Origin of the sequence: uncultured Limimaricola sp., assembly GCF_964022235.1 — a bacterium.
In the GTDB taxonomy this organism is placed as follows: Bacteria; Pseudomonadota; Alphaproteobacteria; order Rhodobacterales; family Rhodobacteraceae; genus Limimaricola.
Window position 1 is genome coordinate 55278 of sequence record NZ_CAXHZL010000013.1, and the last position, 55030, is coordinate 110307.

Consider the following 55030-nt stretch of genomic DNA (forward strand, 5'->3'; position numbering starts at 1 on the left):
CAGACCCGCATCGCATTGCGCTGCACGAGGCGGTAGGCGTCCTCGCGGCTCACACCTGCCTGCGTCAGCGCCAGAAGCACCCGCTGGCTCATCACCAGACCGCGGAACTTGTTCATGTTGTCGAGCATGTTCTGCGGGTAGATCACCAGCTTTTCGATCATCCCCGCCAAGCGGTTCAACGCGAAGTCGAGCGTCACCGTGGTGTCGGGGCCAATCGCCCGCTCGACCGAGCTGTGCGAGATGTCGCGCTCGTGCCAGAGCGTCACGTTCTCGAGCGCGGGCGTCACCGACATGCGCACGAGCCGCGCCAGACCGGTCAGGTTCTCGGTCAGCACCGGGTTGCGCTTGTGCGGCATCGCGGACGAGCCCTTCTGGCCCTTGGAGAAAAACTCCTCGGCTTCCAGAACCTCGGTGCGCTGCATGTGGCGCACCTCGGTGGCGATGTTCTCCATCGACGAGGCGATGACGCCGAGGGTCGCAAAGAACATCGCGTGACGGTCGCGCGGGATCACTTGGGTGGAGATGGTCTCGGGGCGCAGACCCATCTTCGCGCAGACATGCTCCTCGACGCGCGGATCGACGTTGGCATAGGTGCCGACGGCGCCAGAGATCGCGCCCGTGGCGATCTCCTCGCGAGCGTTGCGCAGACGGGCCAGACCGCGGTCCATCTCGGCGTAAAAGCGCGCGAAGGTCAGGCCCATGGTCGTCGGCTCGGCGTGGATGCCGTGGGAGCGGCCGATGCGGACCGTGTCCTTGTGCTCGATGGCACGCGCCTTGAGGGCGGCCAGCACCCGCTCCATGTCGGCGATCAGAAGATCGGCGGCACGGGTCAGCTGCACGTTGAAGGTGGTGTCGAGCACGTCGGACGAGGTCATGCCCTGATGCACGAAACGCGCCTGATCCGCGCCCACATGCTCGGCGAGATGCGTGAGGAAGGCGATGACGTCGTGCTTGGTGACGGCCTCGATCTCATCGATGCGGGCGACATCGAATTCCACGTCCTTGGCCTTCCAGACCGCGTCAGCGTTCTCGCGCGGGATCACGCCGAGATCGGCCATCGCGTCGCCGGCATGGGCTTCGATCTCGTACCAGATGCGGAACTTGGTGGCGGGCTCCCAGATGGCGGTCATCTCGGGGCGGGAATAGCGGGGGATCATCGGCGCTCTCTCGGTCAAGGAGGGTTCGCCGGGGTCATAGGTCGATGGGCCGCGTCGCACAAGGTCGCGAGATGACGCCGCGGCAGTGACGGGCCGATCCCGAGCGGGATCGGCGCGTGATTTACAGGCCCGCGAAGGCGAAGGTCGGTAGGAGTGCCTGCACTCCGACCACGGCCGCGATACCGGTGGCGAGAAGCGCGATCTGCCCGGTGCCGGAGCGGTCGCGCCATAGGCGCAGGCCCAGAACCTGCAAGGGGCCTTTTTTAGGCTGCGACACGGCCTTGGCTTCTGCCAAGGCGGCGCGGATATCGCGCATCTCCGAGACCATCGGGTGCGCCGTCGCGGGGCTGTCGTTGGCCACGCTCGCGACGTCGTTCGATGCGCGCCGCTTGGGCCGCTCAGTGCGGTAGCTCGGCACTTGGGGCCGTGTGGGCCGGGGGCGTCGCTGGGGCACCTCGGGGGCCAGTTCGGACACCTGCTCCGCGGTTTCTGCGTCGTAGCGCGCCAACATCCGATCGAACTCGCGCGCGTTGGTGTGCGGGCCGAGGCGGGTCGGATCAAGGCCCGGCAGCGCCTCGATCATCGCGTCGATCATCTCGGCGGTGGGGGTTTCGGTGCTCGTCTGCCACAGCATCCGATCGGACATGTAGCGATCGTTGATTCGATCCGCGAGCAGGCGGGTGATTGTGCCCTGATGGCTGGCGATACCGATCTGGCAATCGCCGCTCTCGCCCGCGCCGACGCCGATCGTCAGGCAGGCGGCATAGCGACCGGGCAGGGGCTGCGACCAGCCAAGGATGATGCGGGCGTTGTCGAGATCGAAAATCGCGACGTCGTCATGATCCCAATGGAGACCGCAGTCGCCGGCAGGACCTTCCCGGAGCGATGTACACAAATCATCGACGAGATTGGGAAAGTCGAGCGCAGGGATGCCGCGAAACAGCAGTTGTGCGATGGTGCTGGTGATCGGGTCTGACATTGACCGGTCTCCGAATGGGGTCGGCTCGTTGGCCGGTGAGTGGTCCTTTCAATTAGGTTAACGATTGTGTTCCCGTTAAGCGCGAAGCAGGGAATAAGCGTGGTCGCTCGACGGGATCGGCCCCGCGAGCGCCGCAATTTGGCCACTTCGTCGATCCCGCGCTCGTGCCCCGATCCATGAGAAATGCCGGGTGACGCAATGAAAACGGGGCGCCCTTGGGCGCCCCGCATGACCAGATCGTGGCCGCTTCTGCGATCAGCAGGAGTAGTAGAGCTTGTACTCGACCGGGTGCGGCGTGTGCTCGTAGGCGTAGACCTCTTCCCAACGAAGCGCCATGTAGCCCTCGAGCTGATCACGGGTGAACACGTCACCGGCGAGCAGGAACTCGTGGTCCTTCTCCAGCTCTTCGAGCGCTTCGCGCAGGCTGCCGCAGACGGTCGGGATCTCGGCCAGCTCCTCGGGGGGCAGGTCGTAGAGATCCTTGTCCGAGGCCGGGCCCGGATCGATCTTGTTCTTGATGCCGTCGAGGCCGGCCATCAGCAGCGCCGAGAAGGCGAGGTAGGGGTTCGCAGCCGGATCGGGGAAACGGGCTTCGACGCGCTTGGCCTTCGGGCTCTCGGACCACGGGATCCGGACGCAGCCCGAGCGGTTGCGGGCCGAATAGGCGCGCAGCACCGGGGCTTCGAAGCCCGGGATCAGGCGCTTGTAGCTGTTGGTGGTCGGGTTGGTGATCGCGTTGAGCGCCTTGGCGTGCTTCAGGATGCCGCCGATGAAGTAGAGCGCTTCCTGGCTGAGATCGGCATACTTGTCGCCGGCGAAGAGCGGCTTGCCGTCCTTCCAGATCGACATGTTGACGTGCATGCCCGAGCCGTTGTCGCCCGAGATCGGCTTCGGCATGAAGGTCGCCGACTTGCCGTAGGCTTGGGCCACGTTGTGGATCACGTACTTGTACTTCTGGATCTCGTCGGCCTGCTTGGTCAGCGTGCCGAAGATCAGGCCCAGCTCGTGCTGGCACGACGCCACCTCGTGGTGGTGCTTGTCGACCTTCATGCCCATGCGCTTCATGGTCGAGAGCATCTCGCCACGCATGTCCTGCGCGTCGTCGATCGGGTTGACCGGGAAGTAGCCGCCTTTGACGCCCGGACGGTGGCCGGTGTTGCCGACCTCGTACTCGGTGTCGGTGTTCCAGGCGCCGTCGATCGCGTCGACCGAGAAGGAGACCTTGTTCGAGGTGACGGCGAAACGCACGTCGTCGAAGATGAAGAACTCGGCCTCGGGGCCCATGTAGGCGGTGTCGCCGATGCCCGAAGACTTGAGGTAGGCCTCGGCTTTCAGCGCGGTGCCGCGCGGGTCGCGGTCATAGGGCTCGCCGGTGTCGGGCTCGACCACGGTGCAATGGATGCACAGCGTCTTCTCGGCGTAGAACGGGTCGAGATAGGCGCTGTCGAAGGCCGGCATCAGCTTCATGTCGGACTGGTCGATCGACTTCCAGCCAGCGATCGACGAGCCGTCGAACATGAAGCCTTCCTCGAGGAAGTCCTCGTCCACGAGGTCGGAGACCACGGTGACGTGCTGGAGCTTGCCCTTGGGGTCGGTGAAGCGGATGTCGACGTACTCGACTTCCTCGTCCTTGATCATCTTCAGAAGCGTAGAGCTGTCCATCTGAATGCTTTCCTTGTTTGTCTCATGTTCGTGAAAAGGGGCTTTGGGCCCCTTGCGCGCCGCGATCAGATCGCGTCGTCGCCGAATTCTCCGGTGCGGATGCGGATCGCCTGTTCGACGGGCGACACGAAGATCTTCCCATCGCCGATCTTGTCGGTCTTGGCCGCGTCGACGATCGCCGCGATCGCGCGCTCGACCTGATCGTCGGGCAGCACCACCTCGATCTTCACCTTGGGCAGGAAGTCGACCACGTATTCGGCCCCGCGGTAGAGTTCGGTGTGGCCCTTCTGGCGGCCGAAGCCCTTGACCTCGACGACCGAAAGACCCTGCACGCCAGCTTCCTGGAGCGCTTCCTTCACCTCGTCGAGCTTGAACGGCTTGATGATCGCCTCGATCTTCTTCATGTCGCGCGACTCCCTTGCATCCGCGTTCTGAGGCGTGAAACCATGCCCGCTCGGCCACCTCAATCACCGGCCCCGGAGCGGCGACGGCCAGACGCTGAAATTCCGACGCTATGATTAAAAATTGTGCAGAATGTGTGGATTCGATGCAGTTTGAAAACTCAGGCACCGCTGAACCCCAATCGAGCGCCCTTTACATGGGCAGTCTCGATGGGGCGGCGCTTCTGAGTGCCGAGGAAATGCGCGACGCAGAGGCCCGGGCGATCGCGGCGGGCACACCGGGGGTGGTGCTGATGGAGCGCGCCGGTGCTGCAGTGGTCGACGCGCTGACGGCGTTTTGGCCGGAGTTGTCCTCTGACACGCAGGCCTGTGTGCTGTGTGGCCCGGGGGGCAATGGCGGCGACGGCTATGTCGTGGCGCGGCTCTTGCGCGCGCGGGGCTGGACGGTGCGCCTGCACGCGCTGGCCCCCGCAACGCACCCGGATGCTGGCGCGCAGGCTGACAAGTGGTCTGCGGTCGGAACGATCGAAGGATGGGACGAGGCGGCGGCGTCGGCGCGCCGAGCCGATCTGGTGATCGACGCGCTGTTCGGTCTGGGGTTGTCACGCCCGCTCGGGCCTGAGGTGGCGGCAGTGCGGGACGTACGACCAAAGCGCGTGTTGGCGATCGATCTGCCCTCCGGGCTTTGTTCCGACAGCGGGCGAGTGATCGGCGAGACCTGTATCAAAGCCGATCTGACGGTGAGTTTTCACGCGCCCAAGCGCGGCCATGTGCTGGCCGAAGGCCCGGGGCGATGCGGCGCGCTCGACATTCGTGATATTGGCTTGGCCAGCGGGCAGGGCGGTGTGACGCTCGCGGGGCAACCCGCCGGTCTTGCCAAGACGGCGGGTCATAAATACGGCCATGGCCACGGCTTGGTTATGGCGGGCGGGGTCGGGCGCGGCGGTGCGGCCCGCATGGCGGCGCGCGCGGCGCTACGGGTCGGCGCGGGGCTGGTGACCATGGCCTGCCCGCCCGCCGCATTGCAGGAGAACGCGGCGCGGCTCGACGCGATCATGCTGCGCCCGCTGCGCGACGCCGGGGTGTTGGATGCGATTTTGGATGATGCGCGGCTGAACGCGCTGCTGCTCGGGCCCGGTTTGGGAACCCGCGAGCGAGAGTGCGACCTCGTTGGCCGAGCGCTTGCGGCGCGGCGTGCGACGGTGCTCGACGCCGATGCGCTGACGCTCGTCGCGGGGGATGAGGCACTGCGCATGGCGCTCCATGACACGTGTCTACTCACCCCGCATGGGGGCGAATTCGCCCGGCTGTTCCCCGACCTCGTCGATCGCATGAACGGCCCCGTCACGCGCGGTCCGGCCTATTCGCGTATCGAGGCCGCACGGGAGGCTGCCGCGCGCGCAGGCTGCGCGGTGTTGCTCAAGGGGCCAGACACGGTCATCGCCGCCACCGATGGGCGCGTTTGCGTCAATGCGGGCGTCTATGGGCGCGCGGCACCATGGCTCGCCACCGCGGGGGCGGGCGACGTGCTGGCGGGACTGGCCTTGGGCCTCATGGCGCGGGGCTGGGGGGCGTATGAGGCGGGGCGGGACGCGGCTTGGTTGCATGTAGAGGCGGCGCGCCGGTTCGGCCCGGGGTTGATCGCCGAGGACCTGCCCGACCTGCTGCCGGGACTGATGCGCGACATGGGGCTTTGACGCCGCTGCGGCAGGCCGATTTTTTCCCGTGGCGCAGGCTCTCGGGCTTTGCTAGACAGCGCCGAGAATTCCGGGGGGTGTTTCGCGCCCCCCAAAGAGACATGCGGGTGTGGCGAAACTGGTAGACGCACCAGATTTAGGTTCTGGCGCCGCAAGGCGTGGGGGTTCGAGTCCCTTCACCCGCACCAAGAAACACGATTGAGAAAAGGACGACAGATGCAGGTCACCGAGACCCTCAACGACGGCCTCAAGCGCGGCTACACCATCACGCTGCCCGCCGCCGAACTGGACGCCAAGGTGCAGGAAAAGCTGGTCGAAGCCCAGCCCGAGGTCGCCATGAAGGGCTTCCGCAAGGGCAAGGTGCCGCTGTCGCTGCTGAAAAAGCAGTTCGGCCCGCGCGTGCTTGGCGAAGCCATGCAGGAAAGCATCGACGGCGCGCTGTCGAGCCACCTCGAAGAGAGCGGCGATCGCCCGGCGATGCAGCCCGAGGTGAAGATGGCGAACGACGAGTGGAAAGAAGGCGACGACGTCGAGGTCACCGTGGCCTACGAAAAGCTGCCCGAGATCCCCGAGACCGATTTCTCGGACATCTCGATCGAGCGCCTGAAGGTCGTGGCCGATGACGCCGCGATCGACGAAGCTCTGGGCAACCTCGCCGAGACCGCGCAGAACTTCGAAGACAAGGACGGCGCTGCCGACGAGGGCGATCAGGTCACCATCGACTTCCTCGGCAAGATCGACGGCGAGGCCTTCGAGGGCGGCGCTGCCGAGGACTACCCGCTGGTGCTCGGCTCCAACTCCTTCATCCCGGGCTTCGAAGATGGCCTCAAGGGCGTGAAGGCCGGCGACGAGAAGAACGTCGAGGTCAACTTCCCCGAGGACTATCAGGCCCCGAACCTCGCCGGCAAAGCCGCCGTGTTCGAGTGCAAGGTCAAGGCGGTGAAGGCCCCGCAGAAAGCCGAGATCGACGACGAGCTGGCCAAAAAGTTCGGCGCCGAGGATCTCGCTTCGCTGAAGTCGCAGATCGCCGAGCGTCTCGAGGCCGAGTATTCGGGTGCGTCGCGCGCGGTTGCCAAGCGCAAGCTGCTCGACATCCTCGATGAGAAGGTGTCGTTCGACCTGCCGCCGAGCCTCGTCGAGGCCGAAGCGAGCCAGATCGCGCACCAGCTCTACCACGAGGATCACCCCGAGGATCACGGCCACGATCACGGTGAGATCAAGCCGACCGACGAGCACAACAAGCTCGCCGAGCGCCGCGTGAAGCTGGGCCTGCTGCTTGCCGAGATCGGTCAGAAGGCCGAGATCAAGGTCACCGATCAAGAGCTGACCCAGGCGATCCTCAACCAGGCACGTCAGTATCGCGGTCAGGAGCGTCAATTCTTCGAGTTCGTCCAGCAGAACCCGCAGATGCGCCAGCAGATCCAAGCCCCGATCTTCGAAGACAAGGTCATCGACCACATCTTCGAGCAGGCCAAGGTCGATGAGAAAGAGGTCTCCAAAGAGGACCTCCAGAAGGCTGTCGAGGCGCTCGACGACGAGGCGTAAGCCTCTCGCCGCAAGGCATATTCGCAAAGGCCGCCCTTCGGGGCGGCCTTTCTCGTTTGGGGGTGGCGCGAGGGGCGTCCTGCAGCTCCGAGCTGGCTTCACCCATCACCGGGTGTCAGGTCAGGAGGATCATTGCCATTTAGGCGTTTGCCTTGCCTCCAACGAAAAAGGCACCCCAACATGGGGCGCCCGTTTCAACCTGTGCAGCAGGTTTCAGCAGTTCTTGGTCGGCTCAGCTTCCCCAGCTACGGACCGGGCCGCAGTCCATGTGGACGAAGTTGGAGCCGGAATACTTGCCGACGCCGCCGGCTTTGCAGGCTGCAGCGGCGCGCGCCATCTGGCCCACCGAGCGGTGCGAGAGACGCAGGTCGGCCGCTTGGCCCTTGAGGTGCAGAGAATTCTTGGCGACGCCCGAAGAGTTGCGGCGCAGCATCGCGTTGGTGGCCGGCGAACGGTAGCCCGACAGCAGCATGTAGGGCTCGTTCACTTCGAGAAGCTGGTGCGAGGCCGCCATGATGTCGACGGTGCGGGTGTCGATATCCATCAGCTGGTTGTTGCGCCAGTCGCGCATGAAAACGTTGATCTCGCGGATCGCCTCGGCAATGTATTCGCCCTCGATCCAGTAGATCGTGTCGAGTTTCTCACCGGTCCGTTCCGAGTACATGCTTAGGCGGCGCACGTCGCCGGCGCGCCTGAGAAAGCCTGCCGCATTCGAGTAGGTCGGTGCTGCGGTAACTGCCGTGGCGGCGAACGCGCCAAGGAGACCGCGGCGAGTCATGCCCGCCGAGCGAAGATTATTCATCATGTGAGCGCCTGTCCCGTCGCTTACCTGTGGCCCGCATTTTCACGGGCGTTTTTGCCATCCGTCCCCAGATGCAGACCCTCTATCGCACGGGCGGACGACTCGACCAAGTCCGGTTATCGGATAACAGGGTGAAGAAACTGCAAATCGGCGGGAACTTGCGCAACGGTCGGCGCATTATCCCTCATGCGCGGGGTTTTGTGACCCATATGCCGCGTTACAAGCTCAATCCCCGTCCCGGGTGACATCGTTCGATGGCCGCGCAGAACGCCGGCGTTTATGACCGCCACGCGATCCCGCCGGATCCCTCTGACCAACGGTGTCCCATGCTGCACATGTCCCGTCCCAGCCACGCCCTCCGCCAGAGCCCCCTGTTGCGATCCGCAGTCACGGCGTTGTCGCTGCTGCTCCCGGCCATGTCCCAGGCCGAGACCCTGGCCGAGGTGTCGCCCTTCCGCCAAGCTGTGGCCGAAACCGTTGCGGGACAGTCTGGCCTGTCCGAGGGTTACCGGGCTCGTGGCTTTGCCGGGATCTGGACCGGCAGCGATGCGGCTGCCGTCGCCCGCCGCAACGCTCTGCTCTCGGCGCTGACGGGGGCGCAGGCGCATGGGCTTCCGGTATCGCGCTACGATCCCGAGACCCTCGTCGCGAAGCTTCGCGCGGCGCAGAGCGCCGAGGATCGCGCTCGTATGGATGTCGAGATGACCAAGGTCTTCCTGCGCTATGCGCGGGACGTGCAGACCGGGATGCTCGAGCCCGGCAAGGTCGTGCCGCTGATCCACCGCGAGGTGCCGCTTCGCGATCCGGCCGAAACCCTCGCGGGCTTTCTCGAGGCCGAGCCGGTGGCCTTCCTGCGCAGCCTTGCTCCCACCGCCCCCGAATACGGGCGGCTGCTCAGGGCGCGCGCCGAGTTGCAGCGCAGCCTTGATGCTGGAGGCTGGGGCGCGCGCGTGCCGTCCGGCAAGATCTCCGCTGGGGCCAGCGGCGAGGCGGTGATCGCACTGCGAGACCGGCTTATCGCGATGGGCTTGCTCGCGCCAACCTCGGTGGCGGTGATGGACGAGACCATGGTAGCCGCCGTGCGCGAGTTCCAGACCCGCAACGGTCTCGCGGTCGACGGGGTGGTCGGGCCCGGCACGCTGGCCGAGCTGAACCGTTCCGCCGAAGAGCGCCTGCAATCCGTGCTCGTGGCGATGGAGCGCGAACGCTGGACCAACATGGATCGCGGCGCGCGCCACGTTTTCGTCAATCTCACCGACTTCAGCGCCACCATCATCGACGACGGGCACGAGACGTTCCGCACCCGCTCGGTGATCGGGGCCGAGGCGCTCGACCGGCAGACACCCGAGTTTTCGGACATCATGGAGCGTATGGTCATCAACCCGAGCTGGTACGTGCCGCGCTCGATCGTGGTGAACGAGTACCTTCCGCAGCTCAAGCGCAACCGCAATGCCGCGAGCCAGATCCTGATCACCGATCGTTCGGGCCGGGAAGTGAACAGAGGCTCGATCGACTTCTCGCGCTATGACGAGCGCAGCTTCCCCTATTCGATGCGCCAGCCCCCGTCGAATTCGAACGCGCTCGGTCTGGTGAAATTCTTGTTTCCTAACCGCTACAACATCTACCTGCACGACACCCCGGCCAAGTCGCTGTTCGATCGCGAGGCGCGCGCCTTCAGTCACGGCTGTGTGCGCCTCAACGATCCGTTCGACTTCGCCTATGCCCTGCTCTCGGCGCAGGAGGACGACCCGGTCAGCTTCTTCCAGTCGCGCTTGGCCACGGGTCGCGAGCAGCGGGTCGACCTCGTGACGCCGGTACCCGTGCATCTCGACTACCGCACCGCTTTTACCGATGCCGAAGGTAGGCTGCAGTTTCGCCGGGACGTCTATGGGCGCGATGCGGCGATCTGGGCGGCGCTGGCCCGTGAGGGGGTGGCGATCTCGCGTCCCGCAAGCTAGATCGGCCCCGATACAAGGGCCCGACACAAGGGGAAGCGTGATGGACTATACTCTGAGCGAGATCGCCAAGGCGCTCGGTGCCGAGGTTCTGGGTGACGGCACGCTGCGCGTGACAGGTGCCGCGGAGCCGGGGCAGGCGTGCGAGACCGATCTCGCGCTTGCCATGTCGCCGCGCTATGCCGAGGCGCTGGGGCAGGGTCGCGCGAAGGCCGCTCTGGTCTGGCCCGAGGCCGATTGGCAGGCGATGGGGCTTGAGGGCGCCGTCGTGGCCCCCCGTGGTCGTCTCGCAATGTCGAAACTCACGCAGCTTCTCGATCCCCCCGAAACGGAGACGGGCATTCATGCCTCGGCCGTGGTCGATGCCTCCGCCGAAATCGGCGAGGGCGTGTTTGTTGGCCCATTGGCCGTGATTGGCGCAGGTGCCGTCATCGGGGCGGGCAGCCGCATCATGGCGCAGGCCTCGATCGGGCCGGGCGTGCGGTTGGGCCAAGACGCGCTCATCCACTCCGGCGCGCGGCTGGGGCGGAATGTGGTCGCGGGCGACCGACTGATCGTGCAGCCCAACGCGGTCATCGGCGGCGACGGGTTCTCTTTTGTCACCGAAGACGCGAGCCATGTGGAAACCGCCCGCGCAGAGCTGGGTCAGGGCACCGTCACGGCCGAGGCCGACCCGACATGGCACCGCATCCACAGCCTCGGCTCCGTGGTGCTGGGCGACGATGTCGAGATCGGCGCCTGCGCGACGGTCGATGCAGGCACGATCCGGCCCACGCGTGTCGGCAATGGCTCCAAGATCGACAACCTCGTGCAGGTCGGCCACAACTGCGTCATCGGCGACCACTGCCTCTTGTGCGGCCACGTCGGCCTCGCGGGGTCGGTGACGATCGGCGATCGCTCGGTGCTGGGCGGGAAGGTGGGCGTATCGGACAACCTGACCATCGGCGCGGATGTGGTGCTCACCGGCGGCTCGATCGTGCTGTCGAACGTGCCGGCGGGGCGGGTGATGATGGGCTATCCGGCCACCAAGATCGACACTCAGGTCGAGAGCTACAAGGCGCTGCGCCGGCTGCCGCGGCTGATGCGTGACCTTGCGGCATCCCGCAAGGGCTGAAAACGGCCATTCGTGGTTCCAATGCGGCGTCGCAGCGATTAGATCGGTCGTGAACATGCAGCTGCAGGGGACGCGGGGCACATGGATTTGCGTGACAGGGTGATCGCCATCATCGCCGAACAGGCGATGCTCGAACCGGGTGACGTGACGCCGGAGCAAAGCCCGGCTGATCTCGGGATCGACAGCCTTGGATTGGTCGAGAGCATCTTCGCCATCGAGGAGGCCTTCGACATCTCGGTGCCGTTCAACGCCAATGCGCCCGAGGAGAGCGATTTCGACATCTCCTCGGTCGCCGCGATCATCGCGGCGGTCGAACGGTTGGTACTAGAGCAGCGCACCCCGGCATGACCGGCCCGCGTCGTGTCGTCATAACCGGCGCAGGGACGATAAACAGCCTTGGCCACGACGTGCCCTCCACTCTGGAGGCCATGCGCGAGGGGCGCTGCGGCATCGGCCCGCTGGAGTTGCGCGACGTCGAGCGCCTGTCGATCCGCATCGGCGGGCAGGTGAAGGGCTATGACGAGCAGGCCCATTTCAATCGCCAGCAGATCGCGCTCTACGATCGCTTCACCCAGTTCGCCCTGCTCGCGGCCGCGCAGGCCATGGCACAGTCGGGCATCACTTTTTCCGATGCGGACAGCGAGATGTCGGGCGTGGTGCTCGGCACCGCAGGTGGCGGTGTGAACACTTGGGACGAGAATTACCGCAGCGTCTATGAGGAGGGTAAGAACCGGGTCCATCCCTTCGTCGTCCCCAAGCTCATGAACAACGCCGCCGCAAGCCATGTCAGCATGGAGTACAATCTGCGCGGCCCAAGCTTCACCGTCGCCACCGCCTGCGCAAGTTCGAATCATGCGATGGGCCTGGCGTTCCAGATGGTCCGATCGGGCATGTGCCAAGCCATGCTCACCGGCGGCTCGGAGGCGATGCTCTGTTTCGGCGGGATCAAGGCGTGGGAGGGGCTGCGCGTGATGTCCAAGGATGCCTGCCGCCCGTTCAGCGCCAATCGCAACGGCATGGTGCAGGGCGAGGGCGCAGCTGTTTTTGTGTTTGAAGAATATGGACGCGCGCGCGCGCGAGGGGCCGAGATCCTCGCCGAGGTCGCGGGCTTTGGCATGACGGCCGATGCCGCCGACATCGTCATGCCCTCGGCCCAAGGGGCGGAGCGGGCGATGCGTGTCGCGCTCAGGGATGCTGGCCTGATGCCCGAGCAGGTGGGCTATATCAACGCTCATGGCACCGGCACGGCAGCAAATGACAAGAGCGAATGCGCTTCGGTCTCGCAAGTCTTCGGGGCGGCGGCGGACCGGCTGATGATCTCCTCGACCAAGTCAATGCATGGCCACCTGATCGGCGGCACCGGTGCCGTGGAGCTTCTGGCCTGCATCATGGCGCTGCGCGACGGGGTGATCGCACCGACCATCGGCTATGAAGAGCCTGACCCCGAATGCGCGCTCGACGTGGTGCCGAACGTGGCGCGCGAGGCGCGGGTCGATGCGGTGTTGTCCAACGCCTTCGCCTTTGGCGGACTCAACGCGGTTCTGGCGCTGCGCGCGGCCTGAATCGGGTGACTTTCCACGAATAAGGGCGCGGCCGTGTGACGGCCGCGCCCTTATCGGTTTCGGGCTGGGACGTTACTTGGTCGAGGCGACCACCGCATCGAAGCCTGCGGTGAAGCCGGACAGCGACACCGTGAGCGCGACCTCCTGATCGGGGGCGGCGGCGGGGACGATCCGCAGGTTGCCTGCGCGACCACGCTTGAAGGCGGCGAGCTGCTGGTCCGACAGGCCGAAGCGGGCCACGCAGCCCGCACGATTGCAAAAGCTGAACGGGTAGCGGGCGGTTTCGCCACCGTCGATGGACAGCGACAGCGCCTCGGTCAGCAAGGTCTCCAGCGGAACCACGACGGTCACGCCCGCAACCGCCTGCGCCTCGGCACCCAGCGGCAGAAGGCTGACCTCGGCGACGGCGTTGCCATCGGCATCTTCGAGCAGCTGGTAAAGCTGACACGGGTCGGTCTCGCCCTCGGCGGCGCGCATGCAGCGCAGCGCCCAGTCCCCATGGGTCTCGGCCACATAGGGCTGGCCGGGACGTTCGGCCGTATCGGGCGAGGCCGGCGCTGCGGGTGTCTCAGGTTCGGCGGTTTCGGCTGGGGCAGGGGTTTCCGCCGGTGCCTGCGCGGGTTCGGCTTCGGCCGGGGCGGCAGGTGCCTCTGCGGGGGCGGCCTGCGCGGGCGCCTCGGGGGCTGCGGCAGGGGCCGCGACCTCGGGCGTCTCGGGCGCGGCAGTGTCCTGTGCGGCAAGCGGCGTCGAAAGGGCCAGCAGGGCGGCGCTGGCCAGAAGTGTCAGTCGGTTCGGCATGTGGCGATCCCGTTTTTCAGTGTCGGCGCGGATCTAGCACGATGCAGAGGGGCTGTCAGGCGGGAAAGGCGCGGCGACCGGCGAGGTTTCGCGGATGAGGAAAAGGGGCCGCAAAACGGCCCCTTTCCAGTTTCTCCCTGTCGGACTTGGCCGACTAATTGCCTCGGACGCTAGGGGATGTCTGACGGGACGTCAACCGGTAAGCCCCCAAAACCTATAGAAAAGACCCAAAAAAACCGCGCCCGAAGGCGCGGCAAGTCTGACAGGGAGGATGCCGGGCGATTTGCCCGACACCTGTATCATGCCATCGAAGGGTTACGGAGGTCTTCACCGAACAGCCCCGAAACCGCGTTCCGCATCTAAGTGTGACGCAACCACCAGAACAGCAATGAAAAATTCTCCCTCAGGTGGTGTGTACGATTTTATACAAAACCTCAGCGGCAGAAATGCTGACGGAACGGAAACAATCGTGTAACGTTTGCAACACGGGAGTTTGGAAAATGATGCATGGGAGGAACCGAATGGAGCCACTGGCTGAAGCGCTCTGGACCCTTGAAAAAAAACACTGGCTCGACGGCGCCGAGTTTTACGAGCGCCATCTTGATGGAGGAGGAGAGCTGGTGATTCCGTTCCCTGCGGATCTTCAGGATCGTGATGCCGCGTTGCGGGGCCTACGCCCGGCACGCCAGTTTGAAGCGGTTGAATTCCAGGATCAAACCATGATGGAACGTGGTGATACTGTCCTACTGAGCTACAGCATCGTTGCTTGGCGGGACTGTTGCTCGACCCCTTTGCGCGCGCGCTGTGCCTCGACCTATCTTGAGGACGACGGCACTTGGCTGCGCCTGTCGCATGAGCGCGATACGCTCAACGCGCCTGCCACCTCGGGGGAGGTGAAGAAGCTGCTGCGTCGTCAGCCGCGCCCGATTCCCCGCCTAGGGGCCGCCTGAACCCAGCCTGACATGGTTATCAGGACCTAGCCGGTTCCCTGACGGGGACCGGCCATTTTTTATGAGCCAAATGTCGGCCTCAAAGACTGTCGAGCGGGCGAATGCGAAGTGTGGAAATCCGGTTCTCTTCTTTGCCAATCACCTCGAAACGAAAGCCGTGGAAGCTGAAGACCTGCCCCTCCGTCGGGATCATCTGCGCTTCGTGGATTACGAGACCCGCGATGGTGTTGGCCTCTTCATCCGGCAGGTTCCAGTCCTGCCGTCGGTTGAGATCGCGGATCGTCATGGAGCCGTCGATCACATAGGCGCCGTCCTCCATCATCGCGATCGGCTCTTCGCGCTCGGCGTCGAACTCATCCGAGATCTCGCCCACGATCTCCTCGAGGATGTCCTCGAGCGTGATCAGGCCGCGCAGCGCCCCGTATTCGTCGACCACCAGCGCAAAATGCGTATGCCGCTTGAGGAACTGCCGCATCTGATCGTCGAGCGTTGTGGTCTCAGGGATGAAATAGGGCGTCATCGCGACGTCCATAATGTCGAAGTTTTCGAGTTCTGACGTCTCGACCGCGCCGTCGCCCATCATCTTGTGCATCGCGCGCAGCAGATCCTTGGCGTGCAGGATGCCGACAATGTTCTCTGGCTCGTCGCGGTAGAGGGGCAGGCGTGTGTGCGGGCTTTCGAGGCACAGCGACAGGATCTCGGTCGCGGGGCGGCCCGCGTCGATCATCGCGATGTTCGAGCGGTGAAGCATCACCTCCTCGACCGTGCGGTCGCCCAGATCGAGCGCGCCCAAGATGCGGTCGCGGTCCTCGCGGTCGACAACGCCCTCCTCGTGGCCGAGGCTCAGCGCGCCTGCGATTTCCTCGCGCACGGCGAGCACGTTGAGGTCGGGGTCGGTACGCACACCGAACAGGCGCAGCAGGGCGCGGACCAGCACCTGCACCGCCGAGACCACCGGGGCGAAGATCAGGATCACCCAGCCGATGGGCCGAGCCACCCGGCTGGCCATCGTCTCGGCGTTGGTGATGGCATAGGTCTTGGGCAGCACCTCGGCAAAGATCAGCACCAGAAGCGTCATCACCAGCGTCGCCGCCGCTACGCCGCTGTCGCCGAAGACGCGGGTGAGCAGGGCGGTCGCCAGAGAAGTGGCGAGGATGTTGACGACGTTATTGCCCAACAGCACCGAGCCGATCAGGCGTTCGTTGTCCTCGGTGACATGCAGGGCCTGCGCGGCCCCCTTGGAGCCGCGATCGGCGGCCGAGCGCAGCTTGCCGCGCGAAGCGGCGGTGAGCGCGGTCTCGGAGCCCGAGAAGAAGGCCGAGGCCACCAGCAGCAGGAGAATCGCGGCGCTGGTGATCCAGAATGCGGCGTCTAGGTCGGTTTCCATGAAGTCCTTCGCAAGTTGCGGCTCTTCCAGAGTTATGGGCCGAGGCGGGGCGGGATCAACCCTCGCCGCGCGGGCGGCTCCGGGCCAGTGGGTGATGCTCGTGCACCAGCGCGCTCAAGCGCTCGCTCTGCACATGGGTATAGATCTCGGTGGTCGACAGGTCCGCATGGCCCAGAAGTGCCTGAATTGCCCTGAGGTCGGCCCCGCCAGCGAGCAAATGGCTCGCGAAGGCATGGCGCAGAACATGTGGCGTCACCTGATCGGGGGCAAGGCCGGCTCGTGCGGCCAACTCCTTGATCAGGACGAAAAAGCTCTGCCGGGTCAGGTGGCCGTCGCGTCCGCGCGCTGGGAACAGGAATCTGGAGGCGGGCTTGCCGGTGGCGACCGCCGCCGCCTCGGACGTATCGCGCCGTTCCAGCCAAGCCGTGACGGCGGCGCGCGCGGGCCGCGACAATGGCACCATCCGCTCGCGCCCGCCCTTGCCGCGCACCAAGAGCATCTCGGGATCGCCGCGCAGGGACGCCACGGGCAGGGTCACGAGTTCGGACACCCGCAGGCCGGTGGCATAGAGCAGTTCCATCAGGCAGGTGGCACGCAGCGGGTCGCGCGGGTCCGTGCGCGCGGCGGCGAGAAGCGCCTCGACCTCCTCGCGCGAGAGCGTGCCGGGCAGGCGACGCGCCCGGCCCGGCCCCTTGAGCCGGATCGCCGGGTTGTCCTCGCGCCAGCCCTCCTCGAAGGCAAAGCGAAAGATCTGCCGGATCGAGGAGAGCCGCCGCGCGCGGGTGGCGCTCGACAACCCCTCGGCCTCGCAGGAGATGAGGTAGCGCTCCACATGGTCCTGCGTGGCGATCGCGAAGTGCGCGTCCTGATGCGCCAGCCAGCCCGCGAAGTCGTTGAGGTCGCGCCCATAGGCCAGCAACGTATTGCGCGCGGCGTCGAGTTCGGCGGCCTGCGCCTCGAGAAAGGCAGAGATCCAATGCCCCATCGGCATCGCGGCAGCCTGCGCGGCGCTCATGACGGGCGTTCCAGCAACAGCATCTGAAGTGCGATGCGGCGCGCCGTGTCCTCCATTCCGACGGACCGCAGCGTGGCAAGCCCGTCGGCAAGCGCCCCGGTGTCCCCGGCGCGGCCTTGGTCGATCAACAGGATCGCAGTCAGTATGGTCTCGCCGAGCCGACCCTCGTCGATCATCGTCGACAGTCCGGGGGGCGGCTCCCGGTCCGAGAATCCCTCGATCAAGGCGAGGGCGATGGGATCTTCGGGGGCTGGGTCGGGGCGCGCGTCTTCGGGTACGCCACGCGCCAGCGCCGACAGCAAGGCGGCGCGCGGGGTCTTGGCGTCCTGCGGCTGCGCAACTGCCTCGTAGTCGGGGCCGAGCATCGCGATCTCGAAGGCGATCTCCGCCGCTGTCCTGGATAGTGTCAGGGCGCCGAGGTCGGGGCCATAGTACTGGGCGAAAGCGGCTTGGAGCCGTGCATCCTGCATCGCCTCCCATGCGGTGGGCAGGGTCTTCGCCACTGCGCCGGTATCGCCCGCGCGCAGGGCGGTATCGAATTTCTGGATCGCGGCGGCCCGGTCCCACAATCCGCCGGAGGCGGCGGGCACGCGGGCCGTGTAGATGCCAAACAGCCGCGCGGGCTCGATCGCGCCGTGGCGGGCGAGCCGCTCCGCCGCCTCGATCTGCGCGCGCCAAGCCTTGGTCGGGCGCAGGTCGGCATGGCTGAAAGCGCGCGGCAGGGAGGCCGCAGGCATCGCCTCACCCACCGCCTCGCGCAGGCGGTAGACCAACGGTGTCACTCGCTCGGGCGGAGCAAGCGGCGGCTCGCCCTCGTAGAGATCGGGGTCGAGAAAGCGCGACAGCATCGCGTCCTCGCCATCCGTCACCTCGGCCAGCGCGCGGGCGGAATTGAGCGTCAGCGCCGCGGCCTGCCAATCGCCTTCGCGCGCGAGACAGAAGATGCGGGCGGGCCAGGTCGGGGCGATGGCGGGCTTGTTGCGCATGGCGCGACAGGCCGCGTTCTCGCTCCCCGTGAGAAGCGCGATGTCGAACCAGCGGCGGAACCGCTCGGGATCGTCGGGACCAGCCTCCTGCAGCAGTTCGGCTGCCGGATCCAGAGCGCCCATCTCGAGCAGCCGGTCGATCCGCGCCAGAAACAGCGAGCCCCGTGCATCCGCGTCGGCGGGCGGATCGGCCTCGGCCACCATGAGCAATTGCGAAAGCGCCTCTAAGGCGGGCAACGTGTCGAGCGGCTGCGCCTCGATCAGGGCGACCAAACGGTCCTGCTCGGTGGCTGACCACAAATGCCGCGGCAGTCCGGACACCCGCGGCCCGACCAACCCGATCGAATCGGGCGAGGCGGAATCGAGCGGGCGCACCGAGACCTGCGGCGAAGAGGCGCTGTCGGCCACGGGCGGCTCCTCGGGGCCGGGGGCGGGCGCCTCGGGGATTGCCACCGATCGCGATAGCCAGTCGATCGCGGAGAGCGGTTCTCCGCCGGTCACGTCCTCTTGGGCGCCCCCGGCCTGGGCCAGGGCCACGATCGCGGTGGTGGCAAGCAAGAGGCGTGCGGTGCGCGTCACTGACCGATCTCGAGGGTGACGGGCTTGACCACCTCCGTGGCAGGAGCCGCAAAATCGTCCGGGAACAGCATCGGCCCCACGTAGGCGTAGGCCAGAACTCCCAACACGGCCAGCACCGCAAGGATAAGCGCGGCCTTCACCAGCGCCCAGATCAGTCGTCTCAGCATCTCACTCGTTCCCTTGCCCCGGTCTTTGGACAGCCGTGCGCTGCCTCTTTCGAGCGATTCATAACTGGTCTTTCGGCAGATATCACGTCATTCAGGGCGAGAAATTGCCGGGCCCGTCCTGCGGGCCGCGACGAGGGGACGGATGCAGGCGGGGAAGGCGCAGATGACGGTACGGGACAGCGCCGGAGCGCCGCGCGCAGGAAGGTTGCGCCGACCCGTGGTTCTGGTCGGCATGATGGGGTCGGGCAAGACCGCCATCGGTCGCGCGCTCGCGGCACGGCTCGGCTGCGGATTCGTCGACAGCGACGCGGCCATCGAAGAGGCGGCGAAGTGCTCGATCGCCGAGATCTTTGCCCGTAATGGCGAGCCGTTCTTTCGCGCCCGTGAAAGCGAGGTCCTGTCTCGGTTGCTCGATGCGGGTCCACGCGTGATCTCGACCGGGGGCGGAGCCTATCTGGCGCCAGCCAATCGCGCCCTTATCTCGCAGATGGGCGCGGCACTCTGGCTCGATGCCGATCTCGATCTTCTGTGGGAGCGGGTCCGCCACAAATCCACCCGGCCCCTGCTGCGCACCGCCGATCCGCGCGGCACACTGGCGCGCCTGCTCGAGGAACGCCGCCCGGTCTATGAACAGGCGGAGCTGCGGCTTGTCGCGCAGGCGGGGGATTCGATCGATCGAACGACCAGCCGCGTGATCGAGACCCTCGCCGCCCGGCCCGACATTCTGGAGAGACATCGATGACCGCTCATGAGATCGCCACCGTTCGGGTCGACCTGCCGGGGCGAGCCTATGACATCCATGTAGGCGCCGGGCTCGTGGCGCAGGCCGGGCAATACCTGCGCCCTATGCTGTCCCGTCCCCGCGTCGCGATCCTCACCGACGAAACCGTGGCGCAGGCGCATCTGGCGGCACTCGAAGCCGGCCTTGCCGTCGAAGGGATCGAAGCGGTGAGCCTCGCGCTGCCTGCGGGCGAGGCCACCAAGTCCTGGGACGGGCTGGCGCGTGCGACCGAATGGCTGATCGAGAACCGGGTCGAGCGCGGCGATCTCGTCGTGGCCTTTGGCGGTGGGGTGATCGGGGATCTGGCCGGTTTCGCTGCCGCCATCGCCCGGCGCGGCATCCGATTCGTACAGGTCCCCACCTCGCTTCTGGCGCAGGTCGACAGCTCGGTCGGTGGCAAGACCGGCATCAACACCGCGCAGGGCAAGAACCTCGCCGGGGCGTTTCATCAACCGGTGCTCGTCCTCGCCGACATCGCGCTTCTCGACACGCTTCCCGAGCGCGAGCTGCTGTCGGGCTATGGCGAGGTGGTGAAATACGGCCTTTTGGGCGACGCGGCCTTCTTCGAATGGCTGGAGGTCAACGGCCCGCGCCTGCGCGACGGCGACCGCGATGCCCGGCTCGAGGCTGTGCGACGCTCCTGCGAGATGAAGGCCGAGATCGTGATGCGCGACGAGACCGAGCAGGGCGACCGGGCGCTGCTCAACTTGGGCCATACCTTCTGCCATGCGCTTGAGGCGGCAACCGGTTACTCGGACAGGCTCAAGCATGGCGAAGGGGTGGCTATCGGCTGCGCGCTGGCCTTCGATCTTTCGGCACGTCTCGGGCTCTGTGCCCAAGAGGAGCCGAGCCGGGTGCGTGCGCATTTGGCCGCAATGGGCATGCGAGCCGAATTACGCGACATCCCCGGCGATCTGCCTGCCGCCGAGGCGCTGCTGGCGCTGATGGGCCAAGACAAGAAGGTGAAGGAGGGCAAGCTGCGTTTCGTGCTGGCAGGCGGTATCGGCCAAGCTTTCGTCACCTCCGATGTGCCGCCAGAGGCGGTAATTGCCGTTCTGCGCGACAGTGCCGCAGGGTAATCGGCGAGGCATCGCCGACGGGCTGGCAGATCTCTGCGCGCATACGGCGTTCAGGCTGCGCGTTTTTCTGCAGCTGCATTGAACCTTTCCATGGCGCATGTGTTCTAGGCGAGGACGCACCGGCACAAGCCGGACGTCCGCCACGGTCACCTTCCTCCCCCGATCGGGTGCCCGGGCATTGAACGAACAGGAGCTACACATGAATTTCACGACCCCCACCTTTGCGCTGGCCCTCGGCCTTCTGGCTGCCCCCGCCTTCGCCGGTGGCCTGGCTCTGCCGGTCGCCGATCCGGTGGCCCCCGCCGCCCCCGTCGCCGTGGCCCCCGTTGTCGCGACCGGCTCCGACTGGTCCGGCTTCTACGCTGGTGGCCAACTCGGCTACGGTCAGGCCGAAACCGATGATGGCCTGTTCGACGAAGACGGTGCCGTCTATGGTGGCCAGCTCGGCTACAACTACGATTTCGGCAAGCTCGTCCTCGGCGGCGAAGTGTCTTACGTCGGCACCGAGATCGGTGACGACGCTGCGGGCACCGAGATCGACGGCATTGCTGCCGCCAAGCTGCGCGCCGGTTACGATGCGGGCGCCTTCCTGCCCTACGTGACCGCAGGCTACGCCAGCGCCTACACCGCTGACGAAATCGCCGGCGAAGACCAGTTCGACGGCTACGTCTATGGCGCCGGCATCGACTACAAGGTCACCGAGAACATCGTCGTCGGCGGCGAAGTCCTCAAGCACGAGTTCGAAGACCTCGGCGCGACCGACCTCGATGCGACCACCGCGGCTGCTCGCGTGTCCTACCAGTTCTGATCGCGCAGGCCCGGCGGGCTCCGCCAGGCCGCATCGATCACAACAAACGGAAAAGGGGGTCGGTCACGCCAGCCCTTTGCAGTAAATGGTGCAGAAAACTCGGAAAATACTTCGGTTGGCCAGATTTTGGCCAACCTTTCCTTCGATAGCTGCCAAATCTGGTGTTTTCCGAGGGAGGATGCGTGCTCGCACCCGCGATTTTTTCTCCGCCAGCACTTACGCGAAGGTTGCCGCTTCCAAAATATGGGATCGACGTGAACTTCTGCCGGAACCCGCAATGCGACCTGTTTGCGGAACCGCCTGACCCGATCAGGAGACAAGGCCGTCCGAAGGGAAATGTCAAATCGAACTACCCTCGCGGGGAAGTCATCGGTTCTGGCGACGATAAAACCTTCAAATGCGGCGCCTGCGGGCAGTCTTCGATCATCAAGAACAATGGCGCAATTGTCGAAGAGTATCGCCGACTTCGCGGGCGCTTCCGAGCGGAAGGCCCGCGCGACTGCTGCCCTGCCGACTCCTGCGACAACCGGGACAAACCGCTGTCGCAGCATCCCAAGCTATATCGCAAGTCAGGCCGAACCGCGAAAGGCGGTCAACGGTGGAAGTGCAAGTCCTGCCTGACATCGTTTTCGATCGGGTCCCGGATCAGGCGACAACATCGCAGCAATGCGAACCGGGATGTGCTGTGGATGATTACGAACGGAATGCCGATCTCGAAAATCAGTGATTTCACGGGGCTATGTCCACGAGATGTTTATCAGAAGATAGACTTCATCTACGACCGCGTCGTCGACCACACGGCACGCCGTGAGGGCTCTTTTGAAGGGGTGAACTGGCAGAAGGTCGGCCGCCGTTTCGCGACGGATTCCCAGACGCTGCACCTGAACTGGCCGAACAAGAAGACACGGGCCCAGATTGCCGTTCAGCATCTCTGCACGGCACACGCGAACACCGGCTACATCATGGCGGCGCACCTCGGACTCGACCCGGATATCGACCTACCCGACATCGAGGCCGCTATGACAGCTGCGGGCGATTTCGCTCTGCCACGCGCCTTCCGAAGTCAGGCGCGGGTCTGGTCCAAGACTGAGTTCAAGGCATACCTCGACAAGATCACCCAAGGCGTCCAGATTCACCCGCTGGAGGCGCCTGACGTGGACCGCGATCTGCAACTGCCTCATCGCGGCTCCCTGCTGCGCCAAGACGTGATGCAACTGGCCCACGCTTTCCTCCTTCGTCATTTTCTGGGCAAAGGCGATGACCGCTTCGTCTTCGTGCTGGATGCCGACTCCGGCTTGGCTCTGTCCTTCGTCGCAGCCTTTGCGAAACGCATCAAAGAGGCCTCGGCAGATGTCATTGTCGTCCGTTTCGACAAGCATCAATCCAACGACCAGAGGAATATGCTGGTTGGGGACGGGAAGGCCGCCTTGGAACTGGCCACGGGAATTTCTCAATCGCAATGGTCAGCAATGGACTTACGCGACAAGTTCGAGCACACCGACGCAGCCATCGAGGGAATGTTGCAAGGGCACCTTCTCGGCGAGCCATTCGCTTGGCCGTTCCACACGAAAAGCGAGCCTCACCGGCGTATTCGGATTCTCACTGACCGGGCTAATATGGGCCCAGATCGACGCGCTCGGTTGATGCGTCTCGCGACCCTTCGCAGCGTCGATGCCTACTTCCACAAGGTGAGGTCGAATATCCGCTTCGCCGCTCGACCGGCGCATACTCCGAGTGGCAACGGTCGCGCCTGGGACCGACACTACCTCTACAATCCCGAGACAATGGTGAAAGTGGTGGAAATCTACCGCTTCGTCCACAACTGGATGGGTTCATCGAAGGTCAAGGAGACGCCGGCGATGAAGCTCGGACTCGCTCGAGGAAAGATGCGAGCGAGCGAGTTCTTCGCATAAGGTGAGTGCAGCCGCCGATTTCTCGACGGCTGCACCATTTACTGCAAAGGGCTGGTCGGTCACGACCCCCTTTTTCATGCCCGCTCTCTGGCCAACTCTCCGGCCAATTCTGCGGCCAGCGCCAGAAGCTGCACCAGCGCTGCCTCAAACCGCGTATCCTCGATCGTCAGCGCGACCCGCACATGCCCTGCCGCCGCTTGGCCAAAACTCTCGCCCGGCATCACCGCGATCCGCTCGCGCTCCAGCAGTGTCTCGGCAAATGCCTCGCCATCAAGGCCGGTCGCGCGGATATCGAGCAGCGCATACATGGCCCCCTGCATCGGCACCGCCCGCACCACGTCCTGTGCCGCGACGAGGCGCTGTGCGGTGTCGCGCCGCCGCCGGAACGGCGCCGCCACTCTCGTTTCGAACGCCGCCCCTAGCCGCAACGCGTGCAACGCCGCGTCTTGGACGAAGCCGGGAATGCCGTATGTCATGTGGGTGGCGAGGTTTTCGAGCGCCTCGATCGCCACTTCCGGCCCGACGATCCAGCCGACCCGGCTGCCGGTCATCGCGTGGCCCTTGGACATCGATCCCACCACCAGCGTGCGATCCGTGAGCTCGGGCAGGGCGCGCGGGCTCAGATGCTCGCCATCCCAGACCTGCCCCTCATAGACTTCGTCCGAGATGAGCCACAGGTCGCGACGCAAGCAGAGCGCGCCGATCCGCGACAGGGCCTCGCGCCCGTAGACCGCACCGGTCGGGTTGTTGGGCGTGTTGATCAGCAAGGACCGCACACGGCCTGCATGCCCGTCGATGGCCGCCTCCAGATCAGAGGCGCGGGGTACGAAGCCGTCCTCGGCACGCGCCGCCACCGGCAGGGCCACCGCGCCCGCGGAACGTACGGTGCCGGGGTAGGTGGCATAGAACGGATCGACATAGAGTGCGCCATCGCCCGCGTCGCAGACGGCGAGATGCGCCATGTAAAGCCCGGCCTGCCCGCCGGGCACCACCAGCACGTTCTCGGGCGTCGTCGCCACGCCGCTTTGCGTCTCGACGCGTCGGGCGATCTCGGCCCGAAGTTCGGCGATGCCCGGCACGGCGGCGTAACCGGTGTGGCCACCACGCGCGGCGCGGTCCATGGCGTCGAGGATGTCCGGATCGGTCCGGACGTCGTGCTCGCCGATGGTCAGCTCGGTGACGGGTATCCCGGCCTCGATCATTCGGCGGGCCTTGCGAAACAGGTCCCAGCCGTCCGAGCCGCCGCCGGTGATCTGCGTAATGCGTTGTGAAAGTGTCATGTGGCACAGAAGGGCGCGCCCGCGCCGCCCTGTCAATCGCCCGAGACGCTGGACGTGGCCCCCCCCGGCTGCTAGATCGCTTGCCATGACGAGCACGAGCATCATCGGCTGCATCATTTCCTGCTGACTTGCGTCACGCGGGCCGCTCTCACGTTTTCCCGATGGAACACAGGATCAGCCCGCCGGCGTCACCGCCTGCGAGGCCCACATGACGACGATCCGCCTGCACGACACCAAGACCCGCCGCAAGGTGGACTTCGCGCCGATCGACCCCGGCAACGTCAGGCTCTATGTCTGCGGCCCCACGGTGTATGACCGGGCGCACTTGGGCAACGCGCGCCCTGTCCTCGTGTTCGACCTGTTGTACCGGCTGCTGCGCGAGGTCTTCGGGCCAAGCCACGTCACTTATGCGCGCAACTTCACCGACGTCGATGACAAGATCAACGCGCGTGCCGCCGCCACTGGCCGTCCGATCCGCGAGATCACCAACGAGACCATCGTCTGGTATCATCAGGACATGGATGCGCTGGGCGCGCTGCGCCCCGATCACGAGCCGCGTGCCACCGACTACATCGGCCAGATGGTGGCGATGATCGAACGCCTCGTTCTTGCCGGGCACGCCTACGCCGCCGAAGGACACGTGATGTTTTCGGTGTCGAGCTACGGCGAATATGGTGCGCTGTCGGGCCGCGCGGTCGAGGACATGATCGCAGGCGCCCGTGTCGAGGTCGCCCCCTACAAGCGCGATCCGATGGATTTCGTACTGTGGAAGCCGTCGGGCGACGACGAGCCCGGCTGGGACGGGCCGGTGATCGAAGGCAAGAGCGTCGGGCGCGGTCGCCCCGGCTGGCACATCGAATGCTCGGCCATGTCCTATCAGCTGTTCGGCGACAGCTTCGATATTCATGGCGGCGGCATCGACCTGCAGTTTCCGCACCACGAGAACGAGATCGCCCAAAGCGCCTGCGCCCACCCGGAGGGGCAGTTCGCGAACGTCTGGATGCACAACGAGATGTTGCAGGTCGAGGGTAAGAAGATGTCCAAGTCCTTGGGCAACTTCTTCACCGTGCGGGACCTTTTGGACAAGGGTATCCAGGGTGAGGTGATCCGCCTTGTCATGCTCGGCACGCACTACCGCAAGCCGATGGACTGGACCGAGGAGAAGCGCGCCGAGGCCGAGGCGACCCTCGCCAAGTGGTACGGCATCCTGCACGCGCATGGCTTTACCGCCAAGATGGTCGCGGGTCTCAAGGCCGCAGGCGAATGGGCCACGGACGAGGAGTTCCTCGGTGTGCTCGCCAACGATCTCAACACGCCCGGTGCCATCGCCCGGATGCATGTTCTGGGGCAGGCCAAGACGCCCGCCAAGCTGGTGTCCTTCGCCACTGCGCTCGAACTCATGGGGCTGATCGAGGATTGGGATGCGCTGGCGACCCTTGCGGGGGCCGATGCGGCCCCGGCGATAGCGCCGGAGGTCGACGCCGCCGTCACGGCGCTTCTGGAGCGTCGGGCGCAGGCGCGGGCCGCCAAGGACTGGGCCGAAGCCGACCGCATCCGCGACATTCTGAGCGCCGCCGGCGTGCAGGTGACCGACATGGGCGGACAGGCGAGCTGGCAGCCCGGCCCTGACTTCGACGCGACCAAGCTGGAGGGCACGGCATGACCGAGCGGCTCTATCTTTACGACACCACCCTGCGCGATGGGCAGCAGACCCAAGGCGTGCAGTTCTCCACCCGCGAGAAGATCCAGATCGCGCAGGCGCTCGACGCGCTCGGTATCGACCAGATCGAGGGCGGGTGGCCGGGGGCCAACCCCACCGACAGCGAGTTTTTCGAAACCGTGCCCGACACCCGCGCGCCGATCACCGCCTTTGGCATGACCAAGCGGACGGGCCGTTCCGCGGCCAACGACGAGGTGCTGGCCGCGGTGCTGAACGCGAACACCCCGTCGGTCTGCATCGTCGGCAAGACGCATGATTTCCACGTCACTATGGCGCTGGGCATCACGCTCGAGGAAAACCTCGACAACATCCGCGACTCCATCGCCCATATCGTGGCGCAGGGCCGCGAGGCGCTGTTCGATGCGGAGCACTTCTTCGACGGCTGGAAGGCTAACCCCGACTACACGCTCTCGGCGATCCGGGCCGCGCATGACGCCGGCGCGCGCTGGGTTGTGCTGTGCGACACCAACGGCGGCTCCATGCCCGAGGAAATCGCCGGGATCACTCGCGCCGTGATCGAGGCGGGCATTCCTGGCGACCGGCTTGGCATCCATTGCCACGACGACACCGGGCAGGCCGTCGCCTGTTCGCTCGCCGCCGTCGAGGCAGGCGCGCGCCAGATTCAAGGCACGCTGAACGGCTTGGGCGAGCGCTGCGGCAACGCCAACCTAACCACGCTGATCCCGACCTTGCTGCTCAAGGAACCCTACGCGTCGCGCTATGCGACCGCTGTGACGCCAGAGGCGCTCAAGGGGCTGCGCCGGGCGTCTCGGCTGCTCGACGACATCCTCAACCGGGTGCCGATGAAGCAGTCGCCCTATGTCGGGGCCTCGGCCTTCGCGCACAAGGCGGGACTGCATGCGAGCGCCATCGCCAAGGATCCCTCGACCTATGAGCACATCGAGCCCGGACTTGTCGGCAACAGCCGCATCGTGCCGATGTCGAACCAGGCGGGACAGTCGAACCTGCGCGAGCGCCTCGCCCGCGCCGGTATTGAGGTCGAGAAGGGCGACCCCGCGCTCGCCCGCATCCTCGACCGGATCAAGGAACAGGAATCGCGCGGTTACTCCTACGACACCGCACAGGCCAGCTTCGAGCTGCTGGCGCTCGACGAGTTGGGCCAGCTGCCCGACTTCTTCGAGGTCAAACGCTACCGCGTCACCGTCGAGCGCCGCCGCAACAAGCGCGGCCACATGGTGTCGCTCTCCGAAGCGGTGGTTGTGGTGAAGATCGGCGGCGAAAAGGTGATGAGCGTCTCCGAAAGCGCCGGGCCGGATGGCTCGGATCGCGGCCCGGTCAACGCGCTGAGCCGGGCGCTGGGCAAGGATCTCGGCCCCTATCAGTCGATCATCGACGACGTGCACCTCGTGGACTTCAAGGTGCGCATCACCGATGGCGGCACCGAGGCCGTCACCCGCGTCATCATCGACAGCGAGGACGGGCAGGGCAACCGCTGGTCCACCGTCGGCGTCTCGGCCAACATCGTCGACGCGAGCTTCGATGCGCTGGTGGACTCCATCCGTTGGAAGCTGATCCGCGACGGCGCAAAGCCAGTGGCGCGGGCATGAGCGTCGCCGCCTGCGCAGGCCTCGTCGAGCGCGGCGACCCGGACCGGTTTCGCGCCGCCATGGCCGCGCCCGTGGCCGCGCGCGAAAAGCTGTTTCCGCTCTACGCCTTCAACCTCGAAGTGGCGCGCGCGCCCTTCGTGACCAAGGAGCCGATGATCGCCGAGATGCGGCTGCAGTGGTGGCGCGACGTGGTCGAGCAGATTGCAGGCGGCGGGCCGGTGCGCGCCCACGAGGTCGCCACGCCCCTCGCGCAAGTCGCGCGCGAGACGGCTCTGCCCGAACCCGCTCTCGACGCGCTCGTGGCTGCGCGGCGTTGGGACATATATTCGGACCCGTTCGAGGATCAGGCCGCCCTTGACGCCCATGTGGATGCCACGGCGGGCGGACTGATGTGGCTCTCGGCCAAGGCGCTCGGGGCCGGGGACGACGAGGAGGCCGCGATCCGCAAAGCAGGGTTCGGTCATGGCGTGGCGCTCTGGCTCATGGCAATCCCCGCTTTCGAGGAGCGCAACAAGCGCCCCCTCGTGGATGGCCGACCCGAAGCCGTTGTGGAGTTTGCCCGGCGCGGACTCGCGGCATTGAAAGGCGCCCGCAAGGCGCGGCCGTCGAAGGCGGCGATCCCGGCGCTGCGTGCTGCGTGGCAGGCCGAAGGCATTCTCAAGCGCGCTGTGGCCGAGCCGGGGCGCGTCGCGCATGGCGCTTTGGCTCCCAGCCCCGCCGGCAGCGCCGCCGCGCTCGCGATCAGGGCCGCGACGGGGCGCTGGTAGCCATGCGACGGCGGAGGCGCAGCCAGAGCAGCGCCCCGCCCGCCAGAGCCAGAGCCGGGAACATCGCCACGTTGACCGAGAACCAGCCCTGTGCGGGCAGACCGCCCGAGCAGTTCATGAGCCCGCCCGACGACAGCGAGGCCAGCGTCACGAAGCCGAACACCAACGTGTCGTTGAGGCCCTGCACCACACCGCGCTCTTCAGGGCGGTGTTCGGCCGTAAGCATCGCCGTCGCGCCGATGAAGCCGAAGTTCCAGCCCAGACCGAGGAGCACCAACGTGCTGTAGAAGGCGGGCAGGCTCGTGCCCGACAACCCCGTCAGACCAGCGGCCCCGAGCAGCGCCAGACCCGTGCCCACGACCCGCGCGGCGCCAAAACGCGCAATCAGGTGCCCGGTGAAGAACGATGGCACATACATCGCCAGCACATGCGCCGAGACGATGTCGCTCGCGTGATCGCGCCCGTGTCCCATGCCCACCACCGCCAGCGGGGTCGAGGTCATGACGAGGTTCATCAGCCCATAGGACACCATTGCACAGAGGATCGCCACGAGAATGCCCGGCTCGCGCAGCAACGCCCGACGCGAGCGGGAAGGGGCGGGCGCGACCTTGGGATCAGCTGATGTGCCGACCGGTAGATCGAGCCCGAAGAACAGGAACAGCCCCCCGAGGTTCAATGCCATCACTGCGAGGTAGCTGCCGAGGAACGGCACCGCGAAGGCGTCGAGCACCGCCTTGTTGAGTTGCGGCCCGATAATAGCGGCCCCGAGGCCGCCTGCCATTACCCAAGAGATCGCCTTGGGCCGGAACCTGTCCGAGGCGGAATCGGCGGCGGCAAAGCGATAGAAGCCCTGCGCCGACATGTAGATGCCGGTGATGTAGGAACCCACGAGCAGCACCGGGAACGACCCCAGAATCAAGCCCAGCGCCCCGAGCGCCGCCCCGAGCGCCCCGGCCACGCCACCGATCAAAAACCCCGCGCGCCGCCCGCGCCGCTGCATCAGCGGTGAGATCCACGGTGCCGTGGTCATCGAGCCGAAGACGATGAGCGAGATAGGCAATGTGGCCAGGCAGGCATTGGGCGATAACTCAGACCCCACGAGCCCGCCGATCACGAAAAGGATCGGCATCTGTGCGCCGAGGATCGCCTGCGCGGCAACGAGAAAGCCTGTGTTGCGCTTGGCGCGGCGGTCGTCGGGAATGGGTGCGGTTGTCATGCTTTACCGGTAGCCGCAGCGCGGTGCGCTGTCACGCCCGATCGATAAGATGCGCGAATGAGCCGCAAATCCGACCTTCCCGCAGTCCCATTGGCGGCAGGACCGTACCTTCGGCGTCGCAGGCCTCGAACAGCGGCGTACCCACAGCCGAAAGCGTGGTCGCATAGTGAAACTCATGCGCCGCCCATGCACCGGCAAAGGGGCCTTGGGACGCCGTCACCTTGCGATATCCAAGATGCAACTTTCGTTTGGCAAATGAGGTCGAGAGCTTCAGTAGCCCAGCCATTCTATGCGAAACGCCCTTAGCGTCGGTCAGGCTTTCGCCCAGAACCATGTAGCCGCCACATTCTCCATATATATCAGAATGCTGAGACGCGTTTATGAGGCTTTGCATGAAGACTTGTGCCTGAGCGAGTTTTCCTGTGTGAAGCTCCGGATAGCCCCCGGGAAGCAGCACCAGATCCGCCTCTGGCACCGCGTCATCAGCCAGCGGCGAGAACACGCGGATTTCTGCCCCCTGAGCGCGCCAGTCAGACAGCAGATGCGGATAGGAGAATGCAAATGCCGCGTCGCGCGCCAATGCGATACGCTGCGCGGGGGGAGGCACGCGTGGACCGGCCTGAGGCGGCAAGGGAGAGGCGGACCCCGCCAGCGCCATCAGGGCATCAAGGTCGAGATGCCTGTCGATCAGATCGGCGGCGTGGTCGAGAAAGGCATCGAGATCGGGCCGTTCGCCCGCCTGCACAAGCCCAAGATGCCGCGAGGGATGCGCGAGTCCCGCCTCGCGCGGCAGCGCGCCCAGCACCGGCATGCCGATCCGCTCGAGCGCCCGGCGCAGCATCCCTTCGTGACGCGGCGAGCCGAGCCGGTTCAACACGACGCCGCCGATCCGGACGGTGGGGTCAAAGCCCGCGAACCCCGCCACGAGCGGAGCGACGGATAGCGCCATACGCCCAGCATCGACCACCAGCACCACCGGCAGACCCAAGCCCCGCGCCAGATCCGCGCAGGCGCCGCGCCCGTCGGGCGGTGCGCCATCGAACAGGCCCATCGCGCCCTCGACGACCAGCGTCTCGGTCCCACCCGCCAGCGCTCTCAATCGCGTCGAACTCATCGCCCATGCATCGAGATTGACGCACTCCGCGCCGCAGGCCGCCTCGTGGAACCGGGGGTCGATGTAATCCGGCCCTGATTTGGCCCCGCGCACTGCGACGCCGCGCCGCGACAGCGCGCGTAAAAGGCCGAGCGTGACCGTGGTCTTGCCGGAGCCGGAGGCGGGAGCGGCGATCAGCAGGCCGGGCATCAGCCCTGCTCTGCGGGCCGTCCGCGTCCCAGCGGGTCGAGATCGCGTGGGGCTTCGCCCGCGATCTGTCCTTGCCAGTCGAGCACTTGCCGCATGAGGGCCGCGCGACCGATGCAGATGATCGCCGGCGGCTCGAGCTTGGTGTCGGCGATGTCGGCTGCCATGCGGTCGAGGCGGGTTTCTAACACCTTCTGCGTCGGCGTCGTGGCACCCGCGACCACCGCCACAGGCTCGTCGGCGGATCGGCCCGCGGCAAGCAGGGCCTCAGCGATGGCGCTGGCGTGCTTGATGCCCATGTAGATCACGATGACCTGACTGCCGCGCGAGATCGCGGCCCAGTCGAGCGACGAAGGCGTGGCACCCGACTGATCGTGGCCGGTCACGAAGGTCACCGACTGATTTACGTCGCGGTGGGTCACCGGGATGCCCGCATAGGCCAGCCCGCCGATACCGGCGCTGATGCCGGGGATGATCCGCACCCGCACGCCATGCTGCACCAGCGTCTGAGCTTCCTCGCCGCCGCGTCCGAAGACGAAGGGATCGCCGCCCTTGAGCCGCAGCACGCGCCGCCCGGCCTGCGCCAGTTCGACCAACCGTAGCGAGATGTCGCGCTGCTTGGCCGAAGGCTTGCCACCACGCTTGCCGGCATAGATTTTCTCGGCCTCGGGCGCCCAGTCGAGAATGCGTTCGTCGACCAACGCGTCATAGACGATGACATCGGCCTGCCGGAGCGCGTTGAGCGCGTGCAGCGTCAGCAGGCCCGGATCGCCGGGGCCCGCGCCGCAAAGCCAGACCCAGCCGGGTTCGAGTGCGGGCCAATGATGGGCGGGGAGGGAGATCGAGTCGGTCATGAGATCGTTATTGCCCCGCGCCCGGCGCGAGGGAACCCCCGGTCGCGCTTTCCTCTCGCGCCGCGCGCTCCTAATGTCCGTTTCATGAGCACGCCCGCCCCCCTTCGTCGCGGCTGGACCACCGGCGCCTGCGCCGCCGCCGCCACGCGCGCGGCGCTGCTGCGGCTCTGGGGCGGCAACTGGGTCGACGAGGTGTCGATCACCCTGCCGCGCGGTGAGACGCCAGTCTTTGCGCTGGAACATCGGGCCGAAGGCGAGGGCTGGGCCGAGGCGGGGATCGTCAAGGACGCGGGCGATGACCCCGATGTGACGCATGGCGCGCTGATCGTGGCGCGGGTGCGCGATATGTCGGGCGGCGTGACGTTCCGCGCGGGCGAGGGTGTGGGCATGGTGACCAAGCCCGGCCTGCCTATCCCGCCGGGCGAGCCCGCGATCAACCCGGTGCCGCGTGCGATGATGGAGGAGGTGGTGGCGGAAATCGCCGCCGATCAGGCGCGCGCACCGGACGTGGAAATCACCATTTCCGTGCCCGGTGGCGCGACGCTGGCGGAAAAGACGTGGAACCCCCGTCTCGGGATCACGGGCGGCATCTCGATCCTCGGCACCACCGGCATCGTGCGCCCGTTTTCCTGCGCCGCCTGGATCGCCTCGATCCATCGCGGGGTCGACGTGGCACGCGCGACTGGGCTGGGCCACGTCGCAGGTTGCACCGGGGCGACGTCGGAGCGGGTTGTCCAAGGGCTCTACGACCTGCCGGATCACGCGATGCTCGACATGGGCGATTTCGCGGGTGGCCTGTTGAAATATCTTGCGAAACATCCGGTCCCGCGCGTCACCATCGGCGGCGGCATCGGCAAGATCACAAAGCTCGCACAAGGGGCCGTGGACCTACACTCTGCGCGGTCCCAAGTGGATTTTTCAGCCTTGGCCGAACTGGCCGGAGTGCCTGAGATCGCCGGGGCCAACACGGCGCTGGAGGCGTCGCGCATGGCTCCCGATCTTGGCCAGCTCGTGGCCGAGGCCGCACTGACGCAGCTCGTGGGGCGCTTTGGCACCGTGCAGGACGGCAGCGCCATCGCCTTCGACGTCGTCGTGATAGACCGCGGCGGTGCGATCCTCGGGCGCGCCTCGTGACGGTGCTCGTCCTCGCCGGCACCCGCGAAGGGCGCGAGATCGCCGCCGGTCTGGCGACGCGGAGCGTGTCGGTTCTGGCCTCGCTCGCCGGGCGCACGCGGCAGCCCTTGAAGGCGGGCGTGCCGGTGCGGACGGGCGGGTTCGGGGGGGAGGCGGGCTTTCGCGAGGTGGTCGCCGATCGGGGGATCACCGCCGTGATCGACGCGACGCATCCCTTCGCCCAAGACATCACCGAGCGCACCGCCCGGATTTGCCGCGAAGACGGCCTGCCGCATCTCGTCGTCCGTCGTCCGGGCTGGACGCCGGAACCGGGCGACGACTGGACCCGCATCAAGGCCGAGGCCGATCTCGCGGCGCATGTGCCGCGCGGCCAGACCGTGTTTCTGGCCACCGGGCCACAGCGGCTCGACGCTTTCACCGGTCTTGAGGGCCGCCGCGTGCTGTGTCGCCGGATCGATCCGGCACCGGGGCCGTTTCCCCATGAGAACGGGCAATGGGTCGTCTCGCGTCCGCCCTTCAGCATCAATGACGAAACCGCGCTCTTTGCCCTACTCGGGGTCGACGTGCTGGCCACCAAGGATTCGGGGGGTGAGGACGGGCGCGCCAAGCTCGAGGCTGCGCGGGCGCTGGGGCTGAAGGTCGTGCTGCTCGACCGGCCGCCGCTGCCCGAGGGGGCCCGGGTGGTCGAAACGGTGGAGGAGGCGCTGCAATGGGCGGAGGGGCTGTGAACGAACGCATCATCATGCATGAGGACCACGTGGCCGAGGGGGCGGACTGGCTCGCCGCCAACACCGATCATTTCGGGCGGCTACTGGAGGTCACCGGGCCGCTGCCGCTGCGCCGCACGCCAGACGGCTTTGGCCAACTCTGCTCGGCCATCGTCAGCCAGCAGGTCTCCACTGCCTCGGCGCGCGCGATCCGGGGGCGGTTGGAGGCAGCCGACCTGATGCGACCCGAGACGCTGGCATCGGCGGAGGACGAGGCGTTGCGCGCCGCCGGGCTGTCGCGCCAGAAGATGCGCTATTTGCGGGCATTGGCGCAGGCGGGGATCGACTTCGACGCGCTGCGCGACGCGCCTACGGAAGAGGTGATCGCCACCCTCACCGCCGTTACCGGCATCGGTGTCTGGACCGCCGAGATCTATGCGATGTTCGCGCTGGGCCGGGCGGATGTCTTCGCGCCGGGCGACCTCGCGCTGCAAGAGGGCGCGCGGCATCTGCTGGGGCTGGACGAGCGGCCGAAGGAACGTGCCCTGCGCGAGATCGCCGTGCAATGGGCGCCGTGGCGCGCGGTTGCGGCACGCGGTCTGTGGGAATACTACCACCACGTAAAGGGCAGGGAAGGAATCCTATGACGCGCGCATTGCAATCGGGCCGAGTGGAGCCGCTTAGCGGCGAGATGCGCTCGGCGGTGATCTTTCTGCATGGGTATGGTGCCAATGGTGCCGACCTGTTGGGCCTTGCCGATCCGCTGGCCGAGCATATGCCCGACACGCTGTTTCTGGCCCCCGATGCGCCAGAGGCCTGCATCGGCGCGCCGATGGGGTTTCAGTGGTTCCCGATCCCCTGGATCGACGGGTCGAGCGAGGAGGAGAGCCGTCAGGGTCTTGCTCGCGCGGCCGAAGATCTGAACGCCTTTCTCGACGGCATCATGGTCGACGAGGATCTGCTGCCCGAGCAGGTGATGGTCGTGGGTTTCTCGCAAGGCACGATGATGGCGCTGCACGTGTTGCCGCGCCGCGAGGACGCGATCGCCGGGCTGGTGGCCTTCTCGGGGCGCCTGCTCGAGCCCGAGCTTCTCGCAGACGAGGTGCAGAACCGCCTGCCGATCCTCTTGGTGCATGGCGACATGGACGAGGTGGTGCCGCCGCAATCGCTGCCCGAGGCGGCACAGGCGCTGCAAGAGGCCGGATGGACCGACCTCTATGCCCACGTGATGAAGGGCACGGCGCATGGAATCGCCCCCGACGGGCTCGAAGTGGCGCTGGCCTTCATGCGCGAACGTCTCGGCATCGCCTGATCTTTGGGCAGATCGCTCGAATTTCGTCATGTGGCTGTCATCTGCCTGGACCATGCTGGTCCGGGCGGTGACACGACCTTGGGACTTGCCAGCTTGCCGCCGCCAGATATAGTCGATGTACGGCAGGAGCGGGGCTCCCGCTCTGGTCGTCCGAAGGGGCTGCGAGAGCGAGGACGGACTCACGATGCAAGGCGACTTCAGGACCGAGTTCGTACGCGACCCGGTGGGGCTCAGGCAGCATCCGGCGCTGGTGCTCAACGCGGATTACCGCCCGCTGTCCTACTATCCACTTTCCCTCTGGCCTTGGCAGGAAGCGGTCAAGGCCGTGTTTCTCGACCGGGTCGACATCGTCGCCGAATACGATGCGGAGGTGCATTCGCCTTCCACCGTCATCCGAATACCCTCGGTCGTGGTGCTCAGAGATTTTGTCCGTCCCCAGAAGCGCGTGGCTTTCACGCGCTTCAATTTATTTCTCAGGGACGGTTTTCGCTGCCAATACTGCGGATCGAAGGGGGATCTCACCTTTGATCATGTGATCCCGCGCGCCCGCGGCGGCGTCACGAGCTGGGAGAACGTCGTCGCGGCCTGCTCGCCTTGCAACCTGCGCAAGGGGTCCAAGAGCCTGCGGCAGTCGGGGTTGAACCTGCAACGCGCGCCTCGGCGTCCCGGTGCCGAGGAACTGCGCGATCGCGGGCGGCGCTTTCCGCCGCATCATCTGCACGACAGCTGGGTCGATTTTCTGTACTGGGACGCCGAACTCGAGGCCTGATCGCGTTCAGGTTGCGCCCGGTACTCCGGATCGGGTTGCAGCCCACCCCTCGATGCCTAGACTGCGGCCAAACACACCGCTAAGAGGGCGGCGTTAGCGCTAACTGCACGGCCCTTGTGGCCGCCCAGACGGAGACACCCATGGTATCGCGCGTCATTCCGGTCGACAGCTTCGACCTCGTCATTTTCGGCGGCACCGGCGATCTCGCCCGGCGCAAAATCCTGCCGGGGCTGTTCCGCCGCTTCCGCTCGGGCCAGATGCCCGCCGAGGCCCGCATCATCGGCGCCGCGCGCTCCGATATGGATGACGCGGGCTACCGGCAGATGATCCGCGAGGCGATCGCGGAGTTCGGCTTGGAGGAAAAGGATGATGCCAGCGGCATCGACGCTTTCATCGAAAGGCTGCACTATGTCGCCATCGACGCCACGGGCGAGGGCGGATGGAACCAGCTGCGCGAGCTGATGCGCGACGGCGTGATCCGCGCCTTCTATTTCTCGGTGGCCCCCTCGCTGTTCGGCGCGCTGGCTGAGCGCCTGCACCAGCATGGCATCGCCGACGCCTCGAGCCGGATAGTGGTGGAGAAACCCTTCGGTCGCGATCTGGCGTCCGCCAAGGCGCTCAACGCAACGCTGGCCGAGCATTTCGACGAGGGGCAGATCTACCGGATCGACCATTACCTCGGCAAGGAAACGGTCCAGAACCTGATGGCCGTGCGTTTTGGCAACGTGCTGTTCGAACCGCTGTGGAATTCGCATTACATCGATCACATCCAGGTCACCGTGGCCGAGACCGTGGGCGTCGGCGGGCGCGGCGGCTATTACGACAAGTCGGGTGCGATGCGCGATATGGTGCAGAACCACCTGATGCAGCTTTTGTGCCTGATCGCTATGGAGCCGCCCTCGACCTATGACGCCGACACGGTGCGCGACGAGAAGCTCAAGGTGATCCGCGCCCTGCAGCCGGTTGAGCCGCACCAGATCGTGCGCGGTCAATACGACGCGTCGCAGGATGGCCCCTCCTACCGCGAGGACGCCGAGAATCCGCGCAGCTTCACCGAGAGTTTTCTGGCGCTCAAGTGTCACATCGCCAACTGGCGCTGGGCCAAGGTGCCGTTCTACATCCGCACCGGCAAACGCATGAAGGCGCGCTCTTCCGAAATCGCGGTGGTGTTCAAGGATCTCGGTCACACGATCTTCGAAGGCGACACCGCGCGGCACCGCAACATCCTGTCAATCCGGTTGCAGCCGAATGAGGGGATGGATCTGCAGGTGACGATCAAGGAGCCGGGACCGGGGGGCATGCGCCTCGTCGACGTGCCGCTCGACATGACCTTTGCCGACGCGCTGGGCCCGGATCGCGAGGATGCGCCGGATGCCTACGAGCGGCTGATCATGGATGTGATCCGCGGCAACCAGACTCTGTTCATGCGCGGCGACGAGGTCGAGGCGGCCTGGGCCTGGACCGATCCGATCATCAACGGATGGGAGGCGCGCAACGACGTGCCCAAGCTCTATGACGCCGGAACCGCCGGGCCTGAGGATGCGATGATGCTGATGCATCGCGACGGACGGCGCTGGCGCGAGATCAAGGGCTGAGAGGCCCTCCGAAGTCGCGGCAAACCTGCGGCTCCGAGACGAAACCGAAAGGAACAAACGGCATGGAATTCGTCGAATACGCCGATTCCGAAATGATGATGATCGACCTTGCCGATCGCGTGGCGAGCGAGTTGCGCGCGGCAATCACCGCCGATGGTCGGGCCAGCCTCGCGGTGCCCGGCGGCACCACGCCGGGGCCTGTGTTCGACACGCTCTCGGCAATTCGGCTCGATTGGGACAAGGTGCATGTGATGCTCACCGACGAGCGGTGGGTGCCCGAAAGCTCCGAGCGCTCCAACACCGGCCTGCTCAAGCGTCGCCTGTTCACCGGCGAAGCGGCAGCGGCGCATTACCTGCCGCTCTACGCCGAGGCCGAGCGTCCCGAGGAAAAGCTCGACGCGCTGCAGGCCAACCTCGCGCCGCATCTGCCGTTGTCGGTGGTGCTCTTGGGCATGGGGGCCGACATGCACACCGCCTCGATCTTTCCGGGTGCGGACCAACTCGACGCGGCGCTGAATGGCGAAGCGTCACTGGTGGCGATGCGCGCGCCGGGCGCGCCCGAGCCGCGCATCACCTTGTCGGCCAAAGTGCTGAACGACGCGATGCGCCGCCATATCGTCATCATCGGCGCCGAAAAGCGCGCCGCGTTGGAAAAGGCCCAGACGCTCAGCCCGCAGGAGGCGCCTGTCGCGGCGATCCTCAAGGGCGCGACCGTGCACTGGGCGGAGGGCTGAGACATGTGGGACGATCTGAAGGCCAAGGCGCAGGCCGTGGAAAACCGGCGCATCGAGACGCTGTTCGAGGATGCGGGCCGCGCGCGCGATTTCTCGGTCAGCGCGCTGGGCATGCTGTTCGACTACGCCAAGACCAACATCGACGCCGAGACCCGCGCGGCGTTGGTCGCGCTACTTGACGAGCGCGACGTCGCGGCCCGCCGCGATGCGATGTTCTCAGGCGCCGAGATCAACGAGACCGAGGGCCGCGCGGTGCTGCACACGGCGCTGCGCAACCTCGACGGTGCCGCCGTGACCGTCGATGGGCAAGACGTGATGCCCGAGGTGCTGGGCACGCTAAAGCGTATGGAAGAGTTCGCCCGTGCCGTGCGTTCGGGCGAAATCGCGGGGCAGGGCGGCGCGATCACCGATGTGATCAACATCGGCATCGGTGGGTCCGACCTCGGCCCCGCGATGGCCGCCAAGGCTTTGGCCCCCTATCACGACGGGCCGCGCTGCCACTTCGTGTCGAACGTCGATCCCGCCGATGTCGCCGATGCGCTGGCGGCCTGCGATCCGACCACGACGCTGGTCATCGTCGCGTCCAAGACCTTTACCACCATCGAGACCATGACCAATGCCCGCACCGCCAAGGCGTGGATGGGTCAGGCCGTGTCGGACACGGGCGCGCAGTTCGCGGCCCTTTCCACCGCCGCCGACAAGACCGCCGATTTCGGCATCGCGCCGGAGCGGGTCTTCGGCTTCGAGGACTGGGTTGGCGGACGCTACTCGATGTGGGGCCCGATCGGGCTGTCGCTGATGATCGCCGTGGGGCCGGAGGCGTTCCGTGCCTTCCTGCGCGGCGGTGAGGCCATGGACCGGCACTTTTGCGCCGCGCCGTGGCAGCAGAACCTGCCCGCGATGCTGGCTATGGTGGGGATGTGGCACAATCAGGTGCTGGGCTATACGACCCGCGCCGTGCTGCCCTATGACAACCGCCTCGCTCGGTTGCCCGCCTATCTCCAGCAGCTCGAGATGGAAAGCAACGGCAAGCGCGTGTCGATGGATGGCGAGGCGCTGTCGTTCCATAGCGGCCCCGTTGTCTGGGGCGAGCCCGGCACCAACGGCCAGCACGCCTTCTACCAGTTGATCCATCAGGGCACGCGGGTCGTGCCGTGCGAGTTCCTCATCGCCGCCGAGGGCCATGAAGAGGGGTTGGAGCACCAGCACCGCCTGCTGATCGCCAACTGCCTCGCGCAGTCCGAAGCGTTGATGAAGGGCCGCGATCTCGACGAGGCCCGCGAGAAGGTCGCTGGTAAATTCGATGGCGCGGAATTGGAGCGTCAGGCCAAGCACCGGGTCTTTCCGGGCAACCGCCCGTCGACGACGCTGGCCTATCCCAAGCTCGACCCCGAGACGCTGGGCAAGATCATCGCGCTCTACGAGCACCGGGTCTTCGTCGAGGGTATCGTGCTCGGCATCAACTCCTACGACCAGTGGGGCGTGGAGCTGGGCAAGGAGCTGGCCACGGCGCTGCAGCCGGTCGTCGATGGTGAGGCAAACGCCGATGACAAGGACGGCTCCACCGCGCAGCTCGTCGGTTTCCTGCGCGCCAACGGCGCCTGAGGCCAAGTTATATCGACTAGACATGGGGGCGGTCGCTTGATGCGGCCGCCCCTTTGCCTTCAAGTCTTACGCAAAAGGGCGATCGTCTCGCGCGATCGCCCTTGCCGACTTTCGGAAATCACGCGGATCAGGCGTCAGACCGCCGCCGTCACGATGATTTCGACCCGGTAATCGGGCGAAGCAAGCTTGGATTCGCCGGTATAGCGTGCCGGGGCGTGCTCCTTGGCGACCCAACCGTCCCAGACCTCGTTCATCGCAGCGAAATCGGCGATGTCGGCCAGCCAGATCTGCGCGGTCAGGATCCGCGTCTTGTCGGTGCCGGCTAGCGCCAGAAGCCGGTCGATCTCGGCCAAGGTGGCGCGGGTCTGCTCGCCGGCATCGGCGCCGGGGGCTTCGACCTGGCCCGCGAGATAGGCAATGCCGTTGTGGACGACAGCCTGGCTCATGCGGCCATTGGATTCGAGGCGTTGGATATCGGACATTCAGGGTCTCCCGTCAGGCGGTTGTCGGGCGGGAGTGGCTGGAGCGGGTAACGGGAATCGAACCCGTAACTGAAGCTTGGGAAGCTTTCGTGATACCTTTTCACCATACCCGCGCGCTCTAGCTTCGAGGTAGCCGTGCACGCGGGTATCGTCAAGCGGGTTTCACTCAGTCGCGGGCCCGCCTGCGCCGTCGGCCACCTTCGCCACCACCGCCTGCGGCGTTGAAGCTGGGCTCTGGCAGGGCCTGCGTCTCGCGCAGCCCGGCAAAGGGCGCGGTGGCATGCGGGATCGCGTTGGCGGCGACGAAATGCTCCTGAAAGCGTGGCTCGATCGCGGTCTCGACCTTGGTGATACGGCGCACCAAAGTCTCGGCTTCGCGGCGTGCCGCGACCGAGCACAAGGCGATGCGCGCACCGGTCCCGGCGGCGTTGCCCGCGCTGGTGACCTTCTCGACCGGCACGTCGGGGATCATGCCCAGCACGAGGGCGTGCATCGGGCTGATATGCGCGCCGAAAGCGCCAGCGAGGACCACCCGGTCCACGGCGTCGACCTCGCGCTCGTCCATCAGCAGGCGTGCGCCCGCATAGAGCGCCGACTTGGCAAGCTGGATCGCGCGGATGTCGCCTTGGGTCACGGTGATGCGTGGACCGCCCGCGTCCGATCCGTCGTGGATCAGGTAGGCGTGGGTGCGGCCTTCGGCGATCATCCGTGGCGTGCCGGTCTGTTCGGCCGAACCGATGAGGCCCTTGGCATCCACCAGCCCGGCGATGCGCATCTCGGCCACCGCCTCGATGATGCCCGAGCCGCAGATGCCCGTGACGCCGCCCCGACCAACCTCGTCCCAGAACCCGGGCTGATCGGACCATGTCTCGCAGCCAATGACGCGAAAGCGAGGCTCCTTGGTCATGGGGTCGATGCGGATCGCCTCGATCGCGCCGGGGGCGGCGCGCTGGCCCGAGGAGATCTGCGCGCCCTCGAAGGCGGGGCCGGTGGGCGAGGAGCAGGCGAGCACGCGTGCCCGGTCACCGAGCAGCAGCTCGGCGTTGGTGCCGACATCGACGATGAGCACGAGGTCGTCGGACTGATCGGGCCGTTCGGACAGCGCCACGGCGGCGGCGTCGGCCCCCACATGCCCCGCGATGCAGGGCAGGATATAGACCTGCGCGCCGGGATTGAGGGCGGTGAGGTCCAGATCGCGGGCAGGCAGGGACACGGCGTCCGAAGTGGCGAGCGCGAAGGGGGCTTGACCTAGCTCGACCGGGTCGATGCCCAGCAGGAGGTGGTGCATCACCGGGTTACACACGAACACCGTCTCCATGATGTCGCGCGCTTCGATCCCTGCCTCGGTCGCCAGTTCGCGGGCCAGATTGTCGATGGCCACGCGCACGGCCGCGGTCATCTCCGCCGCGCCGCCCTCGTTCATCATCGAGTAGCTAACCCGGCTCATGAGGTCTTCGCCAAAGCGGATCTGCGGGTTCATCACCCCTGCCGAAGCCTCGACATGACCGTCTTCGAGCGAGGTCAGATGCGCCGCGATGGTGGTGGAGCCAAGGTCGATCGCAAGGCCCCAGAGCGGCTCGGCCCGAAATCCCGGCCAGAGGTCGAGGATGCGCTGCGGCCCGTCCTCGGCCTCATGGTGCAGCGCGACCGTCACCTCCCACTCGCCCTTGCGGAGCGCCTGCTGCAGCTTGGCCAGCACGGATGGGGCGGCCGAGACCTCGCCGATGCGCCATTGGCCGCGCAGCGCCTCGCTCAGGCGCTCCAGATCGCCCTTCGGCTCGTGCATGTCGGGCTCGGGCACCGAGACGAAATACTTGCGCGTCGCGGCATCCATGACGATGGGCCGCGCGTCGGCGTTCTTGCGGACCACCTGCCGGTGCACCTGGCTTTCGGGCGGCACGTCGAGCACGACGTCGGAGCGGATCTGCGCCTGACAGCCCAACCGGCGGCCCGGCTTCAGGCCACGGATGCGGTCATAGCGTTCCTCGACCGCGTTCACCTCGCTCAGCGCGTCTTCGGCCACCGTCACGCCATGCTTGGAGAACTGGCCCTTGCCGGGGCTGACCTGACACTTGGAGCAGATGCCGCGCCCGCCGCAGACGCTGTCGAGATCGACGCCAAGGCGGCGTGCGGCGGCGAGGACCGTGGTGCCTTCTGGCACGCGGCCGCGCTTGCCCGATGGGGTAAAGATCACGAGGGGGTCCTGGGTCATGTCGGGCCTTTCGGGGGCGAGCGGTGCTTGCGCGGACCATAGGCGATTGCGCCGCGAGGGAAAGGGTGTGGGGGCGGCAGGGCATGGCTTCAATGCGACGCGCCGCTTTCGCCCTTTCCCCTCGGGAAGAACGGTGCGATAGGGACGTGCCAAACGAAGCATCCCAAAGGAGTGGTCCCGATGGAGATTCGCGAGGCTCTGACCTTCGATGACGTTCTGCTGGTTCCTGCCGCATCGAGCGTCATGCCGTCCACGGCCGATACCCGCACAATGGTGACGCGCGACATCGCGATGAACATCCCGCTCCTGTCGAGCGCGATGGACACCGTGACCGAAGCGCGCATGGCGATCTGCATGGCGCAGTCGGGCGGCATCGGCGTGGTGCACCGCAACCTCAGCGTCGCCGAACAGGCCGAGCAGATCCGGCAGGTGAAACGGTTCGTTTCGGGCATCGTCTACAACCCGATCACGCTCACGCCCGACCAGACGCTGGCCGACGCGCGCAAGCTGATGGAGCAATATTCGGTGACCGGCTTCCCGGTGGTGGGCGAGGGTGGCCGCGTCGTCGGCATCGTCACCAACCGCGACATGCGCTTTGCCGCCGACGATCGTACGCCGGTCAAGGCGATGATGACCGCCGACAACCTTGCCATGCTCAACGAGCCCGCGGACCTCGATCAAGCGCGCAACCTGATGAAGGAGCGTCGGATCGAGAAGCTGCTTGTCACCGATGCGCAAGGCCGCCTGACGGGCCTTCTAACGCTGAAGGATAGCGAGCAGGCGGTGGTGAACCCCTCGGCCTGCAAGGACCGGCTGGGCCGTCTGCGCGTGGCTGCCGCCTCCAGCGTCGGCGATGCGGGCTTCGAACGGTCCATGGCGCTGGTCGAGGCGGGCGTGGACATCGTCGTCATCGACACCGCGCATGGCCATTCCGAAGGCGTGGGCGAGGCGGTGCGCCGTCTCAAGCGCGAGGCGGGCGACGTGCAGATCATGGCCGGCAACGTCGCCACGGGGGCGGCGACGCGCGCGCTGATCGACGCGGGCGCGGATGCGGTCAAGGTCGGCATCGGCCCGGGCTCGATCTGCACCACGCGGATGGTGGCGGGCGTCGGCGTGCCGCAGCTCACCGCGATCATGGATTGTGCCGAAGCCGCGGGCGACACGCCCGTGATCGCCGACGGCGGCATCAAGTTCTCGGGCGACTTCGCCAAGGCGATCGCCGCAGGTGCCTCCTGCGCGATGGTCGGCTCGATGATCGCGGGCACGGACGAATCCCCTGGCGAGGTGGTGCTCTATCAGGGCCGGACCTTCAAATCCTACCGCGGCATGGGCAGCCTTGGCGCCATGGCCCGCGGCTCGGCCGACCGCTACTTCCAGAAGGACGCGGCCTCGGACAAGCTGGTGCCCGAGGGCATCGAGGGTCAGGTCCCCTACAAGGGCACTGCCACGGCGGTCGTTCACCAACTGGTCGGCGGTCTGCGCGCGGCGATGGGCTACACCGGCCATCCGACGGTCCAGTCGATGCGCGGCAACTGCGCCTTCGTGAAGATCACCGGCGCTGGTCTGAAGGAAAGCCACGTGCACGACGTGCAGATCACGCGGGAGTCGCCGAACTATCGTATCGGATAATCAGGGGGTTAGCGACGGGTCGCACGCTCTGGCTTCAGTGAACTATACGTGAACATGCTCAGAACATATCCAGTTCTGGACAATGCATCAGTCTTGGAGCTGATGCAGAAAAGGATAGTGGCAGTGGAAACTGATGCGAGCTCGCACGGCCATGGTAGCAAGAGCGTGATAGCATCCTCAGGCCTCTCAAAGGCCTGGGATTCCAAGGCGGGCAGTGCAAGTAGGCCAGGCTGGATGTCCGCTTCCGCGGCTGGTCCGAGGGCACGCTTGCGCCCGCGGCGAACTTCCCGAATCCGCCCTGTTTTCCAACGGTGACCGACGGCCCAGCGTCTACTCAGCACTCGTAGCCAAAGCCTGGAAAATCGCGAAGCCAAGAAATTGGGGAGGGGGAGCTAAGCCATATCTTGGAATGGATGATAGCAGGCTACAGCTCCTCCGCCCGAAACCGCTTCCAATGCAGGAGCCTCCTGCCGGCAACGCTCGGTTGCTCGCGGGCAGCGTGCGGCGAAGGCGCATCCCATCGGCGGATTGAGAGGGTCGGGGAGCTCACTCCCTCGTGCTTCCGGCGCTTCAAGCGCACGTCCCACCACCGGCGCGCTGCCGGCCAACAGCTTGGTGTAGGGGTGTTGCGGCGCCCGGAAGATCCGTTCGGCCGGCCCGATCTCGACCAAGGCCCCGAAGTAGAGGACGGCCACTCGGTCCGAGACGGCCTCCACCACCGCAAGATCGTGGCTGATGAAGAGGTAGGTCAGCCCCAGGCGTTTGCGCAGATCAGCCAACAGGTTCAGCACCTGGGCCTGGACACTGACATCGAGGGCCGAGACCGGTTCATCCAGGATCAGGATGCGCGCGTCTGCAGCCAAGGCCCTGGCGATGCCGATCCGCTGCGCCTGACCGCCTGAAAATTCATGTGGGTAGCGGTCGAGGAATTCGGGCCGCAGGTTCACGTTGTCGAATATCTCGGCAATGCGCTTCTTGCGGGCGACCTTGCCCATACCGTGCAGCTTCTTGAGCGGGAGCTCCAGGATCTGTCGGATCGTCTTCCGAGGGTTGAGCGAGGAGATTGGATCCTGGAACACATATTGAATGCGCCGACCGAAGTCGGTCGGATCCGAGGTGTTGAGAGCGGCTCCCTCGATCTCGATCGTGCCGGTGCTCGGTGCGACAAGGCCGACGAGCATCCGAGCGAGCGTGGTCTTGCCGCAGCCTGACTCCCCGACGATCCCAAGCGTTTCACCTTGCTCCACGCTGAGCGAAATCGGCTGAACCGCGCGCACGCCGGCGCGCGGCCCACCGAAGAGCCCCCCGCGCAAGGGGAACGTCTTGGAGAGATTTTCCAGTCGCAGAGCTTTGGTCATTCGGCAGCCTCCCTGGCGGGGCTTTCTTCGGGGAAGAGGCAGCGCACGGCGCGATTGCCTTCTGGGGCAAGCGGGATATGCCCCTCGCGGCACACGCTGCGGGCTTTGTTGCACCGCTCCGCAAAGGCACATCCCTCCGGCAGTCGGTCGATGGCGGGCGGAAGGCCCGGGATCGCTTCGAGCTTGCGGCGGCCGCCGCCGAGCTCGGGCACGCATGCGATGAGGCGGGCGGTGTAAGGATGGCGCGGCGCGGCGAGAACCGATTTCGTCGGGCCTTCCTCGACCACCTTTCCGGCATACATCACCGCCACTCGGTCGCAGAGCTGTGCCACGACCCCGAAATCATGGGTGATGAAGATGATGGCGAGATCGCGGGAGCGCCGTAGATCGTCGAGCAGCGACAGGATCTGCGCCTGCACTGTCACATCGAGTGCAGTTGTTGGCTCGTCGGCGATGATCACCTCGGGGTCGTTGGCGAGCGCCATGGCGATCCCGACGCGCTGGCGCATGCCGCCCGACATTTCGTGCGGGTAGTCCGAAATCCGGCGCTCAGGATTGGGTATCCGGACATCGCGCAGGAGTTCGACCGCCTTGCCACGGGCCTCTTCGGTTCCGATCTTCTGGTGCGCTTGGATCGCTTCGACAAGCTGATCGCCGACCCGGTAAAGGGGATGCAGCGTCGCAAGAGGGTCTTGGAAGATATATGCGATCTCGCGGCCGCGCACGGCGCGTAGGCGCTCATAGGGCGCCCCGATGAGGTCGTCGCCGCGATAGCGCACCGCGCCGCCGGTGATGACGCCAGGAGGCGAGGCCACGAGCCCGGTGACCGACAGGGCGGTGACCGACTTGCCGGAGCCGCTCTCGCCGATGAGGCCGAGACATTCACCCGGCTTGACCGCGAGGCTCACACCGCCCACGGCGCGCAGCTGCCGCGACCCGACATGGAACTCCGTCTCGAGCCCTTCGAGGGTGAGAATGCCCTCAAGGCTCGGCTCCGGAGCGGGCGCCGGACGGCGCACCCGGGTTGCAGCCATCGGCCGCGACAGTGCCCCCGACTTGAGCCGCGGATCGAGCGCGTCGCGGATACCGTCGCCCAGCAGGTTGATCGACATCACGATGACCAGGATCATGATGCCCGGGACCACCGAAGTATGCGGGTGACTGATAAGCGCGGCGCGCGCCTCTCCCAGCATCGAGCCGAGATCCGCCTGCGGCGGCTGGCTGCCTAAGCCCAGGAACGAGAGGCCCGCCGTTTCGAGGATCATCCAGCCGATCGTGGTCGACATGGCGATGACGATGACCGGCAGAACGTTCGGCAGAATCTCGGTGAGGATGATCTGCGGGCGCGACAGGCCGGAGAGACGCGCGGCGTCGACGAATTCCTTGTGCGCAAGCCCCACGGTGATGCCGCGAATGTTGCGGGCGAAGAAGGGCACGTTGACGGCCGCAACGGCGATCAGGGCATTCAGGAGACCCGGCCCCAGCGCTGCCACAATGGCCAGAGCCAGAAGGATGTAGGGAAAGGCCATCAGCATGTCGACGCCCCGCATGATGACGTTGTCGAGCCGTCCGCCGTAGAACCCGGCAATGACACCGATCGCGGCGCCGATGGTTGCGGCGATGGCCGCCGCGGCGAAACCGACGGCCAGCGACAGGCGCGTCCCCCAAAGCAGGCGGGACAGCAGGTCGCGGCCCAGATGGTCGGTGCCGAGCAGGGCGCCTTCGGAGAAGGGCGGGCGAAACCTGTTGGAGGTGTTCGTCACATCCGGGTCTGCCAACGGCAGAAGCGGCACCGCAATGGTGAGAAGCAGGACGAAGGCCAGGATGACGCCACCAGCGAGGGCCAGCCGATTGCGCGAGAAGAGCAGAAGCGAAGCCGTCATGTCCGGATCCTCGGGTCGAGCAGGCTCTGGGCCACGTCGACCACGATGTTGAAGAAGACGTAGCAAGCGGCGACGACGATCACGCCGCCCTGCACCAGCAGGATGTCGCGGCGCAGGATGGCGTCGACCAGCATCCGGCCGATGCCCGGCCACTGGAACACGATCTCGATATAGACGGCCCCGGAGAGCACGAAGCCCGCCTGTATGCCCAGCACCGGCAGGATCGACACCATCGCGGCGCGCAAGGCGTGGCGCCAGATAACCGAACGCTCATGCACGCCCTTGGCACGGGCGGTGCGGATGAAGTCCTGCCGCAGCACCTCAAGCAGGGCCGAACGTGACAGCCGGGCGATCACGCCCGTGGCCACAACGGCCAGCGCGATCGCCGGCATGGCCAAGTGCGAGATCAACGCAGCCGCGTCGCGGGTGCCGTAGATGGGCCACATGCCCGACACCGGAAACCAGCTGAGCCTGACCGCGAAGAGCAGGATCATCATCATGCCGAGGAAGAAGGAGGGGATGGAGATGCCCAGCAGCACCGCGAAGGTGATCGCCTTGTCGGCCCAGCCATACTGGTTGGCGGCCGAAATCGTCCCGGCGATGACGCCCAGAAGGGCGCAGAGAACAAAGGCAGTGCCCGCCAGGATCAGCGTCGCGCCGAAGCGCTCGAGCACCTCGTCCAGCACGGGCCGGTTCAGCGCGAAGCTCTGCCCGAAATCTCCTTGGAGCATGTTGCCAAGCCAGATCAGGTATTGGCGCCAGAGCGGTGCATCGAGGCCAAGCTCGCGGTTGATGCGGGCCACGTTCTCTGGCGTGGCATAGCTGCCGAGGATGGCGGTCGCGGGATCGCCTGGGATCAGCGCCATGATCAGGAAGACGATGACGGTGATGCCAAGCAGCACCGGCACCGCCGAGAGCAGCCGTCTGAGGATGTATCCGCCCATGCGCGGTCTCTCCCGAATGGGAAGCGGGGGCCGGTGCGCGGCCCCCGCGCGTGATCAGTTCTTGGCGACGTCGTCGAGCAGCAGGAAGAACGACGGCTGCAGGTCGAAATTCTCGACACGGTCGTTGGTCACCGCGTTCTGCTTCCAGTTCGCGACGAAGACCCACGGCGCGTCTTCGTGCACAATCTCCTGCATCTCCTTGTAGAGACGAGCGCGCTCCTCCTGGTCTGTGGCGCGGCGCGCCTGTTCGAGAAGCTCGTCGACCTCTGGGTTGGAGTAGTAGCCAGAGTTGAAGCCGCCCTGATCGGGAAACGCCTCGCTGCGCAGTGCAAGGAAGGGCAGGGTATCGGGGTCGTTCGTCATCCAAGCCATCTCGGCCATATCGGCCTTGCCCTCGAGGCCCGGGTTCACCTCACCCAAGAAGGTGTTCCACTCGTAGGTCTCGATCGTCACGTCGAAGCCCACCGCCTCGAGGTCGGCCTGGATCGCGGTGCCCATCGCCACCGGGTCGAGCATGCCCGAGCCGCCCTCGGTGACGTAGAAGGTCAGCTCGGCGCCTTCGGCGCCGGCTTCGGCGATCAGCTCGCGCGCCTTCTCCGGATCATAGGGGTAGGGCTCGAGATCCTCATTGTAGGCCCAGGCGAAAGCGGGCGGCGTGGGACCAGCAGCAACTTCGGCGGTGCCTTCGAGCACCTCGTTCACGATTGCTTCCTTGTCGATCGCGTAGTTCGCTGCCTGCCGCACCAGCTTGTCCGCAAAGGGCCCTTCCTTCGCGTTGAGGATCAGGAACCACAAATGCGGGCCGGCCTGTTCGTGCAACTGGTAGCTTTCGCCCTCGAACTGCGACAGCGCTACGGGTGGGACCTCCACCATCAGATCAATGCCACCGGCCAACATTTCGGCCGTGCGGGTGCTGGCATCGGTAATGGGCCGGAATACGACGGCTTCGAGCTGAGGTGCACCGTCCCAGTAATCCGGGTTGGCCTCGACGACGACCGCCTCGTTGGGCCGCCATTCCGCGAACTTGAAGGGACCCGTGCCCGACGGGTTGCGACCGAATTCCGAGCCATGGTCCTCGACCGCGGCGGGCGAGACGATCAGGCCGGTCGGGTAGGCGAGGTTGGACAGGAAAGGCGCGTAGGGCTCGTTCAGCACGAACTTTACCGTCATGGGGTCGACGACCTCGACCTTCTCGATTGCCGAGAAGAAGAAGGAAAGCGGGAACGGGCCGGTGTCGTAGTAGGGGTGGTTCTCGTCGAGCATGCGGTCGAAGTTGAACTTCACCGCCTCGGCGTCGAACGAACTGCCGTTATGGAAGGTGACGCCCTCGCGCAGCGTGAAGGTGTATTCGGTGCCGTCCTCCGAGATCTCCCAATCGGTCGCCAGCGCCGGCTCGACCTCCAGAGTGCCATCCTTGTAGCGCACCAGCCCGTCATAGACGTTCATCAGGATGCGGAAGTCGTTCACCGCAGTCACAGCCGCCGGGTCGAGAGCCTTGGGCTCCGCGATCTGGCCGACGACGAGGACGCCCGGCGGGGTCTGGGCGAAGGCCGGGGCACCCAGGGCCATGGTAAGGGCGGTGCCGGCAGCAAGCAGGCTTCGGCGGGTCATTTGTCCAATCGACATGGGTTACCTCTCCTGTTCGGTTCGATCTTATTTTTCATGATAAATTGCATCAGGGCAAATTTTCATTATAAATTCAAGCGCGGTGGCACGGAGATAATGAGATGACGATTTCGATCCTTGCATATGACGCGGAAACAGGCACTTACGGCGGCGCCGCCACCACGGGCAGCCTCTGCGTCGGGGGGTGGGTGCTGCGCGGGGATGCCGAATCGGGGCTTTCGGCCTCGCAGGGGTCCTTGCCGAGCACCCTCTGGGGCACCCAAGTGCTGGAACGCATGCGGGCTGGTCGGCCGGCTGCCGAGGCGGTGTCCGGGGTCGTCGATGCCGATGCGGGCCGCGCCCATCGCCAGCTGGCGGCCCTTGATCCGAAAGGGGGAACAGGGCACTTCACGGGGGCTTCGAGCATTCCGGCGGCTGGTGCGCGGCAAGCGCCATCAGTCGTCGTGACGGGCAACCTGCTCTCCGGTGATGATGTGCTCGAAGCCTGTCTGGACGGCTACCGGAAGGCGCACGGGAACATGGCCGAGCGCCTCGTCGCGGCGCTCGAGGCGGCTGCCTCAGCCGGAGGCGACAGCAGAGGGCTTCTGTCTGCCGCACTGCTCGTCGTATCGCGCAGCGCCCCGCCGCTCAGCCTTCGGGTCGACTACTCCGAAACGCCGTTGCAGGATCTTACAGACCTGCATCGCAGAGCCACCAGTGGGGCCTATGGCGAATGGGCGCGCCTCGTTCCGACGCTTGATGAGCCCGAACGAGCCATGCCCTACAGCGAAACCGTCACCCCGGCCGGCTGATCAGTGGGTCATGAAGCGCTTCATGACCACGGCTTGCTGGTCTTCCATCATCCGCCAGGCCATTTCCATGTGCGAGCGCATGATGGAACGGGCCGCCTCGGCATCGCCTCGTTCGATTACATCGAGCAGGTCGAGCTGATGCTGCCGCCCCGTCCGCCAGAGTTCGACGTTGGGCGTCGCATAGAGCTGCTTGTAAACGGTGAGGTCCGCGAGGATCTGCGACATGAAACCGATGATGAACCCCAGCAGCGCATTGTCGGCGAAGCTCGCGAGCTTGGCATGAAAACGCAGGGACGCGACATGCTGCGCGCGCTCCTCCTCGGGGTCATTGGCCGGCTCGGCGTAGCCGTCGATGATCGAGCGCAGTTCGGAAAGCTGGTCCGTCGACAGGCGCCCTGCCAGCCCGGCCGCAACCTCGGGCTCGAGCGCGACCCGAAGCTGGTAGATGTCGGCGATCGAGATGTCCCGGAAGTAAAAGTAGTTCGCGAGCAAGGCATGCGCACGCTCAGAGGATACTTCGCCGACGAAGCTGCCACCGCCGGGCCCGGTCTTGGTTTCGACCAAGCCTTGCGCCTGCAGCAGGCGCATGGCCTCGCGGATCGTGCCTTTGGACATACCGAAACGTTCGATCAGCTCGGTCTCGCCAGGGAGGCGGTCACCCGGCTGCAGACCCTGCTCGACCACCCACTCCTTGATGGCCTCGGCCACGCGAATGGGACGGGAGCGCCTGCGGCCCTTTTCGGCAGGAGTGACGCTCGTTCTCGCCATCGCACAACTCTTTCGACTTCCGAAGGCGTCCATAAGACAAATTTATCATGATAAATACAAGGGGTAGTATGAGCTATGGCGAGTTGGCCGCGGAGCGGCTGTCGGAAATCGCTGAGATGTCCGAAGCGGGCCCGGGGGTCACTCGTCTGCCTTGGACGCCTGAACACCGTCGGGCCCTCGATATCATATCGGACTGGATGCGGGATGCCGGACTGGACGTCAGCCTCGATGCGGCCGGAACTCTAATCGGACGAACTCCAGGCATGTCCGGAAGACCCGCACTGTTGCTTGGCTCCCATCAGGACAGTGTCCGCTCCGGCGGTCGCTTCGATGGGATCATGGGTGTCGCAATAGCCTGCCTCGCCGTTCGTCGGCTTCACAAGGAAGGCGTCCGCCTGCCATTCGCGGTCGAGGTTCTGGCCTTCGCGGACGAGGAAGGGGTTCGATTTCCAACAGCCCTGATCGGTCCGCGCGCCCTGGCGGGTCGCTTCGACCCGGCCGTCCTGGACATGAAGGACGCCCAGGGGGTGAGTATGCGCCAGGCGATGCAGGGGTTCGGTTTGGATCCGGACGGCATTCCTGCACTGATGCGCCAGAGGGAAGAGGTGGTCGGGTATTTGGAGGCCCACATCGAGCAAGGCCCTGTGCTCGAGGCGCAAGGCCGATCGCTGGGTGTGGTGACCGCGATCTGCGGAATCTCCCGCTACGCAGTCGCCTTCGAAGGTGAGACTGGTCATGCGGGCACAGTTCCCATGGCAGGCCGACGTGATGCGCTGGTCGCCGCGGCCCGCTTCGTGGCGGCCATGTCCGACGCTGCGACGGCGATGGAGGATTGTCGCGCCACGGTCGGCCAGATCGATGTGAAGCCCGGCGTTGTCAACGCCATCCCCTCCGAGGTCCGCCTGACCCTGGAACTTCGAGCCCCCTCGGACGAGAACCGGCTGGGGCTCAGATCGAAAGCTATGCATCTGGTTCAGGAGATCGCTGTGCAAGCCGGGGTAGCTGTGCGGATCGAGCAGACTTACGAGCAGCCTGCTGTTGTCTGTGATCCTGGTATCAGGGCGGCTTTGTCTCGGGCCATGACCGCATCAGCCATGTCCGCAATCGCCATACCTTCCGGCGCGACGCACGACGCATCCGCGATGGCCGATCTCTGTCCGGTCGGGATGCTATTTACCAGGTGCAAGGGCGGCCTCAGTCATAGACCAGACGAATTCGCCAGCGCAGCGGATATGGAAGATGCCGTTCAGGTTCTCGCGAATGCGATCAAAATCATGGCGTTGGAGCGACCTTCCAAGTGGGCAGACTGAAAAGATGGTTGGCCTGATAGCGAGGAGCCTCTGGTAATTCCGGCGCCTCTCAACCATCGTTGGATCTTGAGCTGCCCCAACTGAGTGCTCCAGGTTAATTGTTAATGCATGGTCGGTCTCCGGTCGACGGGCACGATGCTTTCCGGCGCCGGCGGGCGATAGCCCAAGGCACTGTGGGGCCGAACAGTGTTGTAGTGCTTCCGCCATCTCTCGATCAGGATCTGCGCCTCGCGCAACGTGTAGAAGATCTCCCCGTCGAGCAGCTCGGTCTTAGGTAGCAGATGCACCAAGCCCTTGCTTTGGATCTTGAATGGGAACAGGATGGGAACATGTTTCGCGTAGCGAGGCGACCATGTCCCAGCATTTCCTGCTTTCCGCCGCCGCCCGGACCCTGTCGCTCAGGACGATCTACGAGGAAGGGGAAGACGCCGCATATCGGCGCTTCTGCCGGCTGCGATGGCCCGAGACGGAGGGCGCTCCGGTCTGCCCGCTCTGCGGCTGCCTGGACATCTACGACCTGAGCACCCGGCGCCGGTTCAAATGCGCCGCCTGCCACCGGCAGTTCAGCGTCACCTCCGGCACCGTCTTCGCCTCGCGCAAGCTGGCCTTCGTCGATCTGCTCGGGGCGATCTGCCTGTTCGTGAACGCCGCCAAGGGTCTGTCCGCGGTCCAGCTCTCGCGGGATCTGGACGTGCAGCACAAGACGGCCTTCGTGCTGATGCACAAGCTGCGGGAGACGATGACACTCGAGACCCGGGAGACCCGGCTCGAGGGTGAGGTGGAAGTGGACGGGGCCGTGTTCGGTGGCCAGGTCCGGCCCGCCAACGCGCGCGACGACCGGGTCGACCGCCGCCTGCTCGCCAACCGCAGCGGCAAGCGCAGGGTGGTTGTCGTTCTGCGCCAGCACGGTGGCAGGACGCTGCCCCGGAGCTTCCTGCGCGAAGCCCAGGCTGTCGATTTCGCCCGGGAAAGGATTGCCTCCGGCAGCGTCATCTCGGCCGACGAGGTAGCGCACTGGGACGTCCTCGAGCCCGACTTCGAGATGAAACGCGTCAATCATTCCGAGGCCTACAGCCGCGAGGGCGTTCATACCAACCTGGCCGAGAGCTACTTCTCGCGGCTGCGGCGCATGATCGGCGGCCAGCACCTTCGGGTGGAGGGGCACTACCTCGATGCCTATGCCGCGCACGCCGCCTGGCTCGAGGATCACCGCTTCGACAGCAACGGCGGCCTCGCGGACCGTCTCATCGGCGGCGCGATGGCGGCGCCTGTCAGCCGGGCGTGGAAGGGGTATTGGCAACGACGCGCAGCGTGACGGCGTCTCCGGCGCTCCAGACGCACATGCCTTTGCGCTTTTCCACCAGCCGGACGAGCCGCCGGTGCCTGGCGTGCCGCAGCGCCTGGACGACCTTGAACACGACCGAGTTCCGCAACGCCGTGTCCGACACCTCGAGGCCGCGCTCGATCATCACCCGCTCCGCCAGTTCCCGGGTGGTCAGCTCGGCGTCCACCCCCAGATGCTGCACGCAGATGTCGGCAATCTCGCCCTTCTTGAAGAAGCCGTGGCTCACGATGTAGCGCGCACGCCGGCGTTCGGGCACTGCGAACAGCTCGATCGTCGCGTTCACATGCGCAAGGTCATGCTTCGCATGGGCGATCTGCGTCTCGTAGGCCTTGATCTGTCCAAGAATCTCGGCGCGCTTCTGCGTCAATGTCTGGATGATCAGGGGCTCGGCCATGCCGCCATTGCAGCGAACTTCGCCGGCCCGGTCCATCCGGCAAACTGGTGCATCTGCTACCTAAGACCGGAGCAGCTCGTTGCGGAAGCGGGCGTTGAAGCTTTCGCAGTAGCCGTTCTCCCACGGCGAGCCCGGTTCGATGAAAGCGGTCCTGGCGCCGACGGCCTCGATCCAGTCCCGGACCTTCGTGGCCACGAATTCGGGGCCATTGTCTGAGCGAATGAACTCGGGCGGCCCGCGCAGGATGAACAGCTCCGTCAGGACATCCACCACGTCGGTGGAGTTGAGCTTCCTGCCGACGCGGATCATCAGCGCCTCCTTCGTGAACTCGTCACTCGGCATCGTCCTCGGACCGTTTATGGATGGCTCCCGCGTGGCAAGGGCTTTCGT

At 66.0% G+C, this 55030-nt stretch carries 48 protein-coding genes, 2 tRNA genes and 2 pseudogenes (1 of these 52 running past the window's edge); 27 read left to right on the top strand and 25 right to left on the bottom strand.

Translation table 11 applies throughout. From position 1 onward, the window contains the following. The 4 genes from purB to AADJ02_RS15355 form a co-directional block, all read right to left on the bottom strand. Nucleotides 1-1157 carry the 5' portion of an adenylosuccinate lyase gene (gene purB, locus AADJ02_RS15340; protein WP_341213884.1) on the bottom strand. Its footprint begins 145 nt before the window's first position, so only the first 1157 of its 1302 coding nucleotides appear in the window; its start codon is at nt 1155-1157; its stop codon lies beyond the left edge, outside the window. 121 nt (nt 1158-1278) lie between these two features. After that, nucleotides 1279-2136 (bottom strand): hypothetical protein, encoded by an 858-nt coding sequence (locus AADJ02_RS15345; RefSeq protein ID WP_341213885.1) that lies wholly within the window; start codon nt 2134-2136, stop codon nt 1279-1281. Between the two features lie 255 nt (nt 2137-2391). Beyond that, nucleotides 2392-3798: a type I glutamate--ammonia ligase gene (gene glnA, locus AADJ02_RS15350; protein WP_341213886.1), complete on the bottom strand. Its 1407-nt coding sequence runs from the start codon at nt 3796-3798 to the stop codon at nt 2392-2394. Nucleotides 3799-3863: 65 nt separating this feature from the next. Further along, entirely contained in the window at nt 3864-4202 is a 339-nt protein-coding gene (locus AADJ02_RS15355) for a P-II family nitrogen regulator (protein ID WP_021693083.1), read from the bottom strand. Between the two features lie 143 nt (nt 4203-4345). Between AADJ02_RS15355 and AADJ02_RS15360 the strand changes: the two genes are divergently transcribed. The 3 genes from AADJ02_RS15360 (at nt 4346) to tig (ending at nt 7441) form a co-directional block, all read left to right on the top strand. Beyond that, a complete protein-coding gene (locus tag AADJ02_RS15360) occupies nt 4346-5896 on the top strand; it encodes an NAD(P)H-hydrate dehydratase (RefSeq protein ID WP_341213887.1) in 1551 nt (516 codons plus the stop codon). Between the two features lie 103 nt (nt 5897-5999). After that, nucleotides 6000-6084 (top strand) — tRNA-Leu (locus tag AADJ02_RS15365). 28 nt (nt 6085-6112) lie between these two features. Then, nucleotides 6113-7441 carry a trigger factor gene (gene tig / locus AADJ02_RS15370; protein WP_341213888.1) on the top strand — a complete coding sequence of 443 codons (1329 nt, stop codon included), beginning with the start codon at nt 6113-6115 and terminating at the stop codon, nt 7439-7441. Nucleotides 7442-7673: 232 nt separating this feature from the next. On the opposite strand, the gene AADJ02_RS15375 is transcribed toward tig, so the two are convergent. Beyond that, nucleotides 7674-8243 (bottom strand): DUF882 domain-containing protein, encoded by a 570-nt coding sequence (locus tag AADJ02_RS15375; protein ID WP_341213930.1) that lies wholly within the window; start codon nt 8241-8243, stop codon nt 7674-7676. 416 nt (nt 8244-8659) lie between these two features. On the opposite strand from AADJ02_RS15375, the gene AADJ02_RS15380 reads away from it, so the two are divergent. The 4 genes from AADJ02_RS15380 to AADJ02_RS15395 all read left to right on the top strand — a co-directional run bounded on the left by AADJ02_RS15380 (nt 8660) and on the right by AADJ02_RS15395 (nt 12874). Then, complete coding sequence (locus tag AADJ02_RS15380) at nt 8660-10201, top strand: L,D-transpeptidase family protein (RefSeq protein WP_341213889.1); 1542 nt, start codon at nt 8660-8662, stop codon at nt 10199-10201. A 40-nt stretch (nt 10202-10241) separates the two neighbouring features. After that, on the top strand, nt 10242-11312 hold the full coding sequence (locus AADJ02_RS15385; RefSeq protein WP_341213890.1) for a UDP-3-O-(3-hydroxymyristoyl)glucosamine N-acyltransferase: 1071 nt from the start codon (nt 10242-10244) through the stop codon (nt 11310-11312). Nucleotides 11313-11393: 81 nt separating this feature from the next. Further along, nucleotides 11394-11660, top strand: coding sequence for an acyl carrier protein (locus AADJ02_RS15390; protein WP_341213891.1), 267 nt, complete (start codon nt 11394-11396; stop codon nt 11658-11660). Continuing rightward, on the top strand, nt 11657-12874 hold the full coding sequence (locus AADJ02_RS15395; RefSeq protein WP_341213892.1) for a beta-ketoacyl-[acyl-carrier-protein] synthase family protein: 1218 nt from the start codon (nt 11657-11659) through the stop codon (nt 12872-12874). The genes AADJ02_RS15390 and AADJ02_RS15395 overlap by 4 nt, the downstream gene beginning before the upstream one ends. A 72-nt stretch (nt 12875-12946) precedes the next feature. Here the strand turns inward: AADJ02_RS15395 and AADJ02_RS15400 are convergent, their stop codons facing one another. After that, nucleotides 12947-13672 (bottom strand): invasion associated locus B family protein, encoded by a 726-nt coding sequence (locus AADJ02_RS15400; protein ID WP_341213893.1) that lies wholly within the window; start codon nt 13670-13672, stop codon nt 12947-12949. Between the two features lie 521 nt (nt 13673-14193). Between AADJ02_RS15400 and AADJ02_RS15405 the strand changes: the two genes are divergently transcribed. Further along, on the top strand, nt 14194-14622 hold the full coding sequence (locus AADJ02_RS15405) for a hypothetical protein (RefSeq protein ID WP_341213894.1): 429 nt from the start codon (nt 14194-14196) through the stop codon (nt 14620-14622). A 79-nt stretch (nt 14623-14701) separates the two neighbouring features. On the opposite strand, the gene AADJ02_RS15410 is transcribed toward AADJ02_RS15405, so the two are convergent. Genes AADJ02_RS15410 through AADJ02_RS15425 form a run of 4 tightly spaced genes read right to left on the bottom strand, consistent with a single transcriptional unit; the run spans nt 14702 to nt 18756 of the window. Beyond that, a complete protein-coding gene (locus AADJ02_RS15410; protein ID WP_341213895.1) occupies nt 14702-16009 on the bottom strand; it encodes an HlyC/CorC family transporter in 1308 nt (435 codons plus the stop codon). A gap of 55 nt (nt 16010-16064) precedes the next feature. Next, nucleotides 16065-17024, bottom strand: coding sequence for a site-specific tyrosine recombinase XerD (locus AADJ02_RS15415; RefSeq protein WP_341213896.1), 960 nt, complete (start codon nt 17022-17024; stop codon nt 16065-16067). Further along, nucleotides 17021-18589, bottom strand: a complete 1569-nt coding sequence (locus tag AADJ02_RS15420; protein WP_341213897.1) for a hypothetical protein — start codon at nt 18587-18589, stop codon at nt 17021-17023. The genes AADJ02_RS15415 and AADJ02_RS15420 overlap by 4 nt, the downstream gene beginning before the upstream one ends. Next, complete coding sequence (locus AADJ02_RS15425; protein ID WP_341213898.1) at nt 18586-18756, bottom strand: hypothetical protein; 171 nt, start codon at nt 18754-18756, stop codon at nt 18586-18588. The genes AADJ02_RS15420 and AADJ02_RS15425 overlap by 4 nt, the downstream gene beginning before the upstream one ends. A 163-nt stretch (nt 18757-18919) precedes the next feature. On the opposite strand from AADJ02_RS15425, the gene AADJ02_RS15430 reads away from it, so the two are divergent. From AADJ02_RS15430 to AADJ02_RS15445, 4 genes are all read left to right on the top strand, one after another. After that, nucleotides 18920-19498 (top strand): shikimate kinase, encoded by a 579-nt coding sequence (locus AADJ02_RS15430; RefSeq protein ID WP_341213931.1) that lies wholly within the window; start codon nt 18920-18922, stop codon nt 19496-19498. After that, complete coding sequence (gene aroB, locus AADJ02_RS15435) at nt 19495-20616, top strand: 3-dehydroquinate synthase (RefSeq protein ID WP_341213899.1); 1122 nt, start codon at nt 19495-19497, stop codon at nt 20614-20616. Before AADJ02_RS15430 ends, aroB begins: the two co-directional genes overlap by 4 nt. A gap of 199 nt (nt 20617-20815) precedes the next feature. After that, on the top strand, nt 20816-21424 hold the full coding sequence (locus tag AADJ02_RS15440) for an outer membrane beta-barrel protein (RefSeq protein ID WP_341213900.1): 609 nt from the start codon (nt 20816-20818) through the stop codon (nt 21422-21424). Nucleotides 21425-21606: 182 nt separating this feature from the next. Next, nucleotides 21607-23337, top strand: a complete 1731-nt coding sequence (locus AADJ02_RS15445) for a hypothetical protein (RefSeq protein ID WP_341213901.1) — start codon at nt 21607-21609, stop codon at nt 23335-23337. A gap of 74 nt (nt 23338-23411) precedes the next feature. On the opposite strand, the gene AADJ02_RS15450 is transcribed toward AADJ02_RS15445, so the two are convergent. Further along, entirely contained in the window at nt 23412-24617 is a 1206-nt protein-coding gene (locus tag AADJ02_RS15450) for an aminotransferase class I/II-fold pyridoxal phosphate-dependent enzyme (RefSeq protein WP_341213902.1), read from the bottom strand. A 208-nt stretch (nt 24618-24825) separates the two neighbouring features. Here AADJ02_RS15450 and cysS point away from each other — a divergent pair, with 208 nt between their 5' ends. The 3 genes from cysS to AADJ02_RS15465 are packed head-to-tail and all read left to right on the top strand — an operon-like array spanning nt 24826 to nt 28672. Beyond that, nucleotides 24826-26280: a cysteine--tRNA ligase gene (gene cysS, locus AADJ02_RS15455; protein WP_341213903.1), complete on the top strand. Its 1455-nt coding sequence runs from the start codon at nt 24826-24828 to the stop codon at nt 26278-26280. Beyond that, nucleotides 26277-27905: a citramalate synthase gene (gene cimA, locus AADJ02_RS15460; RefSeq protein ID WP_341213904.1), complete on the top strand. Its 1629-nt coding sequence runs from the start codon at nt 26277-26279 to the stop codon at nt 27903-27905. Before cysS ends, cimA begins: the two co-directional genes overlap by 4 nt. Beyond that, a complete protein-coding gene (locus tag AADJ02_RS15465; protein WP_341213905.1) occupies nt 27902-28672 on the top strand; it encodes a squalene/phytoene synthase family protein in 771 nt (256 codons plus the stop codon). The genes cimA and AADJ02_RS15465 overlap by 4 nt, the downstream gene beginning before the upstream one ends. Here the strand turns inward: AADJ02_RS15465 and AADJ02_RS15470 are convergent. Genes AADJ02_RS15470 through cobA form a run of 3 tightly spaced genes read right to left on the bottom strand, consistent with a single transcriptional unit; the run spans nt 28647 to nt 32042 of the window. Beyond that, a complete protein-coding gene (locus tag AADJ02_RS15470) occupies nt 28647-29888 on the bottom strand; it encodes an MFS transporter (RefSeq protein WP_341213906.1) in 1242 nt (413 codons plus the stop codon). The genes AADJ02_RS15465 and AADJ02_RS15470 overlap by 26 nt on opposite strands. Before the next feature lie 31 nt (nt 29889-29919). Further along, nucleotides 29920-31191, bottom strand: a complete 1272-nt coding sequence (locus AADJ02_RS15475) for a cobyrinate a,c-diamide synthase (RefSeq protein WP_341213907.1) — start codon at nt 31189-31191, stop codon at nt 29920-29922. Next, entirely contained in the window at nt 31191-32042 is an 852-nt protein-coding gene (gene cobA, locus AADJ02_RS15480; RefSeq protein ID WP_341213908.1) for a uroporphyrinogen-III C-methyltransferase, read from the bottom strand. Before cobA ends, AADJ02_RS15475 begins: the two co-directional genes overlap by 1 nt. Nucleotides 32043-32126: 84 nt before the next feature. Here cobA and AADJ02_RS15485 point away from each other — a divergent pair, with 84 nt between their 5' ends. From AADJ02_RS15485 to pgi, 8 genes are all read left to right on the top strand, one after another. Next, nucleotides 32127-33176, top strand: a complete 1050-nt coding sequence (locus tag AADJ02_RS15485; RefSeq protein ID WP_341213909.1) for a cobalt-precorrin-5B (C(1))-methyltransferase — start codon at nt 32127-32129, stop codon at nt 33174-33176. Beyond that, a complete protein-coding gene (locus tag AADJ02_RS15490) occupies nt 33173-33904 on the top strand; it encodes a cobalt-precorrin-6A reductase (RefSeq protein ID WP_341213910.1) in 732 nt (243 codons plus the stop codon). Before AADJ02_RS15485 ends, AADJ02_RS15490 begins: the two co-directional genes overlap by 4 nt. Further along, nucleotides 33886-34530, top strand: coding sequence for a DNA-3-methyladenine glycosylase 2 family protein (locus tag AADJ02_RS15495; protein ID WP_341213911.1), 645 nt, complete (start codon nt 33886-33888; stop codon nt 34528-34530). Before AADJ02_RS15490 ends, AADJ02_RS15495 begins: the two co-directional genes overlap by 19 nt. Continuing rightward, nucleotides 34527-35195 carry an alpha/beta fold hydrolase gene (locus AADJ02_RS15500; RefSeq protein ID WP_341213912.1) on the top strand — a complete coding sequence of 223 codons (669 nt, stop codon included), beginning with the start codon at nt 34527-34529 and terminating at the stop codon, nt 35193-35195. The genes AADJ02_RS15495 and AADJ02_RS15500 overlap by 4 nt, the downstream gene beginning before the upstream one ends. 184 nt (nt 35196-35379) lie before the next feature. Further along, nucleotides 35380-35964 (top strand): HNH endonuclease, encoded by a 585-nt coding sequence (locus AADJ02_RS15505; RefSeq protein ID WP_341213913.1) that lies wholly within the window; start codon nt 35380-35382, stop codon nt 35962-35964. A 140-nt stretch (nt 35965-36104) separates the two neighbouring features. Then, nucleotides 36105-37559: a glucose-6-phosphate dehydrogenase gene (gene zwf / locus AADJ02_RS15510; protein ID WP_341213914.1), complete on the top strand. Its 1455-nt coding sequence runs from the start codon at nt 36105-36107 to the stop codon at nt 37557-37559. Nucleotides 37560-37621: 62 nt separating this feature from the next. Continuing rightward, a complete protein-coding gene (gene pgl, locus AADJ02_RS15515) occupies nt 37622-38293 on the top strand; it encodes a 6-phosphogluconolactonase (protein ID WP_341213915.1) in 672 nt (223 codons plus the stop codon). A gap of 3 nt (nt 38294-38296) precedes the next feature. After that, the gene (gene pgi / locus AADJ02_RS15520; protein ID WP_341213916.1) at nt 38297-39898 is read left to right on the top strand and encodes a glucose-6-phosphate isomerase; all 1602 of its coding nucleotides are present in this window, start codon (nt 38297-38299) and stop codon (nt 39896-39898) included. 134 nt (nt 39899-40032) lie between these two features. Here the strand turns inward: pgi and AADJ02_RS15525 are convergent, their stop codons facing one another. The 3 genes from AADJ02_RS15525 to AADJ02_RS15535 all read right to left on the bottom strand — a co-directional run bounded on the left by AADJ02_RS15525 (nt 40033) and on the right by AADJ02_RS15535 (nt 42592). After that, nucleotides 40033-40380: a RidA family protein gene (locus AADJ02_RS15525; RefSeq protein WP_341213917.1), complete on the bottom strand. Its 348-nt coding sequence runs from the start codon at nt 40378-40380 to the stop codon at nt 40033-40035. A gap of 39 nt (nt 40381-40419) precedes the next feature. Further along, nucleotides 40420-40493, bottom strand: a tRNA-Gly gene (locus AADJ02_RS15530). Between the two features lie 53 nt (nt 40494-40546). After that, a complete protein-coding gene (locus AADJ02_RS15535; RefSeq protein ID WP_341213918.1) occupies nt 40547-42592 on the bottom strand; it encodes an ASKHA domain-containing protein in 2046 nt (681 codons plus the stop codon). Nucleotides 42593-42772: 180 nt separating this feature from the next. On the opposite strand from AADJ02_RS15535, the gene guaB reads away from it, so the two are divergent. Continuing rightward, a complete protein-coding gene (guaB, locus tag AADJ02_RS15540; protein WP_341213919.1) occupies nt 42773-44221 on the top strand; it encodes an IMP dehydrogenase in 1449 nt (482 codons plus the stop codon). Between the two features lie 392 nt (nt 44222-44613). Here guaB and AADJ02_RS15545 read toward each other — a convergent pair whose 3' ends face one another. From AADJ02_RS15545 to AADJ02_RS15560, 4 genes are read right to left on the bottom strand one after another with little or no spacing between them, the layout of a single operon-like run. Next, a complete protein-coding gene (locus tag AADJ02_RS15545; protein ID WP_341213920.1) occupies nt 44614-45579 on the bottom strand; it encodes an oligopeptide/dipeptide ABC transporter ATP-binding protein in 966 nt (321 codons plus the stop codon). After that, nucleotides 45576-47462 carry a dipeptide/oligopeptide/nickel ABC transporter permease/ATP-binding protein gene (locus AADJ02_RS15550; RefSeq protein WP_341213921.1) on the bottom strand — a complete coding sequence of 629 codons (1887 nt, stop codon included), beginning with the start codon at nt 47460-47462 and terminating at the stop codon, nt 45576-45578. The genes AADJ02_RS15545 and AADJ02_RS15550 overlap by 4 nt, the downstream gene beginning before the upstream one ends. Continuing rightward, nucleotides 47459-48406, bottom strand: a complete 948-nt coding sequence (locus AADJ02_RS15555; RefSeq protein ID WP_341213922.1) for an ABC transporter permease — start codon at nt 48404-48406, stop codon at nt 47459-47461. The genes AADJ02_RS15550 and AADJ02_RS15555 overlap by 4 nt, the downstream gene beginning before the upstream one ends. Nucleotides 48407-48460: 54 nt before the next feature. After that, nucleotides 48461-50032 (bottom strand): ABC transporter substrate-binding protein, encoded by a 1572-nt coding sequence (locus AADJ02_RS15560; RefSeq protein WP_341213923.1) that lies wholly within the window; start codon nt 50030-50032, stop codon nt 48461-48463. A gap of 101 nt (nt 50033-50133) precedes the next feature. Here AADJ02_RS15560 and AADJ02_RS15565 point away from each other — a divergent pair, with 101 nt between their 5' ends. Beyond that, nucleotides 50134-50823, top strand: a complete 690-nt coding sequence (locus AADJ02_RS15565) for a DUF1028 domain-containing protein (RefSeq protein ID WP_341213924.1) — start codon at nt 50134-50136, stop codon at nt 50821-50823. Here the strand turns inward: AADJ02_RS15565 and AADJ02_RS15570 are convergent, their stop codons facing one another. After that, on the bottom strand, nt 50824-51591 hold the full coding sequence (locus AADJ02_RS15570; protein WP_341213925.1) for an FCD domain-containing protein: 768 nt from the start codon (nt 51589-51591) through the stop codon (nt 50824-50826). It abuts the gene before it with no gap. A 68-nt stretch (nt 51592-51659) separates the two neighbouring features. Between AADJ02_RS15570 and AADJ02_RS15575 the strand changes: the two genes are divergently transcribed. Continuing rightward, nucleotides 51660-52901: a M20 family metallo-hydrolase gene (locus AADJ02_RS15575; RefSeq protein WP_341213926.1), complete on the top strand. Its 1242-nt coding sequence runs from the start codon at nt 51660-51662 to the stop codon at nt 52899-52901. A gap of 101 nt (nt 52902-53002) precedes the next feature. Here the strand turns inward: AADJ02_RS15575 and AADJ02_RS15580 are convergent. Continuing rightward, nucleotides 53003-53173 (bottom strand): annotated as a pseudogene (locus AADJ02_RS15580) (transposase); the annotation flags it as partial. An 80-nt stretch (nt 53174-53253) separates the two neighbouring features. Between AADJ02_RS15580 and AADJ02_RS15585 the strand changes: the two are divergent. Then, a complete protein-coding gene (locus tag AADJ02_RS15585) occupies nt 53254-54216 on the top strand; it encodes an IS1595 family transposase (protein ID WP_341213927.1) in 963 nt (320 codons plus the stop codon). Here AADJ02_RS15585 and AADJ02_RS15590 read toward each other — a convergent pair. Further along, a complete protein-coding gene (locus AADJ02_RS15590) occupies nt 54173-54640 on the bottom strand; it encodes a hypothetical protein (RefSeq protein WP_045319935.1) in 468 nt (155 codons plus the stop codon). The two genes, AADJ02_RS15585 and AADJ02_RS15590, sit on opposite strands and share 44 nt — an antisense overlap. Before the next feature lie 69 nt (nt 54641-54709). Further along, a pseudogene (locus AADJ02_RS15595) lies at nt 54710-55030 on the bottom strand (DDE-type integrase/transposase/recombinase); the annotation flags it as partial.

Excerpts from the sequence above, each read along its gene's own strand:
- AADJ02_RS15390 (WP_341213891.1), top strand. The coding sequence starts at position 11,394 with ATGGATTTGCGTGACAGGGTGATCGCCATCATCGCCGAACAGGCGATG.
- AADJ02_RS15505 (WP_341213913.1), top strand. The coding sequence starts at position 35,380 with ATGCAAGGCGACTTCAGGACCGAGTTCGTACGCGACCCGGTGGGGCTC.
- AADJ02_RS15525 (WP_341213917.1), bottom strand. The coding sequence starts at position 40,380 with ATGTCCGATATCCAACGCCTCGAATCCAATGGCCGCATGAGCCAGGCT.
- AADJ02_RS15500 (WP_341213912.1), top strand. The coding sequence starts at position 34,527 with ATGACGCGCGCATTGCAATCGGGCCGAGTGGAGCCGCTTAGCGGCGAG.
- AADJ02_RS15400 (WP_341213893.1), bottom strand. The coding sequence starts at position 13,672 with ATGCCGAACCGACTGACACTTCTGGCCAGCGCCGCCCTGCTGGCCCTT.
- AADJ02_RS15555 (WP_341213922.1), bottom strand. The coding sequence starts at position 48,406 with ATGGGCGGATACATCCTCAGACGGCTGCTCTCGGCGGTGCCGGTGCTG.
- cobA (WP_341213908.1), bottom strand. The coding sequence starts at position 32,042 with ATGACCGACTCGATCTCCCTCCCCGCCCATCATTGGCCCGCACTCGAA.
- AADJ02_RS15550 (WP_341213921.1), bottom strand. The coding sequence starts at position 47,462 with ATGACGGCTTCGCTTCTGCTCTTCTCGCGCAATCGGCTGGCCCTCGCT.
- AADJ02_RS15345 (WP_341213885.1), bottom strand. The coding sequence starts at position 2,136 with ATGTCAGACCCGATCACCAGCACCATCGCACAACTGCTGTTTCGCGGC.
- cimA (WP_341213904.1), top strand. The coding sequence starts at position 26,277 with ATGACCGAGCGGCTCTATCTTTACGACACCACCCTGCGCGATGGGCAG.
- AADJ02_RS15470 (WP_341213906.1), bottom strand. The coding sequence starts at position 29,888 with ATGACAACCGCACCCATTCCCGACGACCGCCGCGCCAAGCGCAACACA.
- AADJ02_RS15475 (WP_341213907.1), bottom strand. The coding sequence starts at position 31,191 with ATGCCCGGCCTGCTGATCGCCGCTCCCGCCTCCGGCTCCGGCAAGACC.
- AADJ02_RS15375 (WP_341213930.1), bottom strand. The coding sequence starts at position 8,243 with ATGAATAATCTTCGCTCGGCGGGCATGACTCGCCGCGGTCTCCTTGGC.
- AADJ02_RS15440 (WP_341213900.1), top strand. The coding sequence starts at position 20,816 with ATGAATTTCACGACCCCCACCTTTGCGCTGGCCCTCGGCCTTCTGGCT.
- AADJ02_RS15590 (WP_045319935.1), bottom strand. The coding sequence starts at position 54,640 with ATGGCCGAGCCCCTGATCATCCAGACATTGACGCAGAAGCGCGCCGAG.
- tig (WP_341213888.1), top strand. The coding sequence starts at position 6,113 with ATGCAGGTCACCGAGACCCTCAACGACGGCCTCAAGCGCGGCTACACC.
- AADJ02_RS15410 (WP_341213895.1), bottom strand. The coding sequence starts at position 16,009 with ATGGAAACCGACCTAGACGCCGCATTCTGGATCACCAGCGCCGCGATT.
- AADJ02_RS15395 (WP_341213892.1), top strand. The coding sequence starts at position 11,657 with ATGACCGGCCCGCGTCGTGTCGTCATAACCGGCGCAGGGACGATAAAC.
- AADJ02_RS15585 (WP_341213927.1), top strand. The coding sequence starts at position 53,254 with ATGTCCCAGCATTTCCTGCTTTCCGCCGCCGCCCGGACCCTGTCGCTC.
- AADJ02_RS15485 (WP_341213909.1), top strand. The coding sequence starts at position 32,127 with ATGAGCACGCCCGCCCCCCTTCGTCGCGGCTGGACCACCGGCGCCTGC.
- AADJ02_RS15355 (WP_021693083.1), bottom strand. The coding sequence starts at position 4,202 with ATGAAGAAGATCGAGGCGATCATCAAGCCGTTCAAGCTCGACGAGGTG.
- AADJ02_RS15535 (WP_341213918.1), bottom strand. The coding sequence starts at position 42,592 with ATGACCCAGGACCCCCTCGTGATCTTTACCCCATCGGGCAAGCGCGGC.
- guaB (WP_341213919.1), top strand. The coding sequence starts at position 42,773 with ATGGAGATTCGCGAGGCTCTGACCTTCGATGACGTTCTGCTGGTTCCT.
- glnA (WP_341213886.1), bottom strand. The coding sequence starts at position 3,798 with ATGGACAGCTCTACGCTTCTGAAGATGATCAAGGACGAGGAAGTCGAG.
- aroB (WP_341213899.1), top strand. The coding sequence starts at position 19,495 with ATGACCGCTCATGAGATCGCCACCGTTCGGGTCGACCTGCCGGGGCGA.
- AADJ02_RS15405 (WP_341213894.1), top strand. The coding sequence starts at position 14,194 with ATGGAGCCACTGGCTGAAGCGCTCTGGACCCTTGAAAAAAAACACTGG.
- AADJ02_RS15495 (WP_341213911.1), top strand. The coding sequence starts at position 33,886 with ATGGGCGGAGGGGCTGTGAACGAACGCATCATCATGCATGAGGACCAC.
- AADJ02_RS15575 (WP_341213926.1), top strand. The coding sequence starts at position 51,660 with ATGAGCTATGGCGAGTTGGCCGCGGAGCGGCTGTCGGAAATCGCTGAG.
- cysS (WP_341213903.1), top strand. The coding sequence starts at position 24,826 with ATGACGACGATCCGCCTGCACGACACCAAGACCCGCCGCAAGGTGGAC.
- AADJ02_RS15425 (WP_341213898.1), bottom strand. The coding sequence starts at position 18,756 with ATGCTGAGACGACTGATCTGGGCGCTGGTGAAGGCCGCGCTTATCCTT.
- AADJ02_RS15385 (WP_341213890.1), top strand. The coding sequence starts at position 10,242 with ATGGACTATACTCTGAGCGAGATCGCCAAGGCGCTCGGTGCCGAGGTT.
- AADJ02_RS15380 (WP_341213889.1), top strand. The coding sequence starts at position 8,660 with ATGTCCCAGGCCGAGACCCTGGCCGAGGTGTCGCCCTTCCGCCAAGCT.
- AADJ02_RS15545 (WP_341213920.1), bottom strand. The coding sequence starts at position 45,579 with ATGACCAAAGCTCTGCGACTGGAAAATCTCTCCAAGACGTTCCCCTTG.
- pgi (WP_341213916.1), top strand. The coding sequence starts at position 38,297 with ATGTGGGACGATCTGAAGGCCAAGGCGCAGGCCGTGGAAAACCGGCGC.
- zwf (WP_341213914.1), top strand. The coding sequence starts at position 36,105 with ATGGTATCGCGCGTCATTCCGGTCGACAGCTTCGACCTCGTCATTTTC.
- AADJ02_RS15450 (WP_341213902.1), bottom strand. The coding sequence starts at position 24,617 with ATGACACTTTCACAACGCATTACGCAGATCACCGGCGGCGGCTCGGAC.
- AADJ02_RS15430 (WP_341213931.1), top strand. The coding sequence starts at position 18,920 with ATGACGGTACGGGACAGCGCCGGAGCGCCGCGCGCAGGAAGGTTGCGC.
- AADJ02_RS15415 (WP_341213896.1), bottom strand. The coding sequence starts at position 17,024 with ATGAGCGCCGCGCAGGCTGCCGCGATGCCGATGGGGCATTGGATCTCT.
- AADJ02_RS15565 (WP_341213924.1), top strand. The coding sequence starts at position 50,134 with ATGACGATTTCGATCCTTGCATATGACGCGGAAACAGGCACTTACGGC.
- AADJ02_RS15465 (WP_341213905.1), top strand. The coding sequence starts at position 27,902 with ATGAGCGTCGCCGCCTGCGCAGGCCTCGTCGAGCGCGGCGACCCGGAC.
- AADJ02_RS15570 (WP_341213925.1), bottom strand. The coding sequence starts at position 51,591 with ATGGCGAGAACGAGCGTCACTCCTGCCGAAAAGGGCCGCAGGCGCTCC.
- AADJ02_RS15560 (WP_341213923.1), bottom strand. The coding sequence starts at position 50,032 with ATGTCGATTGGACAAATGACCCGCCGAAGCCTGCTTGCTGCCGGCACC.
- pgl (WP_341213915.1), top strand. The coding sequence starts at position 37,622 with ATGGAATTCGTCGAATACGCCGATTCCGAAATGATGATGATCGACCTT.
- AADJ02_RS15360 (WP_341213887.1), top strand. The coding sequence starts at position 4,346 with ATGCAGTTTGAAAACTCAGGCACCGCTGAACCCCAATCGAGCGCCCTT.